This is a genomic window from Variovorax sp. Soil_C_12, assembly GCF_057657375.1.
In genome coordinates, this window is sequence record NZ_JBDGIO010000001.1 from 443,461 (window position 1) to 497,632 (window position 54,172).

Consider the following 54,172-nt stretch of genomic DNA (forward strand, 5'->3'; position numbering starts at 1 on the left):
GGCTGGCGGAGAACAGCGACCAGTGGGAACTGGCGATCGTCGATCTGTTCCTGAAGCAAGGCAGTGGCCTGGGCGTGCTGCAGGCCGTGAGTACGCGCCGGCCCGACCAGAAGATCGTGGTGCTCAGCAATTACGCCACCCCCGATATCCGCAAGCGCTGCGCCCAGTTCGGCGTGGACGCGGTCTTCGACAAGTCGAACGAGATCGATGCACTGATCGACTTTTGCATCGAGCAGGCTTCGACGCTTCGGCAGACCTCGGGCTCGAACTGAAGCCGTCCGCCCCGGTCGCGCCGATGGCCCCGTTCGCGCGGCGCCCCCGACTCAGCGAGGGCGCCTCGCGCCGCTCAATCGATCAGCTTGTTTTTCAGCGCGTAATACGTGAGGTCGCTGTTGGAGGAGAGGTTCATCTTCTCCATGAGGCGCGTGCGGTAGGTGCTGACCGTCTTGACCGAGAGCGACAGGGTCTTGGCGATGTCTCCCGCCGTCTCTCCCTTGGCGAGCTTGAGGAAGACCTGAAACTCGCGTTCCGACAGCTGCTCGTGTGGGGCCGCGTCGTCCTTGCGGTCGAGCTGCCGCGCCAGCAGTTCGGCCACGGCGGGCGTGATGTACCGACGGCCCAGAGAGATGGTGCGGATCGCGTTCACGATCTCGATCGGATCGCATTCCTTGTTGAGGTAGCCGCTCGCGCCCTGCCGGATCAGGTTCATCGCGTAGTGCTCCTCGGGGTAGCCGCTGAGGATGAGGATGCCCACATCCGGGGCCTTGGCGCGGATCATCGCCAGCGCGTCGATGCCGCTTTGCCCGGGCATCGACAGGTCCATGACCAGCACGTCCAGCTCGGTGGTGCGCACGAGCTCGATCGCCTCGCGCCCGCTGGCAGCCTCCCCCACCACGCGCAAGTCGACATGTTCCGAGAAGAACTGCCGCAGGCCGGAGCGCACGATGGCATGGTCATCCACAATTCCGATCTTGATCATCTGGTACCTTCTTTGTCGTGTCGCGGCCTTTTGCGTCGCAGCAAACTGCCCCCTGGTTCACGTCGATTATTCCTGAATTTGTACTGTTCGCGTCGCGCGGAGACCCCATGCGCTGGTTAGCTTTCCCGAAGATGGCCGCCGGCCTCACGCTCGCGATGCTTGCGGCGCTCGCGCTCGTGGGCATCAACGAGGCGGGCTACCGACAGTCTACGCAGGCCCTGACCGAGATCGGCGAGGCGCAGCGCATACGGGTCGCACTCAACTTGCTGCTGCAGAGCATTGTCGATGCTGAAACGGGCCAGCGCGGCTACCTGTTGACGGGAGAAGCACGCTATCGCGAGCCCTACGACAGCTCCGTGAAGAAGGTCGATGGCCAGCTGGCCGCCCTGCAGTCGCTCTACGCCCAGCGCCCCGCCGAGGCAGCGCGCCTGGCCCAGCTCGCCAAGCACGTCTCGCGCAAGCTCGCCGAGATCGACATGAGCGTGCGGCTGCGGCAGGAGGGCAACGACGACGCCTGGAAGTTCGTGATCACCACCGACGTCGGCCGCGAGGAGATGGAAGCCATCCGGCACCAGGCCGGCGAGCTGATCGAGCTCAGCAACGAGGCCTTGATGCGGGGGCAGGCGCAGGTCTCGAAGTCGCTCAGCTTCGCGCGTATCGGCATCGGGCTGGTAGCGCTGGCCGGGCTGGCCGCCTTCTATCTTTACCTGCGGCAGACGCATGCGCTGCGCTCGGCCGGCGAGCGCCAGCAGGAGGCCCTGCAGCGCGAGCGCAACGCGCTGGAGGACGAGGTTCGGGAGCGGACCGCCACGCTGGCCGAGCTCGCCACCCACCTGCAGGAGGTGCGGGAGACCGAGCGCGGCTTCCTTGCGCGCGAGCTGCACGACGAGCTGGGCTCGCTGCTGACTGCGGCCAAGCTCGATGTCGCGCGGCTGAAGTCGCGCCTGGTCGATTCGCCGGATGCGATACAGCGGCTGCAGCACCTGAACGAGCTGCTCAACAGCGGCATCGCGCTCAAGCGCCGCATCATCGAGGACCTGAGGCCCTCCTCGCTTTCCAACCTGGGGCTCATCGCTTCGCTCGAGATCCTGGGCCGCGAGTTCGCCGAGCGCTCCGGCATCGAGATCGAGATGGTGCTGGAGCCGGTGGCGCTCGACGAAGCCAATGAGCTCACCGTCTATCGCATGGTGCAGGAGAGCCTGACCAACATCGGCAAGTACGCCCAGGCGACCGAGGCCAGCATCGTGATGAAGAACTACGGCAGCCACGTGGTGGTCGAGGTGAGCGACAACGGCAAGGGCTTCGATGCCCAGGCCATGCGCGTCTCCTCCCATGGCCTGGCGGGCATGCGCCATCGCGTGGAGACGGCCAAGGGCAGGCTGACCGTCTCGTCCGCGCCGGGCCAAGGGACACGCCTGAGCGCCAGCCTGCCTTCCTCCGGCGCCGCGCCAGCCGCCCCTGCCCCGGCTCGGCAGCGGGCCTGAGTGACAGGCCTCGCCGCGGCGCGCGCCCGCGATTCGGCCCTCTCCTACGCCCCCAGACCTTGGCTGCTGACAGGTTCGCGCAGGGCGCTCATCTAATGTCCTCCCCATGCTCTTCGCGCCGTGCGCAGGGCCGTGATCCACAACAACGAGGCACGCGAAAAGGAGTCCAGCATGTTGTATTACGCAGTCGTGTTCCTGGTCATCGCCCTGATCGCCGCCGTCTTCGGTTTCGGCGGCATCGCGGCCAGCGCCGTGGGCATCGCGAAGATTCTCTTCGTCATCTTCATCGTGCTGGCACTCGCCAGTTTCATCGCGGGCTTGATGCGACGATGACAGCATCGTTACGATGAGCGGGCTCTCGCACCATTTCTCTTCCGGAAGGACTTTTTTCATGAGCACGATCAAGACCCCGTCGCAGCTGGCTGAAGAGGCACGTCAAACTGCCAGCGATGCCATCGACAGTACCCGCGCCTATGCGCAGAACGCGGTGAATGCCGCCGGCGAGAAGGTTCGCGACCTGCGCCGCGAGGCGGAACCCACGGTAGAACAGCTCGCGGCCCGCGTTCAGCAGGCGGTGCAGCGCGGCCTCGACGCCGCCTCGACGACCAGCGCCCGCGCCCAGCGACGCCTGGAACAGGCAGCCGACGTGACCGGCCGGTACATCGCAGACCAGCCGGTGCGCTCGGTGCTCATCGCCGCCGCCGCCGGCGCGGCCATCACCGCGCTGATCGTGCTCGCCAGCCGCCGCAGCCGGGACGACTATTGATCTGAGCCGCCCCGTTCCTGCCGCCGCCTGCCGCACCCATGCTCCATCCCATTTTTTCGACGGTGCTCAGGCATCCGGAACTGATCGCCGAACATGCCTCGAACTATGCGGCGCTGGTCAGGTTGGAGACGGCGGAGGCCAGCAGGGGGCTGATTGCACGCCTCATCGCGGGCGTGCTCGCGGCGGTCAGTGCGATGCTGGCCCTCGGCTTGACGGGCACGGCCGTCATGCTGGGCGTTCTCCAGGGCAGCTTTCATTGGGTACTGGTCGCCGTTCCCGGCGTTTCGGCGGTCATAGCATTGATCGCCGGGTATGTCGCCGCGCGACCCGTCGCTTTCCACGGATTCGACGAATTGCGCTCGCAGGTCGATGCCGACGTTCATGCCCTCCGGGCCGCAGGAGAGAACCGTGCGAGCTGAGCACGAAGTCTTGACCCCGCAACAGCGATTGGCCGTTTCGCGCCGCGCCCTGGTCGAGCAGTTGCAGGGCCGCGAGCGCCACGCAGACCACGATGCGGCTGTAGACGTGGCGGATGCCGGAAGCCCGCGGCGCGAAACGGTCATCGACCGCATCGCCTGGGCCTCGGTGGCGCGCAGCGTGGTGCAGCGCTGGTGGCGCCGGCACCCGGCCAACGCGGCGGGCCAGCTCGCTCGCCCGCTGATCGAACGCTATGCGCGCGAGCAGCCGGGCAAGCTCATGGCGGCCGCGGCCGGAGCTGGAGCGCTGATCGTACTGATCAGACCCTGGCGCCTGCTGTCCATCACGGCAGTGCTCGCCGCGGTGCTCAAGACATCCGACGTGGCCGATCTCGTGACCACGCTGATGCACAAGAACCCGGACAGCCCCCCACGAAAGGATTCCCCATGACGAACGCAACCGCCGAAAAGCCCCAGCGCCTGATGCTGGACCAAGCCAAGATCGATGCGGCCTCCAAGAGCCTGGACGACGGCGCCGTGACGCCCGGCTACGGGCCCTGGCGCGACGACGTCGTGAAGCTGCTCAACGACGCGCTGGCCACCGAGCTGGTCTGTGTGCTTCGCTACAAGCGCCACTACTTCACCGCCAGCGGCGAGGCCTCTCCGGCGATCGCCGAGGAATTCCTGGTGCACGCCAACGAGGAGGCCGCCCATGCGGACAAGATTGCCGAGCGCATCGTGCAGCTGGGTGGCGACCCGGATTTCAACCCGCAGACGCTGCGCGAGCGCAGCCACGCCGACTACGACGAGTCCAAGGAGCTGCAGGCGATGGTGCGCGCCAACCTGGTGGCCGAACGCATCGCGATAGAGACCTACCGACAGATGATCTCGCTCATCGGCGACAAGGACCCGACCACGCGGCGCATGCTGGAGGAGATCCTGAGCGATGAAGAAGAGCACGCCGACGAGCTGAAGGACTGGCTCGGCCACTGAGCACGGCGGGCAAGCGTCGCCAACGAAAAAGCCCGGCGTTGCCGGGCTTTTTGCTGATCGCCAAAGCGTGGGTCTCACATCGTCTTCACTTCGAGCTGGTTGTCGACCGCGCCGACGCCCTTCACCGACTTGGCGATCTCCGTCGCCCGGGTCTTGGCCGCCGCATTAGGCGCCGGGCCCTTGAGCATGACGGTGCCGCCCTTGGTGTCGACGTCGATCTTGGTCGCGCTGAGATCCGGGTCCTTCGCCAGCCCCGCCGATACGGCGGCGGTGATCGTGGCGTCGTCGACGGCACCGGCCACCGTGGCACCCGCGGTCTTGGCCGCGGCGCTGGCGTCCTGGGCCTCGCGCTTGATCGTGGACTCCGCGGAAGCGCTCGACGACGCGGCCTTGTCCTTCGCTTCGCGGGCCAGGCGGTCGGCGTTGGCCTTGGCCTGGTCGCCAGCCTGCTCGGTCTTGGCGATGGCGGAATCCAGTTTCTCGCCGGCCGTCTGGTTGCCTCCCTTGTCGCAGGCGGCGAGCGCCAGGATGCCGCTCGCCAGCATCAGCGCGAGGCGGCTGCGAGTGGAAATGGATGTAGTCATGACAAACTCCTTGAATGAGCGTCCTTCCGGACCGCCGGACCAATCTAGCGAGCGACCCCGGCTACCGCGCGCCAGCGCCGTCCTGATCTGCTGTAGGACTTCAGGCGGTGACGATCCAGCCTTCCAGCGGGTCCATGGCCGCGGGCAGCCCGTAGCCCGGACCGGCGCTCGCTTGGCGGGCCGCGCCCCAGGCGGCCTGGACCAGGCAGAGCGCCGCATCGAGGCAGTCGCCGCGCGCGTCGGCCAGCAGCATCTCGCGCTCGGCATCGCCCAGCGCCAGCCTGAGGCCCAGGCGCGTGGCGCCGCCTTCGAGCGCGGCGAGCAGCTCGGCGCGCGCCTCGCGCCGTGGTGCTGTCTGAAGCGCAGCCTCATCGCTCTTGTAGCTGCGCCGCCCGATCAGCTCGCGCGCCAGCAGGCCCGGATAGCCCTCCAGCGCAATGCGCGTTGCAGCGCTTGCAGGCACATGCAGGCCAGGAAGGGCCGCGCCGGCCTCCAGCAGACGCGGCACGCCCGCATGCAGCATGAAGGCCACCGGCGGATTGACCCACTTCATCGACGGGCTGGACCCGGCCGGCGCGTCGGTGGCGCGGTGGGCGAATTTCCCGCCCACCGGCCGCGCAGCGCAGAAGGCGGCGAAGGTCTGGCGGATCAGGGCGCGATCGAGGCCGGCATAGTGCGCGATCAACGGCTGCCACTGCATCGGCCAGCGGAGATGCGCGACCAGTTCGCGCGGCAGGCCGAAGGGAAAGTCGAAAGCGCCGATCCAGGCGGGCTGGTCGGCCAGCCACCTGCACCACGCCTCCAGCGAGGCGAAGCGCTCGAGCCGCAACAGCGCCACGCCGCCCGCCGTCCCATGGCCGAGCGCCAGCACGATGGGCTTGCGCGCGCTCGGCGCACAGGAAAAATCGCAGCCCAGCAGCAGGGTGGGCACCGGGGAAATGCAGCCCTCAGTGGCGGCCGACGATGGCGGCGGTCGCCATCAGCTCTTCCAGCAATGCGAGCGAGACCTTGCCCGAGACCGAGTAGGGATCGAGCTCCGGCTTTTCCGAGTACTTGAGCAGGGTCGAGACGTTGAGCTTGGACAGGTTGACCTGCCCCATGGTCCAGCCGCCGAAGCGCCGCTCCGAGATTTCCTCGTAGTGCAGCAGCACCACGTCCTTGTGGCGCGGGTCCCTCTGGATATGGCCGTAGAGCTCGCTGATCGCATTGCGGCCGCCTTCGATGGCTTGCAGGAACACACCGCCGCCGTAGCAAAGGATGCCGGTGACGCCGCAGGCCGTGTTGTGCGAGCGCGATTGGGCGAGGATCGCATCCACCGCGCCGGGACTGGTGTCGACGGCGCGGCTGACATAGAGCAGGCGTACGAGCATGGTGGTCAGCTCCGGCGCGGGAGCAGCGCGAGGAATTCGCGCCGCAGGTTGGAATCCTTGAGGAAGACGCCGCGCATCACGGAATTGATCATCTTGCTGTCCATCTCCTTGACGCCGCGCCACTGCATGCAGAAGTGCTCGGCCTCGACCACCAGCGCCAGCCCGTCGGGCTGGGTGCGCTCCTGGATCAGGTCGGCCAGCTGCACCACCGCCTCTTCCTGGATCTGGGGCCGGCTCATCACCCATTCGGCCAGGCGTGCGTACTTCGACAGGCCGATCACGTTGGTCTTCTCGTTGGGCATCACGCCGATCCAGAGCTTGCCGATGATCGGGCAGAAGTGGTGCGAGCAGGCGCTGCGCACCGTGATCGGGCCGACGATCATGAGTTCGTTCAGGTGCTCGGCGTTGGGAAACTCGGTGAGCGAGGGCTGGGCCACGTAGCGGCCCTTGAACACCTCGTTCAGGTACATCTTGGCGACGCGGCGCGCGGTGTTCTCGGTGTTGTGGTCGTTCTCGAGGTCGATGACCAGGGCGTCGAGCACGTGCTTCATCTTGTGCTCGACCTCGTCGAGCAGGCGCTCGAGCTCGCCGGGCTCGATGAACTCGGCGATGTTGTCGTTGGCATAGAAGCGCCTGCGCGCGGCCAGCAGGCGCTCGCGGATCTTCACGGAGACGGGCGTGCCCTCGTCTCCGGTGTCCGGCTCGGGACGCTCGGCGGTGTCGATTTTCCTTAGCATCAGCGCATCCTAACAGCGAATGAGTAGCAGCGAATCCCTGCAGCGCGCTTGCTGCCTGAACATAAAGCTATTGTTTTGATAGCAGGAAGTCCGCCACCAGCGGCAGGTGGTCGGACATCCTGGCCCAGATCGGACCCCGCGGCACGTTGGTGGCGACCGCCTCGACCTGCCGCCCGTAGATGAAGTCGAGCTGCGTCACGGGCAGGCGCGAGGGGTAGGTCAGCGTGCGCGGCCCGCGCAGGTCGCTGGTGTCGCGCAGGCCCATGGCGTTCATCGCGTAGCGCATGCGGGCGCCCCAGTCGTTGAAGTCGCCGGCCACCACCAGGGCCTCGCCCGGCGGGATTTCGCGCTCGATGAACTCGCGCAGCAAGGCGACCTGGCGCACGCGGCTGCCCCGCATCAGGCCCAGATGCACCACGATGGCATGCACCGGCCGGCCTTCGACCTCGATCGCCACGTGCAGCAGGCCGCGCTGCTCGAAACGGTGGTCGGAGATGTCCTGGTGCGTCTTGCGCAGCACCGGCCAACGGGTCAGGAGCGCGTTGCCGTGCTCGCCGTGGCGCGTGATGGCGTTGGTCTCGTAGACCGCGGTGTAGCCCTCGGGGGCGAGGAAGTCGGCCTGGGGCAGCTCGGGCCAGTGCCTGAAGCGGGCCGCGGCCTGGCGGTTCATCTTGCGCACTTCCTGCAGGCAGATGATGTCGGCATCGAGCTGCTCGATGGCGTGGCCCAGGTTGTGGATCTCGAGACGCCGAACGGGCCCGATGCCTTGCACACCCTTGTGGATGTTGTAGGTGGCGACCCGGAGGTTGCTTCTAGAGCTAGAGCTGGGCGCGTTCATTTCACAAATTTTGGCAGCAGCAGGATCGCTTCGGCATTCGAAGGGGAAAAGCAGGCGTCGGCGGCTTCGTGGTAGGGCAGCCAGCGCCAGTCCGTATGCTCGCGCGGGTCCAGCCGCGGCGTCAGGCGCTCGGGCACGCACAGGCCGAACAGGTGCTCGGTGTTGTGGGTGACGCCCGGCGCATAGCGGGACCGCCAGCGCGGGTAGATCTCATAGACGTTCTGCAGCTGCCAGTCGCGCAGCCGGCTCGCGAGCGCACTGCCCTCGCCGCAGTCGATGCCGGTCTCCTCGGCCACCTCGCGCGCCGCCGTGAGCGCCAGCGGCTCGTCGACGTCGTCCTTGCTGCCGGTGACCGACTGCCAGAAGTCCTCGGCGTCGGCACGCCGGATCAGCAGCACTTCGAGCGCCGGCGTGTGGATCACGACCAGCACCGATTCGGGGATTTTCCAGGGCCGCCCGCTCATGCTTGCGCCCCCTGTGAGCTCAACCTGCAGGCTGTTGATTGCGCAACCGGATATGCAGCTCCCGCAGCTGCTTCTCGTCGACCGGGCTCGGCGCCTGCGTCAGCAGGTCCTGGGCGCGCTGGGTCTTGGGGAAGGCGATCACGTCGCGGATGGACTCGGCGCCGGTCATCAGCATCACCAGGCGGTCCAGGCCGATTGCGATGCCGCCGTGCGGCGGCGCGCCGTACTGCAGCGCGTCCAGCAGGAAGCCGAACTTGGTCTGCGCATCCTCGGGGCTGATCTTGAGGGCGCGGAACACCTTGCTCTGCACCTCCTCGCGGTGGATACGCACCGAGCCGCCGCCCATCTCGATGCCGTTGAGCACCATGTCGTAGGCCTTGGCGATGCACTTCTCGGGCGCGGTGTCCATGAGGTCCTCATGGCCATCCTTGGGCGAGGTGAAGGGGTGGTGCACCGCCGACCAGCGCTGGCCTTCCTCGTCGAATTCGAACATCGGAAAGTCGACCACCCACAGCGGCGCCCAGCGGTCCTCGAACAGGCCGTTCTTGCGGCCGAAGGCGCTGTGGCCGATCTTCACGCGCAGCGCGCCGATGGCGTCGTTGACGACCTTTTCCTTGTCGGCGCCGAAGAACAGGATGTCGCCGTTGCGCGCGCCGGTGCGCGCGATGATCTCGGCCAGCGAAGCGTCGTTGAGGTTCTTCACGATCGGGCTCTGCAGGCCCTCGCGCCCCTGCGCCGCGTCGTTGACCTTGATGTAGGCCAGGCCCTTGGCGCCGTAGATCTTGACGAACTCGGTGTAGGCATCGATGTCCCCGCGCGACAGGCCACCCTCGGCGCCGCCGCCGGGCACGCGCAACGCCACCACGCGGCCGCCCGTCATACCGGCCGCCTGCGCGAAAACCTTGAACTCGACGTTGCGCATCACGTCCGTCAGTTCCGTGAACTCCATCTTCACGCGCAGGTCGGGCTTGTCGGAGCCGTACTTGAACATCGCGTCCGCATAGCTCATGACCGGGAAGGGCGGCAGCTCGACCTGCGCCGCACCGCGGAACACCTTGCGGATCATGCCTTCGAACATCTCGCGGATCTCCTCCTCGGCCATGAAGGAGGTCTCGATGTCGATCTGCGTGAACTCGGGCTGGCGATCGGCGCGCAGGTCCTCGTCACGGAAGCACTTGACGATCTGGTAGTAGCGGTCGTAGCCGGCCACCATCAACAGCTGCTTGAAGAGCTGCGGCGACTGCGGCAGCGCGAAGAAGCTGCCGTCGTGCACGCGGCTGGGCACCAGGTAGTCGCGCGCGCCCTCGGGCGTGGACTTGCCGAGCATCGGCGTCTCGATGTCGATGAAGCCGTTGGCGTCCAGGAACTTGCGCACCTCCATCGTGACCTTGTAGCGCAGCATCATGTTGCGCTGCATCGCCGGGCGGCGCAGGTCCAGCACGCGGTGCGTGAGACGGGTGGTCTCCGACAGGTTGTCGTCGTCGAGCTGGAAGGGGGGCGTCACCGACGGGTTGATCACCTTCAGCTCGTGGCTGAGCACCTCGATCTTGCCGCTCTTGAGATTCTCGTTGACCGTGCCCTCGGGGCGCGCGCGCACGAGGCCCGTGACCTGCACGCAGAACTCGTTGCGCAGGCCCTCGGCGGTGGCGAAGGTCGCAGCCCGGTCGGGGTCGCACACCACCTGCACGTAGCCCTCGCGGTCGCGCAGGTCGATGAAGATCACGCCCCCGTGGTCGCGGCGGCGGTTGACCCAGCCGGACAGGGTGACGGTTTGGCCCAGCAGGGCTTCGGTCACGAGACCGCAATAGTGAGTACGCATGGCCATAGTGGATTCCGGCGCCGTCGAGGGCGCATGTTTTATCTGTTCGCGATGGTCGCGGGGCCGCCGGGAACGACCACGCCCATCGACACGATGTACTTGAGCGCGTCGTCCACGCTCATCCTGAGTTCGATGCAGTCACTGCGCCTGAGCATCACGAAGTAGCCGCCCGTGGGATTGGGCGTGGTGGGCACGTAAACGCTGAGGTAGTCGCCGCCGCCCAGTTCCGAGAGCACCTCGCCGCCGGGCGCGCCGGTCACGAAGGCGATGGTCCAGACGCCGTCGCGCGGCCATTGGACCAGCACCGCGGTGCGGAAGGCATTGCCGTTCTCGGAGAACAGCGTGTCCGACACCTGCTTGACGCTGGAATAGATCGAGCGCACCACCGGGATGCGTCGCACCACCGCGTCGCCCCAGCCCAGCAGGCGCTTGCCGACGAAGTTGCTGGCGGTCGCGCCGACGACCAGCAGGATCGCCAGCGTGAGCAGCACGCCCAGGCCGCGCACCTTGTGCACGTTGAGCCACTGCTGCCAGTCCTCAGGCAGCAGCCACAGCGTCTGGTCCAGCGTGCCGATGATCCAGTTCAGCACGCCCAGCGTGATGACCAGCGGCACGATGACCAGCAGGCCGGACAGCAACCATTTGCGCAGAGCGAGCATGGGTGGGGGTGTCGCTCAGTCGCCCTTGGGAGCGGTCGGCGCAGGCGCTGGCGCGGGCGCCGGGGTCGCAGCGGGCGATGCAGCCGCCGCGGGCGCATCGGCGGTGCCGGTCGGGGCGGAAGCGGCTTCGGCCGGCGCGCTCGTGCCCTTGTCGGCATCACCCTTGTCGGCACTGCCCTTCTCGGCGCCCTTCTTGCCCCCGCCGTCCCGGAAATCGGTGACGTACCAGCCCGAGCCCTTCAGCTGGAAACCGGCCGCGGTGACCTGCTTGCTGAACGCGCCGGCGCCGCACTGCGGGCAGTCGGTCAGCGGCGCATCGGACAGTTTTTGCAGCACGTCCTTGGCAAAGCCGCAGGCGCTGCACTTGTAGGCGTAAATTGGCATGAGGAGGGGAGGGGAAAAAGCGGCCGGCGGCCGCTCGCAAAGCCTTTAATTATAGGTTGGCATAGAGGGTGTCATAAGGGTTGCCTCCCGCCCTTCCTGGCTCCACGACCGGCTCAGGAGGCGTACTTCACACCTTTTCAAACAGGATCGACCGCCAGCGGGCGGTGCGGGGTGCGCCGGTTGGCCACCCACTGCGGCGCCAGCGAGCCCGCGAACATGCCCACGAACGAGGCCAGCACGCCGGCGAGCTGGGCCGGGAATTCCTCGCCCCAGGGCATGTTCAGGAACAACAACCAGACCCCGATGCCGAGCACCACGGATGCCACCGCGCCCTGCGTGGTCGCCCGCTGCCAGTACAGGCCGCAGACCAGCGGCACGAAGGCGCCCACCAGCGGCACCTGGTAGGCGCCCGAGACAAGCTCGTAGATCGGGGTGCCCTGCATGCGGATCGCGTAGGCGAGCACGGCGGCGCTGAACAGCAGCACCGTGATGCGCATGGTCAGCAGGTTCTCGCGGTCGCTGCCGGCCGGGCGGAACTGGCGCCAGATGTTCTCTGTGAAGGTGACGCTGGGCGCCAGCAGCGTGGCCGAGGCGGTCGATTTGATGGCCGACAGCAGCGCGCCGAAAAAGAACACCTGCATCACGAAGGGCATCTTCTCCAGCACCAGCGTGGGCATGACCTTCTGCGGGTCCTCCTTAAGCAGGGTGGCGGTCTGCTCGGGGATGATCAGGAGCGCACTCGCCACCAGGAACATGGGCACAAAGGCGAACAGGATGTAGCAGATGCCGCCGATCACCGGACCGCGGGTCGATGCCTTCACGCTGTTGGCCGACATCACGCGCTGGAACACGTCCTGCTGCGGGATCGAGCCCAGCATCATGGTGATGGCCGCGGCGAAGAAGAAGACGATGTCTTTCCAGGTCGGCTCGGGCCAGAAGCGGAACAGGTCCTTGCTTGCCGCGAAGGCGATCACCTTGTCGGCGCCGCCGGCCATGTTGCCGGCGAACACCGCGATCACCGCGAGGCCCACTACCAGGATGATCATCTGGATGAAGTCGGTCACGGCCACCGACCACATGCCGCCGAACAGGGTGTAGGCCAGGATGGAGACCACGCCGATCGTCATGCCGATCGGGATGCTGATGACGCCGCCCGACAGCAGGTTGAACACCAGTCCCAGGGCCGTGACCTGTGCCGAGACCCAGCCCAGGTAGCTCAGCATGATGATCAGCGAGCAGGCGATCTCGATGGTGCGGCCGAAGCGCTCGCGGTAGTAGTCGCTGATGGTCAGCAGCGTCATGCGATAGAGCTTGCCGGCAAAGAACAGGCCGACCAGGATCAGGCACATGCCGGCGCCGAACGGATCCTCGACCACGCCGTTCAGCCCGCCGCCGATGAACTTGGCCGGGATGCCCAGCACCGTCTCGGAGCCGAACCAGGTGGCGAAGGTGGTGGTCACGATCATGTAGAGCGGCAGGTGCCGCCCCGCGATCGCGAAGTCGGTGGTGTTCTTCACCCGCCTGGCCGCATACAGGCCGATGGCGATCGTGATGAGCAGATAGACGATGACCAGGGTCAGCAGCACGGCGGAATCCTCCTATTCAGAACAGACGCACCCGCACCAGCAGCTGCATCGCGATCAACCCCAATACAAAACCTATGCCACCGTAGATGATGGCCTGTAGGAGCCGGTTGGTCCGCTTTTGAGCGGCCAGCAGCTCCAGCAGTTCACGGCGGTGGTCGGCCGGCCGATTTTCGAGGTAATCGTGCAGGAGGCGCGGCAGCTGCGGCAGCAGCTTGGCGTAGCGCGGCGCCTCGGCGCGCAGCTGCTCCAGCAGCTTGCGCGGGCCGATCTGGTCGCTCATCCACTTCTCGAGGAAGGGCTTGGCGGTGTGCCATAGGTCCAGCTCCGGGTCGAGCTGGCGGCCCAGGCCTTCGATGTTGAGCAGGGTCTTCTGCAGCAGCACCAGCTGCGGCTGGATCTCGACGTGGAAGCGGCGCGAGGTCTGGAACAGACGCATCAGCACCATGCCGAGCGAGATCTCCTTGAGCGGCCGGTCGAAGTAGGGCTCGCAGACGGTGCGGATCGCCGCCTCCAGCTCGTCGATGCGGGTGCCCTCCGGCACCCAGCCGCTTTCCAGGTGCAGCTCGGCGACCCGCTTGTAGTCGCGCCGGAAGAAGGCCGCGAAGTTCTGCGCCAGGTATTCCTTGTCGGACTCGGTCAGCGTGCCGATGATGCCGAAGTCCAGCGAGATGTAGCGCCCGAAGGTAGCCGGGTCCAGGCTGATCTGGATGTTGCCCGGGTGCATGTCGGCATGGAAGAAGCCGTCCCGGAACACCTGCGTGAAGAAGATGGTGACGCCGTCGCGCGCCAGCTTCGGGATGTCCACGCCGGCGGTGCGCAGGCGGTCCAGCTGCGCGATGGGCACGCCCTTCATGCGCTCCATCACGATCACCTCGGGATGGCAGAAGTCCCAGAACATCTCCGGGATCATCACCAGGTCGAGTTTGCTCATGTTGCGCCGCAGCTGCGCGGCATTGGCGGCCTCGCGCACCAGGTCGAGCTCGTCGTGCAGGTACTTGTCGAACTCGGCCACCACCTCGCGCGGCTTGAGGCGCTTGGCATCGCTCGACAGGTTCTCGACCCAGGCGGCCATCATGGCCATCAGCTCCAGGTCCTTCTCGATCAGGCCGCGCATGCCGGGCCGCAGCACCTTGACCGCAACCTCCCGCACCAGCCCGCCGGGCTCGCGCAGGGTGGCGAAGTGCACCTGCGCGATCGAGGCGCTGGCCACCGGCGTCTCGTCGAACTCGACGAAGACCTCGCCCACCGGCCGGCGGAAGGCGCGCTCGATGGTCGCGATCGCGATCCTGGAGTCGAAGGGCGGCACGCGGTCCTGCAGCCAGGCCAGCTCGTCGGCGATGTCGGGCGGCAGCAGGTCGCGCCGCGTCGACAGCACCTGGCCGAACTTGACGAAGATCGGCCCCAGGCTTTCCAGTGCCTCGCGCAGCCGCTGGCCCCGGGGCGCATCGAGCTTGCGGCCGAAGGACACGATGCGCGTCACCACGCGCAGCCAGGGCTTCTGGAAGCTGCTGAGCACGAGCTCGTCGAGCCCGTAGCGCAGCGCGACGAGGACGATGAAGATGCCGCGGTAGAAGCGCCTCATTCGGCGCCTGCGGAGCCCGCGGGCTTGCCGCCGCGCTCACCGACGAACTGCCGCAACCCCTCCACCACGCGCTTGGCGCTGTTCGCGATGGTGTGGGCCGGCACATCGCCGATCAGGCGCGCCAGGTCGTCCTCCACGTCCCAGCGCACATGGTCGACCAGCCAGTTGACCTCGGCGGCCAGCTGCACGTCGCCCTCGATGCGCACCGCCGGCTTCTCGCCGCGGACGGCCGCCCGCGCCAGGCCGAAGGGCGAAGTCTCGGCAAGCACCAGCATGAGCTCGGGCACCGCGCCCTCGGGCGCCAAGTCGAGCAGGCCGGCCGGCGTGGCGACGACCTTCATGGTCACGAAGCGCCATTCGAACTCCACCACCCTGCCCTGCTGGCGCGCCAGGCGCTGCTGGGCTTCGGGCTCCTGCTGGAGCACGTGGTTGAGGAAGAGCACGGCGCGGTGCTGGACCTCATGAATCACCCAGTCCGGCGGCTGCAGGCGGCTGCCGACGCGGTTGATGAAATCGTCAAGAAAAGAAAAAGGGGACGATGGTGTAACCATGTCCCCATTATCCCGGTCTTGCGACCGGCTTCGAAGCGTACTGCGCCTACTGCAGGGCCTGCACCCCGGCCACCAGCCAGCCGCTCGAGCCGCTGGTCGGCTTGGTCATGTTCCAGACTTCGCGGAAGGGGCTCGGGCCGGAGGACAGGTCCTCGCGGATCATGCCGGAGAACTCCACGCTCGCCAGGTAGGCGTCGGGCAGCTCCTCGATACCGAGCAGCTTGGCGTCGAGCATCACGACTTCGGTCTTGTTGGGCTGACCGCCGGTGTGGTTTTCGCGCTCGGCCAGCTGCTGGCGGATCTCGCCGACCATGCCGTCGGTCATCATCGAACGCAGGGTGTTGATGTCGGCACGATCCCAGGCGTCCTGCAGGGTCACGAAGTTGCGCTTGGCCGCGGCCAGGAAGCCGTCGACGTCGAAGCCGGCCGGGATGCCCCACGACTGCGCGCCGCTCAGGGCCGAGCCGATCAGGCTGCCGCCGCCGGCCGCTGCCGCGCCCGCCATCGACGAGCCGCCGGTGTGGTGCTCGAGCTGCGCCGGGCTTGCGTCGAAGGCCGCGGTGTTGCGCTCCCAGGGACGGGCCGACGCGTCGTTGCCGACGTTGTTCGGGCTGTACTCCACGGGCGAAGCAGGATTGGCAGGACTCCCCGCCCCCTGGAAGGCGAAGCCGCCGCTGCGCTGAGCGCCGGCCGCACGGGAACGCGCCGCGAAGATGCGCCACACCACCACGGCCGCCACCACCAGCAGGACGATCAGCAGGATGTTGCCGAAGGCCGCACCCAGGCCGAGCGAGTGGGCGAGCCAGGCCAGGCCCAGGCCCGCGGCCAGGCCACCGAGCATCGCGCCCCAGGGCTTCTTGGGTGCTGCAGCCGGTGCGGCTGCCGTCGCAGGCTTGGCCGCCGCGTTGCTCACGTTGCTCTGCGCGGGCGCACCGGGCGTGGCCGGCGCGGTGGGCGTGGCCTCGCGCTGCGTCACGTTGCTCGACTGCTTGCCGACGGACTTGCCGCCGCCCAGGCGGCGTGCGTCGGCATCCATGCTTCCGACGGCCAGGGCACACACCAACATAACGGACAACAAACTTTTCATGACGTCTCCTCTAACGGCAAAGAAATCTCTTCTGATCATCAACACTTGATTCCAACATGCAGGGCGACGACGCCCCCCGTCATGTTGTGATAGTCCACATGTCCGAAACCGCCCTCTTTCATGAGGGTCTTGAGCTCCTCCTGCGAGGGATGCATCCGGATCGATTCGGCCAGGTAGCGGTAGCTCGCGTCGTCGCCCGCCACGACCTTGCCCAGGCGCGGGAGCACGCTGAAGGAGTACCAGTCGTAGATCTTCGACAGCGGCTTGGCGACCTTCGAGAACTCCAGCACCAGCAGCTTGCCGCGCGGCTTGAGCACGCGGTTCATCTCCTTGAGCGCCAGGTCCTTGTGCGTCATGTTGCGCAGGCCGAAGGCGACGCTCACGAGGTCGAAATGGTTGTCGGGGAAGGGGAGTTTCTCGGCATCGCAGACCAGCGTGGGCAGCGCGACGCCGGCATCGAGCAGCCGGTCGCGGCCGGTGCGCAGCATGGCCTCGTTGATGTCGGTGTGGATCACCTCGCCGGTGGCGCCGACCTTCTTCGCGAAGGCGAGTGCGAGGTCGCCGGTGCCGCCGGCGATGTCCAGCACCTTCGAGCCCTCGCCCACGTTGGCGACCATCACGGTGTAGGCCTTCCAGGCGCGGTGCAGGCCACCCGACATCAGGTCGTTCATCAGGTCGTAGCGGTTGGCGACCGAGTCGAACACGCCGCGTACGCGCCGTGCCTTGTCGCCTTCCTCGACCGTTTCGAAGCCGAAATGGGTGCTGCTCATGCAGCTGATGTTAGGCCGGAAGCGTTCACATCAAGCCGACGCCCCTGCAAGGACGCCGGGCATTCGTTGCTTTTTGCGGCGAGGGAGTCCGGCTTCTTCAGTGGCTGCCGCAGGCGTGGCCGCCCTTCTCGGCCATCGGCGCATCGCGGTCGACGCCGGCGGCGGCAAGGCGGCGCTCGTACTCGGCCCACAGTTCGTCCTGCTTCGCGCCCAGCTCGTACAGCAGGTCCCAGGAGTAGATGCCGGTGTCGTGGCCGTCGGAGAAGCTGGGTTGCACCGCGTAGTTGCCGACCGGCTGAAGGTCCAGCAGATCGACGTTGCGCTTGCCGGTCTGAAGCACCTCCTGGCCCGGCCCATGGCCCTGCACCTCGGCCGAGGGCGAGTAGATGCGCATCAGCTCGAAGGGGATGCGGAAGCTGGCGCCATCGGAAAAGCCCACTTCCAGCACACGCGACTGGTTGTGTACGGTGATCGACTGGGGCGTCGGCGCGCCCGTTTGCAAACCTGCCATCAGGAACTCCTTGTCGCCAGGCGCCGGGACATTTCCCGCTCCAGCGCCTCCAGTTTGACCTCGATTGCGGCCTCGCGTTGCGGGTCGCGATCCCGCTGTGCGTCAGCCCACACCGGCGCAGGGAAGCGCGAGTCCCAGTCGAAGCGTGCGATCACGTGCCAATGCAGGTGCGGCACCATGTTGCCGAGCGCGGCAAGATTGATCTTGGCGGGCGCGAGCGCCTCGCGCAGGCTCTGCTCCACGGCTGCGACGGCCTCCATGCACAGCGCGCGGTCCTCCGGCGCCAGATCGGACCACTCGGCCACATGGTCTTTCCAGACGACGCGGTAGAAGGCGGGAAAGCCCTCCTCGGCCGCATGGATGACGCGAAACGCCGGCGCCTCGAACACCACGCGGCCGCCGGGCCCCTCGCAGAGCGGGCAGCCCGCCACGCGCACCGCCGTCATACCAGCACCCGCTCGATCCCGCCGTGGTTGGCAGCCGCCACGTACGTGGGCATCCAGTCCTTGCCAAGGATCTTGTTGGCCATCTCGACCACGATGTAGTCGGCCTCCAGCAGGCCGTTGTCCAGGTCCTTGCCGTAGCGGCTCAGGCCCTGCAGGCAACTCGGGCAGCTGGTGAGGATCTTGACGTTGTCCTTGGGTGCGACCAGGCCGCCGCTGCGCAGCGCGGCCTCGCCCTTGCGCAGCTCCTCTTCCTTGCGGAAGCGGATCTGCGTCGAGATGTCCGGCCGCGTCACGCCGAGCGTGCCGGACTCGCCGCAGCAGCGGTCGTTCTTGAGCACCTGGTCGCCGACCAGCGCCTTCACCGTCTTCATCGGGTCCTGCAGCTTCATCGGGCTGTGGCAGGGGTCGTGGTAGAGGTAGGCGCCGCCGTTCGTGTCACCGAGCGTGATGCCCTTCTCCAGCAAATACTCGTGGATGTCGATGATCCGGCAGCCCGGGAAGATCTTCTCGAACTGGTAGCCCTGTAGCTGGTCGTAGCAGGTGCCGCAGCTCACCACCACGGTCTTGATGTCCAGGTAGTTCAGCGTGTTGGCCACCCGATGGAAGAGCACGCGGTTGTCGGTGATCATCTTCTCGGCCCGGTCATATTGGCCGCTGCCGCGCTGCGGATAGCCGCAGCAGAGATAACCCGGCGGCAGCACGGTCTGCACGCCCGCGTGCCAGAGCATCGCCTGCGTGGCCAGCCCCACCTGCGAGAACAGGCGTTCCGAGCCGCAGCCCGGGAAATAGAACACGGCCTCGGTCTCGGGGGTGGTGGCCTTCGGGTCGCGGATGATCGGCACGTAGTCGGCATCCTCGATGTCGAGCAGCGCGCGCGCGGTCTTGTTGGGCAGACCGCCCGGCATCTTCTTGTTGACGAAGTGGATCACCTGCTCCTTGATCGGCGCCGGCCCCAGCGTCGCCGGCGGCGCCGAGGTCTGCTTCTTCGCCAGGCCGCGCAGCAGGTCGTTGGCCAGGCGCTGGGCCTTGAAGCCGATGTCCACCATGCCGACGCGCATGGCCTTGATGGTCTGCGGGTTGGTCGCGTTGAGGAACAGCATCGCCGCCGCATTGCCGGGGCGGAATGACTTCTGGCCCATTTTGCGCAGCAGGTTGCGCATGTTCATGGAGACGTCGCCGAAGTCGATGTTGACCGGACAGGGCGTCAGGCACTTGTGGCAGACCGTGCAGTGGTCGGCCACGTCCTCGAACTCCTCCCAGTGCTTGATGCTGACGCCGCGCCGGGTCTGCTCCTCGTAGAGGAAGGCCTCGACCAGCAGAGAGGTCGCGAGGATCTTGTTGCGCGGCGAGTAGAGCAGGTTGGCGCGCGGCACGTGGGTGGCGCACACGGGCTTGCACTTGCCGCAGCGCAGGCAGTCCTTGACGCTGTCGGCAATGGCGCCGATGTCGCTCTGCTGCATGATCAGCGACTCGTGCCCCATCAGCCCGAAGCTGGGCGTGTAGGCGTTGGTCAGGTCGGCATAGAGCCCCGGCCCGGCATGCATCGAGGGCCGCAGCAGCTTGCCCTTGTTGAAGCGCCCTTCGGGGTCGACGCGCTGCTTGTAGTCGGCAAAGGGTTGCAGCTCTTCGTCGGACAGGAACTCGAGCTTGGTGATGCCGATGCCGTGCTCGCCCGAGATCACGCCGTCCAGGCTGCGCGCGAGCACCATGATCCGCGCCACCGCCGCATGCGCGGTCTGCAGCATCTCGTAGTTGTCGCTGTTGACCGGGATGTTGGTGTGCACGTTGCCGTCGCCGGCGTGCATGTGCAGCGCCACCCAGACCCGGCCCTTGAGCACGCGCTGGTGGATCGCGTTGCACTCGGCCAGGATGGGCGCGAACTCGGCGCCGGAGAAGATGTCGGCGAGCGGCGCGCGGATCTGCGTCTTCCAGCTCGCGCGCAGCGAATGGTCCTGCAATTGCGGGAACAGCGCGTCGATCTGGTCCAGCCAGCCCTGCCACAGCGCGCGAACCTCGCGCACCAGCGCCACGGCCTGCGCCACGCGGTCCTCCAGCAGCTCGGCCGAGGAGATCTCGCTGGCATCGTCGCTCTTGCCCAGCGGCAGGTGGCCGCGCAGGAAGAAGGCTTCCAGCTCGTCGGCGAGCTGGAGCTTGTTCTGCAGCGACAGCTCGATGTTGATGCGCTCGATGCCGTCGGTGTATTCGGCCATGCGCGGCAGCGGGATCACCACGTCCTCGTTGATCTTGAAGGCGTTGGTGTGGCGGCTGATGGCGGCCGTGCGCTTGCGGTCCAGCCAGAACTTCTTGCGCGCCTCGGGGCTGATGGCGATAAAGCCCTCGCCGCTGCGCGAATTCGCGATGCGCACCACCTCGGAGGTCACGCGCGCCACCGCGTCGGCGTCGTCGCCGGCGATGTCGCCGAACAGCACCATCTTCGGCAGGCCGCCGTGCTTCTTGGACTTGGTCGCGTAGCCAACCGCCTTCAGGTAGCGGTCGTCCAGGTGCTCGAGACCGGCGAGCAGCACGCCCGAACGCTTCTGCTCGGCGAACATGAAGTCCTTGATCTCGACGATGCTGGGCACCGCGTCCTTGGCGTTGCCGAAGAACTCCAGGCACACCGTGCGGGTGTGCGCCGGCATGCGGTGCACCACCCAGCGGCAGCTGGTGATCAGGCCGTCGCAGCCCTCCTTCTGGATGCCCGGCAGGCCCGAGAGGAACTTGTCCGTCACGTCCTTGCCCAGGCCCTCCTTGCGGAAGGTCTTGCCCGGGATCTCGAGCCGCTCGCTGCGCAGCTTCGTCCGGCCGTCGGCCGCGAAGTACTGCAGATCGAAAACCGCGCTCTCGGCGTCGTGGATCTTGCCCAGGTTGTGGCCGATGCGCGTGACCTCCAGCCACTCGGCCTCCGGGGTCACCATGCGCCAGGAGGCCAGGTTGTCGAGCGCCGTGCCCCACAGCACCGCCTTCTTGCCGCCCGCGTTCATCGCGACGTTGCCGCCCACGCAGGAGGCCTCGGCCGAGGTGGGGTCGACCGCGAACACGAAGCCCGCGCGCTCGGCCGCGTCGGCCACGCGCTGGGTGACCACGCCCGCCTCGGTCCAGACGGTGGGCACCGGCTGGTCGAGGCCGGGCAGCGACACCATCTCGACCTCGGTCATCGCCTCCAGCTTCTCGGTGTTGATGACGGCGCTGTTCCAGGCCAGCGGGATCGCCCCACCGGTATAGCCGGTGCCGCCGCCGCGCGGGATGATGGTGAGCCCGAGCTCGATGCAGCCCTTGACCAGCGCGGCCATCTCGGCCTCGCTGTCGGGCGTCAGCACGACGAAGGGGTACTCGACCCGCCAGTCGGTCGCATCGGTCACGTGCGACACGCGCGAGAGGCCGTCGAACTTGATGTTGTCCCGCGCCGTGAGCCGGCCCAGGGTGCGCGTGGCCTTGCGCCGCAGCGCCGCGACGTCGCGGAACAGGGTGTCGAAGGCCTGCACCGCCTGCGCCACGAGCGCCGTGAGCTCGCCCACCAGCGCGTCGCGCTGCGCGGCGGCGTCGGGGGTGCGGCGCTTCTGCACTTCGGACAGGCGGTGGTTGAGCGCATCGACCAGCTGGCCGCGCCGGCGCGGGTTGTCCAGCAGGTCGTCGACCAGGTAGGGGTTGCGCTGCACGACCCAGATGTCGCCCAGCACCTCGTAGAGCATGCGCGCGGAGCGGCCGGTGCGGCGCTCGGAGCGCAGGGTCTGCAGCAGCTCCCAGCCGCGCTCGCCCAAGAGGCGGATCACGATCTCGCGGTCGGAGAAGCTGGTGTAGTTGTAGGGGATCTCACGCAATCGCGCGGGCTCTGCGGCCTGCGACAACAACGCCGTCAACGCGGTCGGTGCATTCATCGGGGTGGGCCTCGGTCGGGCGCTGCGCGCCCCTGAACCAGGGCCATCGATTTTAAGTCAGGGGCGCATGCCGCGCCTGGCATTCAGAACAGCACCCGGCTGCGGATCGTCCCCGGCACCTGGGCCAGCTTCTCGAGCGCGAGGTCGGAGTACGCAGCGTCGACGTCCGTCACCACGTAGCCCACTTTCTCGTTGGTCTGCAGGTACTGCGAGGCGATGTTGATCTCGTTCTCGGCGAACACGCGATTGATCTCCGAGAGCACACCGGGCACGTTGCGGTGGATGTGCAGCAGCCGGTGCTTGCCCGGGTGCGCGGGCAGCGCCACCTCCGGGAAGTTGACCGAGGAGGTGGAAGTGCCGTTGTCGCTGTACTTGACCAGCTTCTCGGCCACTTCGAGCCCGATGTTGGCCTGCGCCTCCATCGTGGAGCCGCCGATGTGCGGGGTGAGGATCACGTTGTCCAGCCCGCGCAGCGGCGACTGGAACTCGTCCTTGTTGCTGCGCGGCTCGACCGGGAACACGTCGATCGCGGCGCCCAGCAGCCTCTTCTGCCGGAGTGCCTGGGCCAGCGCCTCGATGTCGACCACGGTGCCGCGCGAGGCATTGATCAGGATCGAGCCGGGCCGCATGGCCGCGAGCTCCTTCGCGCCGATCATCCACTGCGTGGCGGCCGTCTCGGGCACGTGCAGGCTCACGATGTCGCTCTGCAGCAGCAGCTCGTTGAGCGTGCGCACCTGGCGCGCGTTGCCCAGCGGCAGCTTGGTGACCACGTCGAAGAAGGCCACCTGCATGCCCAGCGCCTCGGCCAGCACCGACAGCTGCGCGCCGATCGAGCCGTAGCCCACGATGCCCAGGGTCTTGCCGCGGATCTCGAAGGCGTTCTCGGCCGACTTGAGCCAGCCGCCGCGGTGCGCCACCGCGCTCTTCTCGGGGATGCCGCGCAGCAGCAGGATGGCCTCGGCCAGCACCAGCTCGGCGACCGAGCGCGTATTGGAATAAGGGGCGTTGAAGACTGCCACGCCATGTTCGCGCGCGGCTTCGAGGTCGATCTGGTTGGTGCCGATGCAGAAGGCCCCGACCGCCACCAGCTTCTGGGCTGCGGCGAACACCTCGGCCGTCAGCTGGGTGCGCGAGCGGATGCCGAGGAAATGCACGTCGGCGATGCGCTTGCGAAGCTCCTCCTCGGGCAGGGCGCCCGCCAGCGTCTCGATGCTGGTGTAGCCGGCGGCGCGCAGCACTTCGACAGCCGAAGGGTGAATGCCTTCGAGGAGAAGGAACTTGATCTTGCTTTTGTCTAGGGAGGTCTTGCTCATACGCGTCGCGGAAGCCCCGGCCAACTCAAGAGGAGGCAGCACCTGAAAAAGGGAGGGCGATGCTAGCATGGTGCAGCGCAGCAAGCAGCCCTCATCGAGCCCGCGGCCCAGACGCAAAAAGGGTTTCCCCGTCTTCTGGCGCACCGCCGTAGTGCGACAAAATGTGACGCAGTCGTGTCATACGCACGGCCTAGCATCCGCGCTTTTGTTTCCTCCTCAGGAGTCTCTTTCATGCGATTCAAGACCCTCGCCGTGGGCTCGGCGCTCGCCGCCACGCTCGCCCTGCCGGCGCTGGCCCAGACCGAAATCCAGTGGTGGCATTCCATGACCGCCGTCAACGGCGAATGGGTCAACGACCTGGCCAAGCAGTTCAACGAGAGCCAGAAGGAATACAAGATCGTGCCCACCTACAAGGGCAGCTACGACGAATCGATGACGGCCTCGATCGCCGCCTTCCGGGCCGGCAATGCGCCGCACATCCTGCAGGTGTTCGAAGTGGGCACCGCCACCATGATGGCCAGCAAGGGCGCCGTGATCCCGGTGGGCCAGGTCATGAAGGACGCCGGCGCCAAGTTCGACCCGAGCGCCTACATCTCCGCCGTGGCCGGCTACTACACCGCGCCCAACGGCCAGATGCTGAGCTTCCCCTTCAACAGCTCGACCACCGTCTACTACTACAACAAGGACGCCTTCAAGGCCGCCGGCCTCGACACCGAGAAGGCGCCGGCCACCTGGCCCGAGGTAGTCGCCGCCGCCGCCAAGCTCAAAGCGGCCGGCCACAAGTGTCCCTTCACCACCGCCTGGCAGGGCTGGACCCAGCTCGAGAGTTTCTCGGCCTGGCACAACGTCGAGTTCGCGACCAAGAGCAACGGTCTGGCGGGCATGGACGCGCGCATGAAGATCAACTCACCGCTGCACGTGCGCCACATCGAGAACCTGTCGAACATGGCCAAGCAGGGCCTCTTCGTCTACAAGGGCCGCGGCAACGTGCCCGAAGCGAGCTTCGTCTCCGGCGAGTGCGCGATGATCAACACCTCCTCGGGCTTCTACGGCAACGTCGCCAAGAACGCCAAGTTCGCCTACGGCCTGGCGCCCCTGCCCTACTACCCCGACGTGCCGGGCGCGCCGCAGAACACCGTGATCGGCGGCGCCAGCCTCTGGGTGATGTCGGGCAAGAAGCCGGCCGAGTACAAGGGCGTGGCCGAGTTCTTCAAGTTCATCTCGACGCCAGAGGTGCAGTCCGCCAGCCACAAGCGCACCGGCTACCTGCCGATCACCACCGCGGCCTACCAGCTGACCGAGAAGTCGGGCTTCTACAAGCAGAACCCCGGCACCGACGTGGCGGTAACGCAGATGATCCGCAAGGTGACCGACAAGAGCCGCGGCATCCGCCTGGGCAACTACGTGCAGATCCGTGCCATCGAGGACGAAGAGCTGGAACAGGTCTGGTCGGGCAAGAAGGCGCCCAAGGAGGCACTGGATTCGATCGTCAAACGCGGCGACGAACTCCTGGAGCGCTTCCAGAAGGCGAACAAGAGCTGAAGCCTGCGGCCCGCTTGGCCGCAGTAGACTCGACGCCCGCCGTACGCAGAAGCCGGCGGGCTTTCTTTTTCTGAGGGATTCATGGAAAAACGCGTCGTCTTCCGCTCGGGCTGGCTGCCCTGGGCGCTGCTTGCGCCGCAGCTGATCGTCATCACGGTGTTCTTCTTCTGGCCGGCCAGCCAGGCGCTGATGCAGTCGCTGCAGGTGCAGGACGCCTTCGGCAGCTCGACCGAATGGGTGGGGCTGCAGAACTTCAGGCAACTCTTCGACGACCCGGGCTACATCGAGTCCTTCAAGACCACTGCCCTTTTCTCGGTGCTGGTGGCCTTCTTCGGCATCAGCCTCTCGCTGTTGCTGGCGGTGTTCGCGGACCGGGTGGTGCGCGGCGCGATGGTCTACAAGACCTTGCTGATCCTGCCCTATGCGGTGGCGCCGGCCGTGGCGGCCGTGCTGTGGGTCTTCATGTTCTCTCCCTCGCTGGGCGTGGTGTCCTATGCGCTCGGCAAGTTCGGCTTCGAATGGAACCACCTGCTCAATTCGGGCCATGCCATGACGCTGATCGTGCTGGCCTCGGTGTGGAAGCAGATCTCCTACAACTTCCTGTTCTTCCTGGCCGGCCTGCAGTCCATCCCCAAGTCACTGATCGAGGCCGCATCAATCGACGGCGCACGGCCCTGGCGCCGCTTCTGGACGGTGCAGTTCCCGCTCCTGTCGCCCACCACCTTCTTCCTGCTGGTGATCAACGTGGTCTACGCCTTCTTCGACACCTTCGCGATCGTCGACGCGGCGACGCAGGGCGGCCCCGGCAAGGACACGGCGATCCTGGTCTACAAGGTCTACTACGACGGCTTCAAGGCCATGGACCTGGGCGGCTCGGCCGCGCAGTCGGTGGTGCTGATGGCGATTGTCATCGTGCTCACGGTCATCCAGTTCCGCTATGTGGAAAAGAAGGTGAACTACTGATGAACCCCCACGCTCATCACTTCGTGTATCGCTGCCCCCCGAGGGGGCGCTCAGTGCCCTTCGGGCGGCCGGGCGGGCACTGATGGTCGAACGCAGAACCACCCTCGGCATCCTGGCCCACGCCGTCATGATCGTCGGCGTCCTGATCGTGGCCTTCCCGCTTTACCTCGCCTTCGTGGCCTCCAGCCACACCGCGCAGGAGGTGCTGCAGGCACCGATGTCGCTGATACCCGGCGGCCATCTCTGGGAGACCTACAAGGCTGCCCTCTTCGGCCGCGCCAGCGGCGCCGGCTCGACGGCGCCCGTGGCACGCATGATGTGGGTCAGCCTGGTCTCGGCGCTGGTCATCACCTTCGGCAAGATCGCGATCTCGCTGCTGTCGGCCTTCGCGGTGGTGTACTTCCGCTTCCCCTTCAAGAGCCTGTGCTTCTGGGCCATCTTCATCACGCTGATGCTGCCGGTGGAAGTGCGTATCGGCCCCACCTACCAGGTGGTGTCGGACCTCGGCATGCTCAACACCTACGCCGGCCTCACCATCCCGCTGATCGCCTCGGCGACGGCCACCTTCCTGTTCCGCCAGTTCTTCCTCACCGTGCCCGACGAGCTGGTCGAGGCCGCCCGCATGGACGGCGCCGGCCCGATGCGCTTCTTCTGGGACGTGCTGGTGCCGCTGTCGAAGACCTCGATCGCGGCGCTGTTCGTGATCCAGTTCATCTACGGCTGGAACCAGTACCTCTGGCCGCTGCTGGCCACCACCAGCGAGGACATGTACCCGGTGGTGATCGGCATCAAGCGCATGATCGCCGGCGGCGAAGGGCAGAACGAATGGAACATCGTGATGGCCACCGCCATCCTGGCGATGTTGCCGCCCGCCCTGGTGGTGATCCTCATGCAGAAATGGTTCGTCAAGGGCCTGGTCGATACCGAAAAATAAGACAACTCATGGCAGCTCTCTCCTTCCGCAACGTCATCAAGCGCTACGGCCACGGCGCCAAGGCCAACCAGGTGATCCACGGCGTCAGCGCCGAGATCGCGGACCGCGAATTCATCGTCATCGTCGGCCCCTCGGGCTGCGGCAAGTCCACGCTGCTGCGCATGGTGGCCGGCCTCGAGGAGGTCAGCGCCGGCGAGATCGCGATCGGCAAGCGGGTGGTGAACCAGCTCGAGCCGGCCGAGCGCGACATCGCGATGGTGTTCCAGAACTACGCGCTGTATCCGCACATGAGCGTGTTCCAGAACATGGCCTACGGCCTGAAGATCGCCAAGGTGCCGGTGGACGAGATCAAGACGCGCGTCGACAAGGCCGCCAAGATCCTCGAGCTCGGCCACCTGCTCGCGCGCAAGCCGCGCGAGCTCTCCGGTGGCCAACGCCAGCGCGTGGCCATGGGCCGCGCGATCGTGCGGCAGCCGCAGGTCTTCCTGTTCGACGAGCCGCTGTCCAACCTGGACGCCAAGCTGCGCGCCCAGACCCGCCTGGAGATCCAGAAGCTGCACCGCGAGCTGGGCATCACCTCGCTCTTCGTCACCCACGACCAGGTCGAGGCGATGACGCTGGCGCAGCGCATCATCGTGATGAATGCCGGCGTGATGGACCAGTTCGGCACGCCCGAGGAGGTGTATGCGCGCCCCGCCACCACCTTCGTCGCCAGCTTCATCGGCTCGCCGCCGATGAACCTGCTCAAGCAAGCGCCGGGCGTGCGCCCCGGGATGATCCTCGGCATCCGTCCGGAGCACCTCACGCTCGACGCGGACGGCTGGTCGGTGCAGGTCGAGTATGTCGAGCTGCTGGGCGCCGAGCGGCTGATCTACGGCCGCGTCGGCGGCGAGCAGCTGGTGGTGCGTGCCGACGAAAGCCAGCCGGCGCCGGTGGCCGGTGACACGGTGAAGATCGCGGCGCGGCAGGACAAGCTGCACTGGTTCGACGCCGGTTCCGGCAAACGCGCCGCATGAAGCCCTGGCCCTACCCTTTCTGGATCGCGCATCGCGGCGCCGGCAGGCTGGCCCCGGAAAACACCCTCGCCGCATTTCGCCTGGGCGCCGATCACGGCTATCGCATGTTCGAGTGCGATGCCAAGCTCAGCGCCGACGGCGTGCCCTTCCTGCTGCACGACAGCACGCTCGAGCGCACCAGCAACGGCCACGGCATCGCGGGCGAGCAGCCGTGGAGCGCGCTCGCCCAGCTCGATGCCGGCGCCTGGCACTCGCGCCGCTACGCCGGCGAGCCGCTGCCCACGCTCGAAGCGCTGATCCGCTTCTGCCTGGCCAATCGCCATCTGCTCGATATCGAGATCAAGCCCACGCCCGGCGTCGAGCGGCGCACCGGCGAGGCGGTCGCGCAGCTGGCGGGCAGGCTCTGGACGGCCACCGACCTGGCGCCGCCCTTCCTCACCTCCTTCTCGCCCGAATCCCTCGAGGGCGCGCGCTCGGCGCAGCCCGACCTGCCGCGCGGACTGCTGCTCGATACGTTGTGGGACGGCTGGCTCGACACCGCGCGCCGGCTGGACTGCGCGGCGATCGTCTGCAACTATGCGCTGTGGGACACCGCCACCGTGGCCCAGGTGCATGCCGCCGGCATGCGCGCGCTGAGCTACACCGTCAACGACGAATCGGTGGCGCGCTGGCTGGCCGGGCTCGGCACCGACGGCGCCGTTACCGACCGCGTCGACCGCTTCAGCCCGGTTCCTTGATCCCGCGCCGCGCGGGCCCGCGGCAGCGCCCTTCTATGATCCGTGCATGAGCTGGATGCCCCGTCTCGCGGCCCTGCTGCTGGCCGCCGTCCTCGGCAGCGCCGTCTTCGCGCAGGGCGCCGCCGCGCCGCCGGAAGCGACGGTGGCCGAGCTGCGGACCCGGCTCGACGCCGTTCCCACCTCGGTCGAGAGCAACGCGGAGGTGCGCGAACTGCTCGCCCGCATCAACGCGATCGGCACCCAGGCGGAGAAGTTCGTCGCCTCTCGCACCACCCGGCTCAGCGATCTCAACGCGCGCCTGGGCGAGCTGGGCAATCCGCCGGCCGCCGGCGCGCCGCCCGAAGACCCCGATATCACCGGCCAGCGCGCCGCCCTGCTGAAGGAACGCAACGCGCTCGACGCCGACATCCGGCTGGCGCGCCTCATCACCGTCGACGCGCAGCAGCGCGGCAGCGAGCTGCTCGCCAAGCGCCGCAAGCTGTTCGAGGCCCAGCTCACCGAGCGTGCGCCCTCGCCGCTGGGCCGCCAGTTCTGGTTCGACATCAGCGACGCCTGGCCGGCCGACGTGGAGCGCCTGGAGAGCCTGCGCGGCGAGCTGCGGGCCGGCGTCGCCATCGCGCTGCAGCCGGCGCACCGCATATCGGTGCTGGCCAGCCTGGCCGCGGCATTGCTGCTCGCGCTCCTGGGCAACTGGGCGGCCGAGCACGGGCTGGTGCGGTTGGCCGCGCGCGTGCTGCCGTCCGGCCGGCTGCGCCGCTCGCTGCTGGTGATCGCGGTCGTGGGTGTCAACGTGGTGCTGATCGCGCTGGCGGCGCAGGGCGTGTTCGCCACGCTCGACCGCCACGGGATCCTCGGGCCGCAGATCCGCAAGCTGGGCCAGGCGGTGGTGCAGTCCATCATCTTCATCGCCTTCGTGGTCGGGCTCGGGCGGGCGCTGCTGTCCAACCGGCGGCCGTCGTGGCGGCTCCCGCCGATCCCCAACACGATGGCCCGGCGGCTCGCTCCCTTCCCCTGGCTCACGGCCCTGATCGCGGTGCTGGTCTGGGTGCCGAGCCAGATCAACGCGATCGTGGACGCGAGTTTCGCGGCGGTGGTCGCCACCCACGTGGTCACCGCGCTGGCGCTGACGGCGCTGATCGCCACGATGCTGCTGCGCCTGCACGAGCCCGCCGGCACCGCCCCTGCCGATGCCGCCGCCAAGGAGGGGGCCGAGCCGCCGCCCGCCGAGCCCGACCGCCCGCTGTGGATCAGCTTCCTGCTGAGTGCCGTGGCGCTGGCGGCGATCGTGATCTGGGTGCTGGTGGGCATCGGCTATGTCGCGCTGGCCAGCTTCCTGGCCAACCAGCTGACCTGGACCGGGATCGTCGCCTCGGCCTTCTACCTGCTCTTCAAGTTCGCCGACGACCTGTTCATGGCCACGGTGGCCTCGAAGAGCGGACTCGGCCAGAAGCTGCAGAAGAGTTTCGGCTTCGCGCCGCGCACCCTGGACCAGGCGGCGGTGGCGCTCTCGGGCCTGGCGCGGGTCGCGCTCTTCTTCTACATGCTGATCGCGCTGGCCACGCCGCTGGGCACCAGCCCGGGCGAGGTGTTCCAGCGCAGCGGCCAGTTCGGCACCGGCGTCAAGGTCGGCGAGTTCCAATTGGTGCCGGGCGCGATCTTCACCGCCGTCGCGGTGCTGGCCGTCGGCTTCATTGCGCTGCGCGTGTTCAAGAAATGGCTGGGGGCGCGCTACCTGCCGGAGACTTCGCTCGAGCCCGGCATGCAGAGCTCGATCACCACGCTGCTCGGCTACGTGGGCGGCATCGTGGTGATCGCGGTGGCGATGTCGGCGCTGGGCATCGGCGTCGAGCGCATCGCCTGGGTGGCCAGCGCGCTGTCGGTGGGCATCGGCTTCGGCCTCCAGGCGATCGTGCAGAACTTCATCTCGGGGCTGATCCTGCTGGCCGAGCAGCCGGTCAAGGTCGGCGACTGGGTGGTGCTGGGCACGACCGAGGGCGACGTGCGGCGCATCAACGTGCGCGCCACCGAGATCCAGCTGGCCGACCGCTCCACGCTGATCGTGCCGAACTCGGAATTCATCACCAAGACCGTGCGCAACATGACCCTCACCAACGCCGAGGGCCGCCTGCTGATCCGCCTGCCAATGCCTCTGTCGACCGACGCCAAGCTGGCGCGCGAGCTGATGCTGTCGTCCTGCGCCGACCATGGCGGCGTGCTGGTCGCGCCCGCGCCCTCGGTCTCGCTCGAGGGCATCGAGAACGGCATGCTGATCTTCCAGGCCATCGCCTTCGTGCAGAGCCCGCGCCTGGCCGGCGGGGTACGCAGCGATGTGCTGTTCACGATGCTCGAGCGCTTCAAGCAAGCGGGCCTGCCGCTGGCGGCGCCGACCGTGGTGGTGTCGCAGACCGAGCTGCCGGCGCCGCCCGCGCCGGCACCACCGACGCCGCCGCTCACCGCGTGAGCGCGCCCTCGCCCTCCGCCTCTCAGCCGCGCCAGCCGCGCAGCAGCCACCACTGGGCGCTGCCGCAGACCACCACCAGCGCGGCATAGGTCGCCATGCGCCCGTCGCGGCCGAACCAGGCGAGGCCAGCCACCAGCACGAGCAGCCCGGCGGCGAAAGTGACCGCCACTTGCACCCAAAGGCTGACCGCTGCGCTGCGCCTGTGCAGGGCGAGGCGGAACAGCAGGGCGAGAACGAGGGCTACGAAGAAGGCCGGCGCCGCGAAGTTGAGCAGGTGGATCAGCAGGTCGAGCGCGGACATGAGAGGCAAGGGAGTGGCAGCCCGGGGTCATCTCTGGAGCGGAGGACTGCTGCCGGCCACGGATTTTATAATCCCCGGTTATGTCAGTCTGGGCCCTGGGCTTGAACCACACGACCGCGCCGCTCGACCTGCGCGGTCGCTTCGCGTTCGCCATCGACCAGATTGCGCCCACGCTGCACAGCCTGCGCAGCTCTTTCGGCGCCCACCGGCATCCCGATGTCGAGGCGGCCATCATCTCGACCTGCAACCGCACCGAGATCTACTGCGCCGCCGACCACCTGGCCCTCGACCACACGGTCGACTGGCTGGCCCAGAGCGGCGGCGTCGCGCCGGCCTTGCTCCGCTCCCACGCCTACACCCTGCACGACGACAACGCGGCGCGCCACGCCTTCCGGGTTGCCAGCGGGCTCGACTCGATGGTGCTGGGCGAGGCCCAGATCCTGGGCCAGATGAAGGACGCGGTCCGTGTCGCCGAGACCGCCGGCTCGCTCGGCAGCACGCTGAACCAGCTGTTCCAGCGCTCCTTCGCGGTCGCCAAGGAAGTGCGCACCGCCACCGAGATCGGCGCCCACTCCATCAGCATGGCCGCCGCCGCCGTGCGGCTGGCGGCCCAGCTGTTCGAGGACCTGAAGCAGACGCGTGTGCTCTTCGTCGGCGCCGGCGAGATGATCGACCTGGCCGTGACGCACTTCGCGGCCAAGGAACCCAAGTCCATCGTCATCGCCAACCGCACGCTGGAGCGCGGCGAGAAGCTGGCCTCTCGCTTCGGCGGCGAGGCGATGCGGCTGGCCGATCTGCCGGGGCGCCTGGCGGAATTCGACATCGTCGTGAGCTGCACCGCCAGCACGCTGCCGCTGATCGGGCTGGGCGCGGTGGAGCGCGCGCTCAAGCTGCGCAAGCACCGCCCGATGTTCATGGTCGACCTGGCCGTGCCGCGCGACATCGAGCCCGAGGTCAAGGCGCTCGAAGACATCTATCTCTACACCGTCGACGACCTGGCCCAGGTGGTCCAGCAGGGCCATGCCAGCCGCCAGGCCGCGGTGGCCGAGGCCGAGGTGATCATCGACGCCGGCGTGCGCAGCTTCATGCACTGGCTCGACCAGCGTGGCAGCGTGCCGCTGATCCAGCAGCTCAATGCCCAGGCCGACGAGTGGCGAGCCACGGAGCTGACCCGCGCGCGCAAGCTGCTGGCCAAGGGCGAGCCGGTCGAGGCGGTGCTGGAGGCCCTGTCCCGCGGGCTCACGCAGAAGATGCTGCACGGCGCCATGGCCGAGCTGCATGCCGGCGACACCACGGCGCGCGAGCACACGGCGCAGGCTATCTCGCGGCTGTTCCTGCGCAAAGAACGTTAGCGGCGCCCGGGGCGCGCTGCCCTCCTCCCCGCTCCTGCCGCATCGCGGCATGGCTCCCTTCCCCGATTTCCCGTTCTCCCCGTGAAACCTTTCCTGCGTCAACAACTCGAGCGCTTTGCGCAACGCCTCGGCGAGCTGGACTTCCTGCTCTCGCGCGAAGACATCATGTCCGACATGACGCAGTACCGAAGCATCTCCCGCGAGCATGCCGAGGTGACGCAGGTGGCGGGCCGCTACCAGCGCTACCTGCAGCGCGAGTCGGACCTGGCGGCCGCGCGCGAGATGCTGGACGACCCGGACATGGCCGAGATGGCCCGGGAAGAGATCGCCGGCGCCGAGGCCGAGCTGGCCTCGCTCGAGGACGAGCTGCAGCGCCTGCTGCTGCCCAAGGACCCGGAGGACGCGCGCAACGCCTTCCTCGAAATCCGCGCCGGCACGGGCGGCGACGAATCTGCGCTCTTCGCCGGCGACCTGCTGCGCATGTACACGCGCCATGCCGAGCGCGCCGGCTGGCGCTGCGAGATCGTGAGCGCCAGCGAGAGCGAGCTGGGCGGCTTCAAGGAAGTAGTGGTGCGCGTGGTCGGCAACGAGGTCTTCGGGCAGCTGCGCTTCGAGTCCGGCGGCCACCGGGTGCAGCGCGTGCCCGCGACCGAGACCCAGGGCCGCATCCATACCAGCGCCTGCACGGTGGCCGTGCTGGCCGAGCCGGACGAGGCGCAGGCGGTGCAGATCAACCCGGCGGACCTTCGCATCGACACCTACCGCGCCAGCGGCGCCGGCGGCCAGCACATCAACAAGACCGATTCGGCGGTGCGCATCACGCACATCCCGACCGGGATCGTGGCTGAGTGCCAGGACGACCGCAGCCAGCACCGCAACAAGGCCAAGGCGCTGCAGGTGCTGTCGGCCCGCATCCAGGAGAAGGAGCGCAGCGAGCGCGCCGCCAAGGATGCGGCGCTGCGCAAGGGCTTGATCGGCAGTGGGGACCGCAGCGACCGCATCCGGACGTACAACTTCCCGCAGGGGCGGCTGACCGACCACCGCATCAACCTCACGCTCTACAAGCTGCAGACAATCATGGAAGGCGACCTGGGCGAGGTGCTGAAGGCCCTGCGCGCGGCGCGCGAGGCCGAGCAGCTGGCCGAGCTGGAAGCCAGCCTTCCCGCATGAAGCCCGAGGACGGCCGCTCGCCATCGACCGCGGCGCAGATGCTGGCCGCGGCCGCCGCGCTGGGCGTGGAGCGGCTCGACGCCCAATTGCTGCTGTTGCACGTACTGGGCCGGCCCTCGAGTGATCGCGCCTGGCTGCTGGCGCACGACACCGACATCCTGGCCGACACCGTCTGGCCCGCTTTCGCCCGGCTGTGCGCCCGCCGCGTGGCCGGCGAGCCGGTGGCCTACCTGGTGGGCGAGAAGGAATTCCACGGCCTCGGCCTGCAGGTCGACGCCCGCGTGCTGGTGCCCCGGCCCGACACCGAGACCCTGGTCGAATGGGCACTGCAATGCCTGCAGGGCCGCACGGCACCCACGGTGCTCGATCTGGGTACCGGCAGCGGCGCCATCGCGCTGGCGATCCAGCATGCCCGGCCCGATGCCCGGGTTGCAGCAGTCGACCGCAGCGCCGCAGCCCTGGCCGTGGCCCGCGCCAACGCGCAGCGCCTGGGGCTGGCCGTCCGGTTCGCCGAGGCCGACTGGCTGGAAGGTGCCGACGCGGACCTGGACCTGGTGGTTTCCAACCCGCCCTACGTCGCCGCCGGCGACCCGCACCTCGCCGCCCTGCGCCACGAGCCCCTGGGCGCGCTGGCGTCGGGGGCGGACGGTCTGGACGACATCCGCCGCATCGTCGAGGACGCGCCCGCGCATCTGCGCGAGGGCGGCTGGCTGCTGCTCGAGCACGGCTACGACCAGGCGGCGGCGGTGCGCGCCCTGCTCGCGCGGCGCGGCTTCGCCGAGGTGCAAAGCCGCGACGACCTGGCAGGCATCGCGCGCTGCTCGGGCGGGATCTGGCGCGCGGTGAAATAATCCGCCCAACTCATTTTTTGGAGAGGCCCATGTCCGAAGTCCAGCAGCGCATCGACGATCTCGTCAAGACCAACGATCTCGTGCTCTTCATGAAGGGCAACGCCAGTTTCCCGATGTGCGGCTTCTCGGGCCGCGCGATCCAGATCCTCAAGGCCGTGGGCGTCGACACCCGCACACTGAAGACCGTCAATGTGCTCGAGGACGAAGGCATCCGCCAGGGCATCAAGGAATACAGCAACTGGCCGACCATCCCGCAGCTCTACGTCAAGGGCGAGTTCGTCGGGGGCTCGGACATCCTGATGGAGATGTACGAATCCGGCGAGCTGCAGCAGATGCTGAACGGCAGTCCGGCGTGATCTTCCCTCCCGCGGCCATGAGCCGCACGGCCGCTCCGAAGGCGATCGCACCGTAGCCGAAGGCGAAGGTACTCCAGTGATCCACGATCATGCCGATCACGGCCACGCGCACGACACCCCCGCCTGGAAGCACGACGGCGTGCGGGTGATCCCCGGCACCCAGCTCGACACCAACACCGCGCAGACGCCGGGCATGAACCGCGCCGCGGCCATCAACTTCGCGCGCGTCGGCGCGCAGAAGCTCTGGGCCGGCACGGTGACCATCCACCCCGATGCGAAGACCGGCGCCCATCACCACGGACACCTGGAATCCGTGATCTACGTGGTGCGTGGGCACGCCCGCATGCGTTGGGGCGAGCAGCTCGAGTTCACCGCCGAGGCCGGGCCGGGCGACTTCATCTACGTGCCGCCCTACGTCCCGCACCAGGAAATCAACGCCAGCCCGACCGAGGCCCTCGAGTGCGTGCTGTGCCGCAGCGACGGCGAGGCGGTGGCCGTCAACCTCGACATCGAGCCGGTCGAGAAGCCGGAGTCGGTGCTCTGGGTCGACCCGACCCATCCGAAAGGCGGCGTCTAGGCCGCTTTTCAAAAGCCTCCGAAGCGAGAAAACATAGACAAGCGCCGACACCGGGCACGGCTTATGCTGTGCCAAAGTGTGTGCTATCGGAGGTGTCCATGGATTCCCGCCCATCCCGCGACCTGGTTCCAGCATCCACGTCGTCCTTCCAGCTGCCGGTGGCGCACTTGCGCAGTGTGTTCCGCACGCACGATGTCGAGCGCAAGCTCGCCAAGCTCCCCGAACGCGACCACGAACACCTGAGGACCACTTACGAGCGCATGCTCGAGCGCGGTCCCGAGCGCTTCCAGGTCAAGCCCAGCGGCGTGCCCGAAATGGCCGCCCTCTACGCCGAGCTGCCCAACTTCACCGACGTGCTCGACGACGTGCGGCGCCATGTCGCGCTGGCGCAGGACAGCCGCGACGGCCTGGAGGTCACGCCCATGCTGCTGCTCGGCCCGCCCGGCATCGGCAAGACCCATTTCGCCAAGCGGCTGGCCGAACTTCTGGGCACCGGCATGTCGCTGGTGCCGATGAGCTCGATGACCGCTGGCTGGCTGCTCTCGGGCGCCTCCTCGCAGTGGAAGGGCGCCAAGCCCGGCAAGGTGTTCGAGGCCCTGGTCGACGGCCAGTACGCGAATCCGGTGATGGTGATCGACGAGATCGACAAGGCCGGAGCCGACGTGCAGTACGACCCGCTGGGCGCGCTCTACAGCCTGCTGGAGCACGACACCGCCCATGCCTTCGTCGACGAGTTCGCCGAGGTGCCGATCGATGCCAGCCAGGTGATCTGGGTGACGACGGCGAACGACGTGCGCGGCATTCCCGAGCCGATCCTCAATCGGATGAACGTGTTCGAGATCGACGCCCCATCGCCCGATGCGGCGCGGCAGATCGCGCGCCAGCTCTATGCCTCGATTCGCGAGGGTCACGACTGGGGCCGCCGCCTGGTCGAGGAGCCTTCGGCCGACGTGCTCGACCAACTGGCCACGCTGGCGCCACGCGAGATGCGGCGCGCGCTGATGACCGGCTTCGGCAATGCCCGTCTGGCCGGGCGCGATGAGGTGCACGTCGAGGACTTGCCACGCACCGGCCCGGGCCGCAGCCGCATCGGCTTCGTGCAGTAGCGCAGGCGGCGCCGGGTGCTGCTCATGGCACCATGTCGGTCTTCCCCGACCGACCCATGACGCTGACCCAAAGCCTCCTCATCATCGTCCTGCTGATCGCAACCAGCGCCTTCTTCTCTCTGGCGGAGATCTCACTGGCGGCCTCGCGCCGCCTGCGGCTGCGGCAGATGGCCGACGAGGGCGACGCGCGCGCCGAGCGCGTGCTGCGCATCCAGGAGCATCCGGGCCACTACTTCACGGTGGTCCAGATCGGGCTCAATGCGGTGGCCATCCTGGGTGGCGTGGTCGGCGAAGGCTCGCTCAGCCCCTACTTCGCGCGGTTCTTCGAACTCTGGTTCACGGTCCAGGCGGCGCAGACCGCCGCCTTCCTGGCTTCCTTCGTCACCATCATCGCGGTGTTCCTGGTGTTCGCCGATCTGTTCCCCAAGCGCCTGGGCATGAACGACCCGGAGCGCCTGGCGATGCGCATGGTCGGGCCGATGCAGATGCTGATCACCGTACTGAAGCCGCTGGTCTGGCTGTTCACCCAGTGCACCGACCTGCTCTTCAAGCTGCTGCGCATACCCATGCAGCGCGACGACAAGATCACCTCGGCCGACATCCTCGCCATGACCGAGGCCGGCGCCCGCGCCGGCATCCTGGCCGTGCGCGAGCAGCAGGTGATCGCCAACGTGTTCGAGCTCGACACGCGCCTGGTCAGCAGCGTGATGACCTCACGCGACCGCATCGCCTGGTTCCAGAAGGACGACCCCGAGGCGGTGCTGCGCGCCCGCATCGTGGCCGAGCCCTTCTCGGCCTACCCCGTGTGCGAGGGCGACATCGACCACGTGCTGGGCTACGTGGATGCCAAGGACATGTTCCAGCGCGTGCTCAGCGGCCAGCCCCTGGCCTTCGGCCAGGGCCTGCCGCTGCACAAGGCGCTGATCATCCCCGACCGGCTCTCGCTCACCGAGGTGCTGGAGCAGTTCCAGCAGGCGCACGAGGACTTCGCGATCATCGTCAACGAATACGCGCTGGTGGTGGGCGTGATCACGCTCAACGACGTGATGAGCACGGTCATGGGCGACCTGGTCGGCGTGCAGGACGAGGAGCAGCAGATCGTCCGGCGCGACGAAAACTCATGGCTGATCGACGGCGTGACGCCGATCCAGGACGTGCAGCGCGCCCTCGACATCGACGAGCTGCCGCATGCCGACGAGTACGAGACGCTCGCCGGCTTCCTGATGGTGATGCTGCGCCGCGTGCCCAAGCGCACCGACACCGTGAGCTGGGGCGGCTTCACCTTCGAGGTGATGGACGTGGACAGCCACCGCATCGACCAGGTGATGGTCACGCGCGGCGGCGCGGTGGTGGCCACGCCCGCGGCCGTGGCGAGCTAGCCGCTGTCGTCGCGCCGGTCGTTGAAGACCCAGAGCCGCTGGTTGGAGAACACCGCGTTCGGATACGGCGCGCGGCCGCGGCTGCCGTTGTAGCGGCCCAGCGTCATGAAGAGGTCGCCGGCCTCGCGATCGAGGTAGTGGCGCAGTATCACGCAGCCGAAGCGCAGGTTGGTCTGCATGTGGAACAGCTTGGAGGAATCGCCGTCGCCGATCACGCGGGTCCAGAAGGGCATGACTTGCATGAGGCCGCGCGCGCCCGCGCTCGACACGGCGAACTTTCGGAAATTGCTTTCGACCTGGACGAGACCCAGCACCAGGCTGACGTCCAAACCCGCACGCCTGCTCTCGTACCAGACGGTTTGCAGAAACTCGATGCGTTCCTGATGCCCGGGAATCTTCTTCTTCAGCCGCTCGCTCATCTCACCCAACCAGCGCAGGAAGGCGAGGCGCGAGGCGGTATTGCTGAACTCGGGCTTTGGCGGGGCGCTGCTCCGTACGGCAGAGATCAGGGCGTTACGCACCGAATCGATCAGCGGCTCCTCGATCTGAGCGCCGGCATGGGCCGTGCGCGGCAGCAGCGAGAACGGCAGCGTTCCGGCGGCGGCGCCCGCCAGGAGGCACGAGCGCCGGGAAAGGCTCATGCCGCCAGTTTTCCCTTGATGAAGGCTGCGACCTCGGCCACGGGCACCTTGGTCGCCGCCGTGTCGCGGCGGTGCTGGTACTCGAACTGGCCGTCCTTCAGGCCGCGGTCGGAGATGACCACGCGGTGCGGCACGCCGATCAGCTCCCAGTCGGCAAACATGGCGCCGGGGCGCTCGCCGCGGTCGTCGAGCAGCACATCGGCACCGGCGGCCAGCAACTCGCCGTAGAGTGCCTCGGCCGCCTGCTGGACCTCCGCGCTGCGGTCCATGCCGATCGGGCACAGCACCACGGTGAAGGGTGCGATGGCGTCGGGCCAGATGATCCCGCGCTCGTCGTTGTTCTGCTCGATCGCGGCCGCCGGCAGGCGCGAGATGCCGATGCCGTAGCAGCCCATCTCGAGAAACTGCGGCTTGCCGGCCTCGTCGAGGAAGGTGGCGTTCATCGGCTTGCTGTACTTCGTGCCGAGCACGAACACATGGCCGATCTCGATGCCGCGCTCGATCGCCAGCACGCCCTTGCCGTCGGGCGAGAGGTCGCCGGCCACGACGTTGCGCAGGTCGGCCACCAGCTCGGGTTCGGGCAGGTCGCGGCCCCAGTTGACGCCGGTCATGTGAAAGTCGACCTCGTTGGCGCCGGTGATCCAGTCGGCCATCACCGCCACCTCGCGGTCGGCCACCAGCTTCACGGGCTTCTTCAGGGCGAGCGGGCCGAGGTAGCCGGGCTCGCAGCCGAAGTGCTCGTCGATCTCGGCGCTGGTCGCGAAGCGGAAGCCCTGGTCCAGGCCCGGCACCTTGCTCACCTTGATCTCGTTCATCTCGTGATCGCCGCGCACCAGCAGCAGCCAGACCTGAGAGCTCTCGACGTGGCCGTCGGCGCCGAGCTTGTCGGTGGCCAGCACCAGGGACTTGACGGTGGTCGAAAGCGGCACGCCCAGCAACTCGGCGACCTCCTCGCAGGTGGCCTTGCCCGGCGTGGGGGTCTTGGCCAGCGACTGGGTCGCCGCGGGCCGCGGGCCGGCAGGGGCCAGCGCCTCGGCCTTCTCCATGTTGGCCGCGTAATCGCTGCCGGGGCAGTAGACGATCGCGTCCTCGCCGGTGGCGGCGATCACCTGGAATTCCTGGCTGACGTCGCCGCCGATCGCACCGCTGTCCGCGGCCACCGCGCGGTAGCGCAGGCCGAAACGGTCGAAGATCTTGCGGTAAGCGTCCGCCATGACTTGGTAGCTGGCCTTGGCGCTTTCGAGGTCGCGGTCGAAGCTGTAGGCGTCCTTCATGATGAACTCGCGCCCACGCATCAGGCCGAAGCGCGGACGGCGCTCATCGCGGAACTTGGTCTGGATCTGGTAGAGGTTCTTGGGCAGCTGCTTGTAGCTGCGGATCTCCTGGCGGGCGATGTCGGTGACGACCTCCTCGCTGGTCGGCTGCACGACGAAGCCGCGCTCGTGCCGGTCCTTGATGCGCAGCAGTTCGGGGCCGTAAGCCTGGAAGCGGCCGCTCTCCTCCCACAGCTCGGCCGGCTGGACCACCGGCATGGCGAGCTCGACGGCGCCGGCGCGGTTCATCTCCTCGCGCACGATGGCCTCGACCTTGCGGATCACACGCAACCCCATGGGCATGTACGTGTAGATGCCGGTGCCCAGCTTCTTGATCATGCCGGCGCGCATCATGAGCCGGTGGCTCGCGACTTCGGCGTCAGCCGGCGCTTCCTTGAGGGTGGAGATAAAGAATCGGGAAGCTTTCATCGGTCGCGCAGAAAAGGAATCCAGGTAGGGGAGGAACGCCCGGCGGCGCCCCGGAACCGGTCGCTTTGCCGAGGGCGACCCGGCATGCATAATCGACTCAGTTCAAAAAATTGGGGTTTGATTATGCTCGACCGCGACGGCTTCAGGCCCAACGTCGGCATCATCCTGCTCAACCAGAAGAACCAGGTTTTCTGGGGCAAGCGCATCCGGACCCATTCCTGGCAGTTCCCGCAAGGCGGCATCGATCGCGGCGAGAGTCCCGAACAGGCCATGTTCCGGGAGCTGCACGAAGAAGTCGGACTCCATCCGGAGCATGTGCGCATCGTGGCCCGTACCCGCGACTGGTTGCGCTACGAGGTGCCGGACCGGTTCATCCGCCGTGACGCACGGGGTCACTACAAGGGCCAGAAGCAGATCTGGTACTTGCTGCAGCTGATCGGCCACGACTGGGACCTCAACCTGCGCGCCACCGACCACCCCGAATTCGACGCCTGGCGCTGGCACGACTACTGGGTCCCGCTGGACGTGGTGGTCGAGTTCAAGCGCGGCGTCTATGAAATGGCGCTGACCGAACTGGCCCGCTACCTGCCCCGGCAGGACTTTCGCAACCGATTCCTGCGCAGCAACGTGCGCGCTCGCGAGTTCGAGCGCCATCCGCCCGGCGCAGGCCATGAAACCCACTTCGAATTGCCTCCCGGGGCGAGCTTCGATCCGAATCCCAATGCCCCTCATCCTGCATCCGACCCGTCTTCGACCAACGACCCTCTTCATGCGCCGCGCTAAGCCGGCTCTTGTGCTCGTCCTGGCGGGCGTCCTGGCCGCCTGCGGCTCGACCCCCAGGGACACCGACAACCCGGACTGGGCGCAGGCCGGGATGCCGCCGCCGCCCAAGGTGACCGCCCAGGCCGATGAATGGAAAGAGGCCGAAGTGCCGCCGCCCCCTGCCTTCAGCGAAAGCCGGCTGATCCAGATCGAGATGCCGCCCTACTCGACGCTCAAGTTCGGCATCGACCCGGCCACCCTCAGCGTGACGGGCGATGGTGTTGTGCGCTATGTCGTGGTGGCCAGCAGCAAGACGGGCGGCGGTGGCACCAATGCCTTCTACGAAGGGATCCGCTGCGCCTCGGAGGAGATCAGGCAGTACGCGCGCTACAGCCAGGGGGCCTGGCAGGTCGTGAAGACGGCGGAATGGAAGCGCATCGACGACCGCACGCGCTATGCCAGGGAGCTGTCGCGGCAGGGCGTCTGCCGCGACCACGCGCCGCGCGCCTCGGTGCGTGAGATGCTCCAGCAGATGAAGAACCCGCTGCGCGAGCTCCCGTGAGACTTCAGCCGGGCATCAGGACCATGTTGTCCCGGTGCACCATCTCCGGCTCAGCCACATAGCCCAGCAGGCGCTCGAACTCGGCCGAGGGCTTGCGGCACAGGAGCCGCGCCTCGGCGCTGGAGTAGTTGGCCAGCCCGCGGGCCAGCTCGATGCCTGCGGCGTCCCGTACGGCGATCACGTCCCCACGCGAGAACTCACCCTCGACCGCGGTCATGCCGATCGGCAGCAGGCTCTTGCCCTCGCCCCGCACCTTGGCGGCGGCGCCGGCGTCCACCGTGACCGAGCCGCGCAGCTGCAGGTGATCGGCCATCCAGCGCTTGCGCGCCTGATGCTTGGCAGTCTGCGCCACCAGCAGGGTGCCAATGGACTCGCCGCGCGTCAGGCGCAACAGGGCGTCGGGCTCGCGGCCCCAGGCGATCACGGTCGAGGCGCCCGAGCCCGCGGCGCGCTTGGCGGCCAGGATCTTGGTGATCATGCCGCCACGGCCGAGGCTGCTGCCCGCGCCGCCGGCCATGGCCTCCAGCGCGGCATCGCCCGCGGCCGCCTCGTGCACGAAGCGCGCGTCCGGGTCCTTGCGCGGGTCGGCGGTGTAGAGGCCCTTCTGGTCGGTCAGGATCACCAGCGCATCGGCCTCCACCAGGTTGGCGACCAGCGCGCCCAGGGTGTCGTTGTCGCCGAACTTGATCTCGTCGTTGACCACCGTGTCGTTCTCGTTGATGACCGGCACCACGCCGAGCGCGAGCAGGGTCACCAGCGTGGAGCGAGCGTTCAGGTAGCGCTCCCGGTCGGCCAGGTCGGCGTGCGTGAGCAGCACCTGGGCGCTGCCCAGACCGTTTTCGCGCAGCTTGGTCTCGTAGATCTGGGCCAGGCCCATCTGCCCGACCGCTGCCGCGGCTTGCAGCTCGTGAACCTCGTGCGGGCGCGTGCGCCAGCCCAGGCGCTTCATGCCCTCGGCGATGGCGCCGCTGGAGACCATCACCACCTCACGGCCATCGCGCACCAGGGCCGCGAGCTGGCGGCTCCACTCACCGATGGCTTGGTCGTCCAGGCCCCGGCCCTCGTTGGTGACCAGGCTGGAACCCACCTTGACCACGAGGCGGCGGGCATCGCGCAGGACGGTAGAGGCAGTCATCGGCGTGGAAATCCTGTCAGGCGAAACGCGGATCAATCTCGGCGGGCGGCTGCTCCGCCACCTGCTGTGCCTTGACATGCTGGTAGACCGACTGCACCAGCGTCTCGCAGCCTTCACGGGTCAGCGCGGAGATCTCGAACACGGGACCCTTGAAGCGCAGGCGCTTAACGAAATCCTTCACCTTCGCGGCCCGCTCCTCGACTGGAATCATGTCCAGCTTGTTGAGCACCAGCCAGCGCGGCTTCTCGTAGAGCGCCGCGTCGTACTTCTTGAGCTCGCCGACGATGGCCTTGGCCTGCGCGACCGGGTCGGTATCGTCGAAAGGCGCAAGGTCCACCACGTGCAGCAGCAGGCGGGTGCGCTGCAAATGGCGCAGGAACTGGTGACCCAGGCCGGCGCCCTCGGAGGCGCCTTCGATCAGGCCCGGCAGGTCGGCGATCACGAAGCTCTGCTCCGGCCCCACCCGCACCACGCCCAGGTTCGGGTGCAGCGTGGTGAAGGGGTAGTCGGCAATGCGCGGGCGCGCATTCGAGACCGCGCTGATGAGAGTGGACTTGCCCGCATTGGGCATGCCCAGCAGCCCAACATCGGCCAGCACCTTGAGCTCCAGCTTGAGGCTCTTGCGCTCGCCAGGCCAGCCCGGCGTCTTCTGGCGCGGCGCGCGGTTGATGGCGCTCTTGAAGCGCAGGTTGCCGAAGCCGCCGTCGCCGCCCTTGGCGATGACGGTGACCTCCCCCGGCGTCAGCAGTTCGAACAGCACCTCGCCGGTCTCGACGTCGCTGATGATGGTGCCCACCGGCATCTTGAGCGTGATGTCGTCGCCGGCCGCGCCGAACATGTCCGAGCCCATGCCGTGCTGGCCGCGCCTGGCCTCGTGGCGGCGCGAGAAGCGGAAGTCCACCAGCGTGTTGAGGTTGGGGTCGGCCACCGCGAAGACATGGCCGCCGCGGCCGCCGTCGCCGCCGTCGGGGCCGCCGAATTCCTTGTACTTCTCATGGCGGAACGACACGCAGCCGTTGCCGCCATCGCCGGCGGCGATGTCGATGAAGGCTTCGTCGACGAACTTCATGAGATGTCCAGTTTACAAATGAAGAAGCCCCGGCAAAGCGGGGCTTCGAGCAGATCGAAGTGACGGGCTCAGGCCGGCGTCACGTTGACGGTTTGCTTGTTTAGCGCGCCCTTGGTGCCGAAGGACACGTGGCCGTCCACCAGGGCGAACAGCGTGTGGTCCTTGCCCACGCCGACGTTGGTGCCGGGGTGGAACTGGGTGCCGCGCTGGCGCACGATGATCGAGCCTGCGCTGATCAGTTCGCCGCCGAAAGCCTTCACGCCGAGCATCTTGGGCTTGGAATCGCGCCCGTTTCGCGTAGAGCCGCCGCCTTTTTTCTGTGCCATGGTGTCAGCTCCTTAGCCGGCGATCGCGCCGATTTGCAGCTCGGTGAACTGCTGGCGATGGCCTTGACGTTTCTGATAGTGCTTGCGACGGCGCATCTTGAAGATGCGGACCTTGTCGTGCTTGCCATGCGACAGCACGGTGGCTGTAACCGTTGCGCCGGACACCAGGGGCGTACCGACCTTGAGAGCGCTGCCGTCGCCGACTGCGAGCACTTGGTCGATCACGATTTCCTGGCCTACGTCCGCAGCAATCTGTTCTACTTTAATTTTCTCGCCGGAAGCAACGCGATACTGCTTGCCGCCGGTTTTTATGACCGCGTACATGTAAACCTCTTGAGGAAGATGGCTCCGCGGCGAATTCCGCAGAGCCCAAGATTCTAGCACGGCAAGCGCTTTCCGCCGTTGACGCCGGCCCACAGGCGTGCCCGAGGCACCCGGCTCCCTATAATCTGCGCGTTCCGGCCCCGGCCGGCCGTACTCCCCAAAGCAGCGCACGAGCGCCCTCGCCTTGTCAGTTCCCCCCGCCGATAACTCCCCCGCCGCCGCCGTGCTCAGCCTGATCGCCGAGGACATGGCCGGGGTCGATCTCGTGATCGCCCGCCGCCTCGACACCGGCGTCCCGCTGGTGCGCCAGGTGTCGCAGTACATCATCTCGGCCGGCGGCAAGCGGCTGCGCCCGGCGCTGCTGCTGCTGATGGCAGGCGCCCTGGGCTACCGCGGGGAACAGCGCTTCAACCTGGCTGCGGTGGTGGAGTTCATCCATACCGCGACCCTGCTGCACGACGACGTGGTCGACGAATCCACGCTGCGGCGCGGCCGCCCCACCGCCAACGAGTCCTTCGGCAACCCCGCCAGCGTGCTGGTCGGCGACTTTCTCTATTCCCGGGCCTTCCAGATGATGCTGGACGCCCACGACATCCGCGTCATGGAGATCCTGGCCGAGGCCACCAACGTGATCGCCGAGGGCGAGGTGCTGCAGCTGATGAACATGCACGACGCCTCGCTCGACGAGGAGGCCTATCTCCGCGTGATCCGCTCGAAGACAGCCAAGCTGTTCGAGGCCAGCACCCGCCTGGCCGCGGTGCTCGCCGGCGCCGCGCCGGAAACGGAAGAAGCCTGTGCCGCGTACGGCCAGGCCCTCGGCACCGCGTTCCAGGTGATCGATGACGTGCTCGACTACGCCGGCGATGCCAACGAGACCGGCAAGAATGTCGGCGACGACCTGCGCGAAGGCAAGACCACCCTGCCGCTGATCCTCGCCATGCAGCGGGGCACGGCGGCACAGCGCGATCTCATTCGCGCCGCCATCGAGGCCGGCGACACGACGCAACTGCCGCAGATCGTCGCCATCGTGCGCGAAACCGGCGCGCTCGACGCCACGCGCGAGGCCGCCGCGGCCGAAGCGCAGCGCGCAATCGATGCACTCGCCGGCTTCCCCGCGAATCCGCACTCCGCGGGTTTGCTACAATTAGCGGCTCAGTTGCTGGAGCGACGCGCCTGATACCTCACGTCAGTGAGGCCACAAAGGTCGAATCTTTTTCTCGCAACCACCATCGGGGTGTAGCTTAGCCTGGTAGAGCGCTACGTTCGGGACGTAGAGGCCGGAGGTTCGAATCCTCTCACCCCGACCAGATTGATTGCTGAATCCGCCACATCGGCGCGGACATCGGCAAAGGCAGCGGAGGCGCAGTTACGATGCGTCGAATCCACGACTCCCGCCCAGCATGACGAACGTCTCCTCCCCAAAGAAGATTGCGCCTTCGCCTGTCGTCAGCGAGAAGACGCGCGCCCTCGACAAACTGCTGCGGCCGGTCTGAAGGCCCCGCGAGTGTCATGCGCATCGTCCGCATCACGCTTGTCGCCAGCCTCCTCGCCTTGCTCGCCGGCTGCGCGCCCATGCAGCGGAGCGCCTGCGAAGACGCAGAACAGGCACTCGTCCACGACACGCTGTACTTCGGCACCGGCAAGCCGCGCGGCGGCGTGGTGACGCCCGCGGAATGGAGCGAATTCCTGAAGAGCACCGTCACGCCGCGGTTCCCGCAAGGCCTGACCGTGTCGCCCGCCTCCGGCCAATGGCGCGGCGCCGACGGCGCGATCGTCCAGGAGGCCTCGCAGGTGCTTCAGCTCATCCATCCCGACGACGCGGCCAGCGAGAAGGCGGTGCAGGCGCTCGTGGCCGCATACAAGGCGCAGTTCCAGCAGGAAGCCGTCCTGCGCGTCAAGGCGCGAAGCTGCGTATCCTTCTAGCCTTCGCCGCAGACCCCGCCGATCCATCCTTCCATGGAGCGACCATGTGCCGAAACATCAAGACCCTCTTCAATTTTGAACCGCCCGCGACGGATGAGGAAATACGGTCCGCATCGCTGCAATTCGTGCGCAAGCTCAGCGGCTTCAACAGCCCCTCGAAGCTCAACCAGGAGGCTTTCCAACGCGCCGTGGAAGACGTCGCGAGCGCGGCGCGGGTGCTGATCGATTCGCTGGTGACCACCGCCGATCCGCGCGACCGCGAGATCGAAGCCGAGCGAGCGCGGGCCAAGTCGGCGAACCGATTCGGAACGCAGCCCTACAGGCCCCTCAAGGCAGACGCATGAGTGATCAAGGCGCTTCTCGTGCGTCGAAGCGCTGCCACCGAATGAACACGAAGAAGGCCGCCCCATGACCACCCCCTCTGTCGAAGCCGTCCAGCAAATCCTGGATCCGGTATTTCCCGGTCTCATGGGCGTTCGCCTCCTCACGCTGGAGCCGGAGCGCGTGGTCGCCGAACTGCACGTGCGCCCGGACCTCTGTACCACCGGCGGCGTCCTGCACGGCGGCGCCTACATGGCCTTCGCCGACACCCTCGGCGCGATCGGCACCGTCATCAACATGCCGCAGGGCAAGCGCACGACGACCACCGACTCCAGCACCAAGTTCATCGGAAGTGCGCGCGTCGACACCACGGTCACCGGCGAGAGCATCGCCCTGCACCGGGGCCGGACCACGATGGTGTGGCAGACCACGGTCCGTTCTGCCGAAGGCAAGCTCTGCGCCGTCGTCACGCAGACGCAGCTCATCCTGGACTAGCAAAGGAGCAACCCGTGTCGAATCCCTCGGTTTTGGAAGGCGGTTGCCAGTGCGGCGCGGTCCGCTACCGCATCAGCGGCGATGCCGTGATGGCGGCACTGTGCCATTGCTCGATGTGCCGCCGCGCAAATGCGGCACCGGCCGTGGCCTGGGCCATGTATGCCGAATCGCAGGTGGTCTTTCCCGCGGGCGCACCGACCGTCTATGAATCGTCGCCGGGCGCGCGCCGCGGCTTCTGCGCCCGCTGCGGAACGCAGATCAGCTTCACGGCCGACTACATCCCGGGGCTCATCGACATCACCATCGGCAGCCTCGACGATCCGGCGCGCGTCGCACCGAGCTTGCACTACTGGGAGTCGAAGCGCCTGCCCTGGGTGCATTTCGCCGACGACCTGCCGCGCCATCCGGAGTTTCCGCCCCAGGAATAGCGCGCAGGGCGCCCACGTTCAATAGCGGTTGGGATTGTTCGGGCGGCTGTCGTAGCGATTCGGAACGCCGTCGTTGTCGCGGTCGCGGTCGTAGCGGTTGGGCACGCCGTCGCGATCGCGGTCGCGGTCCGCGTAGCCGGCGCGCGGCGGCGGCCGGCCGCTGTCGTAGGGCACCGCCACGCAGCCGGCCAGGGCGGCGGAAGCGACAATCAGCAGGGCAACGAGTGTTTTCATACGTTCTCCTTGGGTAACACGATGTGCTTGCACAATGCCCGGCGCGGGAGCCGCCGCCAACCGGCACGCGCGCCCGTTCGAAAGTAGGCCCGGACCGCATTCGCATGCCCGGAACGCATCTTTTTGCGCGCCGCATGTCTGTCCCCGGCAACCCAACGTCGATGAACCGCCGCGACCTCGGCATCGCTGCCGCCTGTGGCAAGCTAGCGGCCCCATGCCGCGCACCCGAAACGCCCTCCTCGCGCTGAGCCTGCTTGCCGCCCTGGCCGGCCCGGCGCGGGCACTGCCGGCCTTCGAGGAGGTGAAGCGCGACTTCCGCCCCTCCGACATCCAGGTGCTCGACCGCGACGGCGAGTTGCTGCAGCGCGTGCGCACCGACAGCCGCGTGCGTCGCGGCCGGTGGGTCGCGCTGGCCGAGGTCTCGCCGGCCCTGCGCACCGCCATGCTGCTCAGCGAAGACAAGCGCTTCTACGAGCACAGCGGCGTCGACTGGCGCGCGGTCTCGGCCGCCGCCTGGGGCAATCTGTGGAACACGCGCACGCGCGGCGCCTCCACGATCACCATGCAGCTCGCCGGCCTGCTCGATGACGAGCTGCGCCGCGGCAGCGGCGGGCGCGACCTGGCGCAGAAGCTGGGGCAGACCGTGGCGGCGCAGCAGCTCGAGCGCCAGTGGCGCAAGGACCAGATCCTCGAGGCCTACCTCAACACCGTGCCCTTCCGCGGTGAGCTCGTCGGCATCGATGCGTTGTCGCGCACGCTCTTCGGCAAAGCGCCGCACGGGCTGGATGCGCGCGAGGCGGCGGTGGCGGCCGCGCTGGTGCGCGCGCCCAACGCGAAGCCGGCGCTGGTCGCGCAACGCGCTTGCGAGGTGATGCGCGCCATGGAGGCAGACACCAGGATGGCTTGCGAGGCGCTGGACATGTTCGCGAGCGCGGCTCTGCAGCGCAGGGCCTTCGAGGCGAGCGAAGGCATCGCTCCGCACCTGGCGCGGCGGGCTTTGAAAGAAGCCGAGGCGCTATCGAGCGCCAATGGCCTCACCCCACCCCTCTCCCGGAGGGAGAGGGAGCAAAGCGCAGACATCCGCACCACGCTGCGGGCGCCGCTGCAACGCTTTGCGCTCACGACCCTGCAGCGCCACCTGAAGGAGCTGCGCGGCCGCAATGTCGAGGACGGCGCGGCCGTGGTGCTCGACAACGCCAGCGGCGAGGTGCTGGCCTGGATCGGCTCCTCCGGCACGCTGAGCCGCGCAGCCGAGGTCGACGGCGTGCTCGCGCAGCGCCAGCCGGGCTCCACGCTCAAGCCCTTGCTCTATGCGCAGGCGATCGCCGAGCGACGGCTTACCGCGGCCTCGCTGCTCGACGATTCCTCGGCCCAGATCAGCACCGCCAGCGGCCTCTACATCCCGCAGAACTACGACCGGCAGTTCAAGGGCCATGTCTCGGTACGCACCGCGCTCGCGGCCTCGCTCAACGTGCCGGCGGTGCGCACACTGGTGATGGTGTCGCCTGAGGCGTTCGCGCGGCAGTTGCGCGCGGCGGGGCTGGGGCTGGCGCAGAACGGGGACTATTACGGCTACAGCCTGGCGCTGGGGAGCGCGGAGGTGTCGCTGCTGGGGTTGGCGAACGGGTACCGGACGTTGGCAAATGGGGGGAGGTTCGGGGAAACGCGGATCTTGGTGCGGCGCGTGCCCCCATCCCAGCCTTCCCCCGGAGGGGGAAGGAGCAATACCGCAGCGATCGATTCGCGCGCCGCCTTCATCGTTGGCGACATCCTCAGCGACGCCAACGCGCGCGCCCCCACCTTCGGCCTCGACAGCGTGCTCGGCACGCGCTTCTGGAGCGCGGTGAAGACCGGCACCAGCAAGGACATGCGCGACAACTGGGCCGTAGGCTGGTCCGAGCGCTACACCGTGGGCGTGTGGGTGGGCAACGCGAGCGGCTCGCCGATGTGGGATGTCAGCGGCACCAGCGGGGCCGCGCCCGTGTGGGCCGAGCTGATGGGCTTCCTGCACCGCCGCGAAGCCAGCCGCCCGCCAGCGCCGCCGACGGGCGTGGTGCGCGCACACGTGCGCTTCGGCGACGGGCTCGAGGCGGCGCGCGACGAATGGTTCATCGCCGGCACCGAGCAGGCCCGCTTCGAGCTGCCGGCCGCCGCGGCCGATGCCGAGCCGGCGCCGCGCATCACCGCGCCGACGCACGGCACCATCATCGCGCTGGACCCCGACATCCCCCCACGCCATCAGCGCGTGCGCTTCGAGGCGCAAGGCCGCGGCCTCGCATGGCGCATCGACGGCAAGCCCTTCGCGCGCGGTGCCAGCGCCCAGTGGCTGCCGTGGCCCGGCCGGCACGTGGTGGAGCTGCTCGACGCGCGCGGCCGCGTGGTGGACCAGGTCAAGCTCGAGGTGCGCGGCGCCGGCGTAAAGAGCGCAGCGGCCAAGTAAGCTCTGCGCCCATGAAGCAGCAGCCTTCCCGAAAACCGGCCAGGACCGAAGCGCCGCACGGCCAGATCTCGGCCGTGCTGGCGCGCATCGAAACGCTCTGGCCCTCGCTCGGACCGGTCGGCCGGCGCATCGCCGAGTTCATCGTCACGCACCCGCAGGACGTGGTCCATATGTCGGTCAGCGAGGTGGCAGAGCGCACGGGCTCGAGCGAAGGCAGCATCGTCGGCTTCTGCAAGAACCTCGGCGCCACCGGCTTCCAGCAGATCAAGATCACGCTGGCGCAGGAGATCGTGCAGCCGGTTCAGTTCATCCATGAGGACCTGGAGCCCGGCGACAAGGCCGAAGCCACCATCCGCAAGATCTTCCAGAGCAACGTGCAGACCCTGCACGACACCCAGGCCGCGCTGGACGTCAAGGCGATGGAGAAGGCGGTGCGGCTGATCAAGAAGGCGAAACGCGTCGAGATCTACGGCATCGGCAGCGCCGCCACCATCGCCGAGGACGCGCACTACCGCATGCTGCGCATCGGGCTCGACGCCAAGGTGGTGGTCGACTCGCACGTGCAGGCGATCAGCGCCTCGCTCACCGGCCGCGACGTGGCGGTGCTGACGATCTCGCATTCCGGCAGCACGCACGAGACGGTGACGGCCACGCGCCTGGCCAAGGAAGCGGGCGCCACGACCATCTGCATCACGAACCTCGGCAAGTCGCCGATCCAGGCTTTCTGCGATGTGCTGCTCTTCACCATGGCGCGCGAGACCAGCTTCCGCACCGAGGCCATGACCAGCCGTCTCGCGCAGCTGGCCATCATCGATGCGCTGATCGCCTGCCTCGCGCTCTCGGACTACGAGCGCTCGGTCCGGACGCTGCGCCAGACCTTCGACGTGCTCTCTCTCAAGCGCTACTGAAGCGAAGCGCCTGCGCCGCAGCGCCGCCGGGGCGTCTGCGCGCCGGGGCACACCCTCCCCCTTGAATTGAACGAATCTCAAGTTCTATCAGCTCATTCATTGAGCGAACTTCATTTTCTTGTCATCTCCGATTCCTAAGCTCTTCGAGTGCAACCAAGGAATCCCACCATGACACCTCCACTTTTCATCCGCGGTCTTTGCGCCGCCGCGCTCCTGCTCAGCCTCGCAGCCTGCGGCGGCGGCTCCGATGGCGGTTCGCTGGGCGCGCCAGCGGCAAGCAGCCAGACAACGGCGGCGCAGAAGGCCGACGGCGGGGCGGACGACCAGGCCTCATCGACATCCACGAGCTGGGCGCCCTGACCCTTCCATCCCCTTCTCGCCCCTCCTCATCGAGCTGAATCCATGACCACGAACATTCCCCCACGACGCGACTTCCTCCGCAAGACTGCAGGCACCCTGGGTGCCGCGACCGCGCTCACCGTGCTGCCGCCCTCGATCCGCCGCGCGCTGGCCGTCGAGGCGCACAACAAGCACCGCAGCATCGAGGACGTCCAGCACATCGTCATCCTGATGCAGGAGAACCGCAGCTTCGACCACTACTTCGGCACCATGCGCGGCGTGCGCGGCTTCGGCGACCGCTTCCCGATTCCGCTGGCGAATGGCAAGCCGGTGTATTTCCAACCCAACCCCACCGGCGGCGCGGAGATCCAGCCCTTTCGCCGCAATTCCAAGATCGGCAGGGCGCTGATCGGATCCGGCACGCCGCACAATTTTCCCGATCAGCAGGCCGCGTGGAACCAGGGAAAGATGGATCGCTGGATTCAGTTCAAGAACCAGGCGACGATGGGCTACTTCCTGCGCGAGGATCTTCCGTTCCAGTTCGCGCTGGCCGATGCCTTCACGGTCTGCGACGGCTATCACTGTTCCGTCCTCACCGGCACCGACCCGAACCGCATCGTCTTCTGGTCCGGCTCCAATTTCAACCCGGAACTGCGCAAGCAGGGCATCAACAGCACGCATGCCGATGGCGAGCCTGTCAACTCGCGCTGCTGGCCCAACCCGTCCAACTGGGTCGCGGGCAGGGCACAGCAGGCAGACGGATCGGGTCAGGTCGACCCCGGAACCGGTGCCTACAACTACAAGTACGTCAACACCGCCTTCAAATGGGACACGTTGCCGGACGTCCTGCAGAAGGCGGGCATCAGCTGGCACATCTACCAGAACATGAACAACAACTGGACGGGCGCCATGCACGGATGCCTGGCCTTCCAGAGTTTCCGCACTGCGCAGCCGGCTTCGCCGATCTATGAGCACGGCCTGACGGGCGGCCCCGCGTCGGCTGACGGCGCTGTCAATTTCCTCGCCCAGCTCAAGCAGGACGTGATCAACGACACCCTGCCGCAGGTCTCGTGGGTGCTGCCCACGCAGGCCCTGGCCGAGCATCCCGGCAGCAGCGAAGGCACTGCCGGCGCCGCCGACTTCATCTCGGACGTGCTGGACGCGCTGACGTCCAATCCGAAAGTCTGGAGCAAGACCGTCCTTTTCGTGACCTTCGACGAGAACGACGGCTTCTTCGACCATCTGCCGATGCCGGCGGTGCCGTCGTATGACGTCAATGGCAACCTGATGGGCAAGTCCACCGTGGCGCTGGACGGCGAGTATTTCGACGCCTCCGTGGGCAACTACCTGAGCGCTAACGACACCACCAGCGGCAAGAGTCGCCCGTGGGGCCTGAGTTCGCGCGTGCCGATGTACGTGGTGTCGCCGTGGAGCAAGGGCGGCTGGGTCGATTCGCAGGTGTTCGACCACACCTCCGTGGGCAGATTCCTGGAGAAGCGTTTCGGCATCACGGTGGACGCCATCAGTCCGTGGCACCGCGCAGTCTGCGGCGACCTCACCTCCTGCTTCGACTTCGAAAACCCGAACGACCCGGTCTTCCCCAAACTGCCCGACACGAGCAACTTCCCCGCGATCAATGCGGCGCAGAGGCTGCTGCCCACGGCTCCCATCACCACTGCGCCCGCCACGCCGCAGCCGCTGTTCCAGGAGACCGGCGTGCGCCCGTCGCGAGCACTCCCTTACGAGCTGCACACCAGCGCGCGGGTGGAGTCGCGCGGCATGCTCTCGCTGGTGTTCGCCAACAGCGGCAAGCAGGGCGCCGTCTTCCACGTCTACGACAAGCTGCACCTGGACCGCATCCCGCGCCGCTACACCGTGGAGGCCGGCAAGACGCTCACCGACACCTGGAACACGGGCCTCTCCGACAGCGGCAAGTACGAGCTCTGGGTCTACGGCCCCAACGGCTTCGTGCGCAGCTTCAAGGGAGATGCGCTGTTCCACGACACCGCGGACTTCCAGCCCGAGATCCAGGTCGGCTACCAGGCGCACAGCGGCGATCTCCACCTGAGGGTACGCAACAGCGGCAAGGAAACCGGCAGCGTGACGATCACGTCCAACGCCTACCGCGACGATGGCCCGTGGACGATGAAGAAGATCAAGCCCGGCGAGACCGAGACGCAGCACTGGAACCTCAGGAAGAGCGGCGACTGGTACGACTTCACCGTCACCTCCAGGAACTTCGAGCGCCGCTTCGCCGGCCGCGTCGAGACCGGCAAGCCGGGCGTCAGCGATCCCGCCATGGCGCTGCATCTGCAGGGCTGAAGTCGAGGCCCCCCGGGGGCCGCTGCCGCTTGCCGCACAATCCGGCGCTCGGGCCAACTCGAGCATTCATCCGGAGACATCGACATGAAGACAAGCACCCTGGGCCTCATCGTGCCGCCGGCCGCAGGCCTCGTTCCGATCGACGGACAGGCGCTCTACGGCGGGCGCGACGTGCGCTTTATCGCGCGCGGCCTCGGCATCCCGGGCATCTCGCCCGAAGGCTTCGACACCGTGGTGGACCG

General features: G+C 67.7%; 59 protein-coding genes and 1 tRNA gene (2 of these 60 running past the window's edge). 33 read left to right on the forward strand and 27 right to left on the reverse strand.

What is annotated here, in order from left to right:
• Positions 1-272 carry the 3' portion of a response regulator gene (locus AC3A6X_RS02255; RefSeq protein ID WP_487840629.1) on the forward strand. 133 nt of this gene lie to the left of the window's left edge, so the window shows 272 of its 405 coding nt (coding positions 134-405); its start codon lies beyond the left edge, outside the window; its stop codon occupies positions 270-272.
• A gap of 74 nt (positions 273-346) precedes the next feature.
• Here AC3A6X_RS02255 and AC3A6X_RS02260 read toward each other — a convergent pair whose 3' ends face one another.
• Positions 347-979, reverse strand: a complete 633-nt coding sequence (locus AC3A6X_RS02260; protein WP_028249172.1) for a response regulator — start codon at positions 977-979, stop codon at positions 347-349.
• Between the two features lie 107 nt (positions 980-1,086).
• On the opposite strand from AC3A6X_RS02260, the gene AC3A6X_RS02265 reads away from it, so the two are divergent.
• The 6 genes from AC3A6X_RS02265 to AC3A6X_RS02290 all read left to right on the forward strand — a co-directional run bounded on the left by AC3A6X_RS02265 (position 1,087) and on the right by AC3A6X_RS02290 (position 4,638).
• Entirely contained in the window at positions 1,087-2,463 is a 1,377-nt protein-coding gene (locus AC3A6X_RS02265) for a CHASE3 domain-containing protein (RefSeq protein ID WP_487840630.1), read from the forward strand.
• 171 nt (positions 2,464-2,634) lie between these two features.
• Positions 2,635-2,796, forward strand: coding sequence for a DUF1328 domain-containing protein (locus AC3A6X_RS02270; protein ID WP_083944504.1), 162 nt, complete (start codon positions 2,635-2,637; stop codon positions 2,794-2,796).
• Between the two features lie 58 nt (positions 2,797-2,854).
• Positions 2,855-3,229: a hypothetical protein gene (locus AC3A6X_RS02275; RefSeq protein WP_106556537.1), complete on the forward strand. Its 375-nt coding sequence runs from the start codon at positions 2,855-2,857 to the stop codon at positions 3,227-3,229.
• 38 nt (positions 3,230-3,267) lie between these two features.
• Positions 3,268-3,648: a hypothetical protein gene (locus AC3A6X_RS02280; protein ID WP_487840631.1), complete on the forward strand. Its 381-nt coding sequence runs from the start codon at positions 3,268-3,270 to the stop codon at positions 3,646-3,648.
• 10 nt (positions 3,649-3,658) lie between these two features.
• A complete protein-coding gene (locus tag AC3A6X_RS02285; protein WP_487840632.1) occupies positions 3,659-4,096 on the forward strand; it encodes a hypothetical protein in 438 nt (145 codons plus the stop codon).
• Entirely contained in the window at positions 4,093-4,638 is a 546-nt protein-coding gene (locus AC3A6X_RS02290; protein WP_487840633.1) for a ferritin-like domain-containing protein, read from the forward strand. Before AC3A6X_RS02285 ends, AC3A6X_RS02290 begins: the two co-directional genes overlap by 4 nt.
• Positions 4,639-4,712: 74 nt before the next feature.
• On the opposite strand, the gene AC3A6X_RS02295 is transcribed toward AC3A6X_RS02290, so the two are convergent.
• The 18 genes from AC3A6X_RS02295 to serA form a co-directional block, all read right to left on the reverse strand.
• Entirely contained in the window at positions 4,713-5,222 is a 510-nt protein-coding gene (locus AC3A6X_RS02295; protein WP_487840634.1) for a BON domain-containing protein, read from the reverse strand.
• Between the two features lie 100 nt (positions 5,223-5,322).
• Positions 5,323-6,144 (reverse strand): DUF429 domain-containing protein, encoded by an 822-nt coding sequence (locus tag AC3A6X_RS02300; protein WP_487841083.1) that lies wholly within the window; start codon positions 6,142-6,144, stop codon positions 5,323-5,325.
• A gap of 25 nt (positions 6,145-6,169) precedes the next feature.
• The gene (locus AC3A6X_RS02305) at positions 6,170-6,592 is read right to left on the reverse strand and encodes a BLUF domain-containing protein (RefSeq protein WP_106556542.1); all 423 of its coding nucleotides are present in this window, start codon (positions 6,590-6,592) and stop codon (positions 6,170-6,172) included.
• 5 nt (positions 6,593-6,597) lie between these two features.
• Positions 6,598-7,329 carry a GTP cyclohydrolase I gene (folE, locus tag AC3A6X_RS02310; RefSeq protein ID WP_487840635.1) on the reverse strand — a complete coding sequence of 244 codons (732 nt, stop codon included), beginning with the start codon at positions 7,327-7,329 and terminating at the stop codon, positions 6,598-6,600.
• Between the two features lie 67 nt (positions 7,330-7,396).
• On the reverse strand, positions 7,397-8,167 hold the full coding sequence (locus AC3A6X_RS02315) for an endonuclease/exonuclease/phosphatase family protein (protein ID WP_487840636.1): 771 nt from the start codon (positions 8,165-8,167) through the stop codon (positions 7,397-7,399).
• Entirely contained in the window at positions 8,164-8,631 is a 468-nt protein-coding gene (nudB, locus tag AC3A6X_RS02320) for a dihydroneopterin triphosphate diphosphatase (protein ID WP_487840637.1), read from the reverse strand. Before nudB ends, AC3A6X_RS02315 begins: the two co-directional genes overlap by 4 nt.
• Positions 8,632-8,650: 19 nt before the next feature.
• The gene (gene aspS, locus AC3A6X_RS02325) at positions 8,651-10,456 is read right to left on the reverse strand and encodes an aspartate--tRNA ligase (RefSeq protein WP_487840638.1); all 1,806 of its coding nucleotides are present in this window, start codon (positions 10,454-10,456) and stop codon (positions 8,651-8,653) included.
• Positions 10,457-10,488: 32 nt separating this feature from the next.
• Positions 10,489-11,109, reverse strand: coding sequence for a DUF502 domain-containing protein (locus AC3A6X_RS02330; RefSeq protein WP_487840639.1), 621 nt, complete (start codon positions 11,107-11,109; stop codon positions 10,489-10,491).
• A gap of 15 nt (positions 11,110-11,124) precedes the next feature.
• Positions 11,125-11,493, reverse strand: a complete 369-nt coding sequence (locus tag AC3A6X_RS02335; RefSeq protein ID WP_487840640.1) for an FmdB family zinc ribbon protein — start codon at positions 11,491-11,493, stop codon at positions 11,125-11,127.
• A gap of 137 nt (positions 11,494-11,630) precedes the next feature.
• Positions 11,631-13,079, reverse strand: coding sequence for a high affinity choline transporter 1 (locus AC3A6X_RS02340; protein ID WP_487840641.1), 1,449 nt, complete (start codon positions 13,077-13,079; stop codon positions 11,631-11,633).
• Positions 13,080-13,095: 16 nt separating this feature from the next.
• The gene (gene ubiB, locus AC3A6X_RS02345; protein WP_309965218.1) at positions 13,096-14,661 is read right to left on the reverse strand and encodes a ubiquinone biosynthesis regulatory protein kinase UbiB; all 1,566 of its coding nucleotides are present in this window, start codon (positions 14,659-14,661) and stop codon (positions 13,096-13,098) included.
• Complete coding sequence (locus AC3A6X_RS02350; RefSeq protein WP_487840642.1) at positions 14,658-15,212, reverse strand: ubiquinone biosynthesis accessory factor UbiJ; 555 nt, start codon at positions 15,210-15,212, stop codon at positions 14,658-14,660. The genes ubiB and AC3A6X_RS02350 overlap by 4 nt, the downstream gene beginning before the upstream one ends.
• A gap of 46 nt (positions 15,213-15,258) precedes the next feature.
• Positions 15,259-16,299, reverse strand: a complete 1,041-nt coding sequence (locus AC3A6X_RS02355; protein ID WP_309965213.1) for a Tim44 domain-containing protein — start codon at positions 16,297-16,299, stop codon at positions 15,259-15,261.
• A 38-nt stretch (positions 16,300-16,337) separates the two neighbouring features.
• Positions 16,338-17,069 carry a bifunctional demethylmenaquinone methyltransferase/2-methoxy-6-polyprenyl-1,4-benzoquinol methylase UbiE gene (gene ubiE, locus AC3A6X_RS02360; RefSeq protein WP_487840643.1) on the reverse strand — a complete coding sequence of 244 codons (732 nt, stop codon included), beginning with the start codon at positions 17,067-17,069 and terminating at the stop codon, positions 16,338-16,340.
• 97 nt (positions 17,070-17,166) lie between these two features.
• On the reverse strand, positions 17,167-17,580 hold the full coding sequence (locus AC3A6X_RS02365) for a gamma-butyrobetaine hydroxylase family protein (RefSeq protein WP_487840644.1): 414 nt from the start codon (positions 17,578-17,580) through the stop codon (positions 17,167-17,169).
• Complete coding sequence (locus tag AC3A6X_RS02370) at positions 17,580-18,026, reverse strand: HIT family protein (RefSeq protein ID WP_487840645.1); 447 nt, start codon at positions 18,024-18,026, stop codon at positions 17,580-17,582. Before AC3A6X_RS02370 ends, AC3A6X_RS02365 begins: the two co-directional genes overlap by 1 nt.
• Complete coding sequence (locus AC3A6X_RS02375; RefSeq protein WP_487840646.1) at positions 18,023-21,901, reverse strand: DUF3683 domain-containing protein; 3,879 nt, start codon at positions 21,899-21,901, stop codon at positions 18,023-18,025. Before AC3A6X_RS02375 ends, AC3A6X_RS02370 begins: the two co-directional genes overlap by 4 nt.
• Positions 21,902-21,984: 83 nt before the next feature.
• Positions 21,985-23,214, reverse strand: coding sequence for a phosphoglycerate dehydrogenase (gene serA, locus AC3A6X_RS02380; RefSeq protein ID WP_487840647.1), 1,230 nt, complete (start codon positions 23,212-23,214; stop codon positions 21,985-21,987).
• A gap of 231 nt (positions 23,215-23,445) precedes the next feature.
• On the opposite strand from serA, the gene ugpB reads away from it, so the two are divergent.
• The 6 genes from ugpB (at position 23,446) to AC3A6X_RS02410 (ending at position 30,867) form a co-directional block, all read left to right on the forward strand.
• A complete protein-coding gene (ugpB, locus tag AC3A6X_RS02385; RefSeq protein WP_487840648.1) occupies positions 23,446-24,756 on the forward strand; it encodes a sn-glycerol-3-phosphate ABC transporter substrate-binding protein UgpB in 1,311 nt (436 codons plus the stop codon).
• 81 nt (positions 24,757-24,837) lie between these two features.
• Positions 24,838-25,719, forward strand: a complete 882-nt coding sequence (ugpA, locus tag AC3A6X_RS02390; RefSeq protein WP_487840649.1) for a sn-glycerol-3-phosphate ABC transporter permease UgpA — start codon at positions 24,838-24,840, stop codon at positions 25,717-25,719.
• Positions 25,720-25,801: 82 nt separating this feature from the next.
• Entirely contained in the window at positions 25,802-26,653 is an 852-nt protein-coding gene (ugpE, locus tag AC3A6X_RS02395) for a sn-glycerol-3-phosphate ABC transporter permease UgpE (protein WP_487840650.1), read from the forward strand.
• 8 nt (positions 26,654-26,661) lie between these two features.
• Positions 26,662-27,669 carry a sn-glycerol-3-phosphate ABC transporter ATP-binding protein UgpC gene (gene ugpC, locus AC3A6X_RS02400; protein WP_487840651.1) on the forward strand — a complete coding sequence of 336 codons (1,008 nt, stop codon included), beginning with the start codon at positions 26,662-26,664 and terminating at the stop codon, positions 27,667-27,669.
• Positions 27,666-28,406, forward strand: coding sequence for a glycerophosphodiester phosphodiesterase (ugpQ, locus tag AC3A6X_RS02405; RefSeq protein ID WP_487840652.1), 741 nt, complete (start codon positions 27,666-27,668; stop codon positions 28,404-28,406). Before ugpC ends, ugpQ begins: the two co-directional genes overlap by 4 nt.
• 46 nt (positions 28,407-28,452) lie before the next feature.
• Positions 28,453-30,867, forward strand: coding sequence for a DUF3772 domain-containing protein (locus tag AC3A6X_RS02410; RefSeq protein WP_487840653.1), 2,415 nt, complete (start codon positions 28,453-28,455; stop codon positions 30,865-30,867).
• 22 nt (positions 30,868-30,889) lie between these two features.
• Here AC3A6X_RS02410 and AC3A6X_RS02415 read toward each other — a convergent pair whose 3' ends face one another.
• Positions 30,890-31,168: a hypothetical protein gene (locus AC3A6X_RS02415; protein ID WP_106556566.1), complete on the reverse strand. Its 279-nt coding sequence runs from the start codon at positions 31,166-31,168 to the stop codon at positions 30,890-30,892.
• Between the two features lie 80 nt (positions 31,169-31,248).
• On the opposite strand from AC3A6X_RS02415, the gene hemA reads away from it, so the two are divergent.
• The 7 genes from hemA (at position 31,249) to paeA (ending at position 37,959) form a co-directional block, all read left to right on the forward strand.
• Positions 31,249-32,520, forward strand: a complete 1,272-nt coding sequence (hemA, locus tag AC3A6X_RS02420) for a glutamyl-tRNA reductase (RefSeq protein WP_487840654.1) — start codon at positions 31,249-31,251, stop codon at positions 32,518-32,520.
• Positions 32,521-32,601: 81 nt separating this feature from the next.
• Complete coding sequence (gene prfA, locus AC3A6X_RS02425; protein WP_487840655.1) at positions 32,602-33,690, forward strand: peptide chain release factor 1; 1,089 nt, start codon at positions 32,602-32,604, stop codon at positions 33,688-33,690.
• Positions 33,687-34,541: a peptide chain release factor N(5)-glutamine methyltransferase gene (gene prmC, locus AC3A6X_RS02430; RefSeq protein WP_487840656.1), complete on the forward strand. Its 855-nt coding sequence runs from the start codon at positions 33,687-33,689 to the stop codon at positions 34,539-34,541. Before prfA ends, prmC begins: the two co-directional genes overlap by 4 nt.
• 29 nt (positions 34,542-34,570) lie before the next feature.
• Positions 34,571-34,897 (forward strand): Grx4 family monothiol glutaredoxin, encoded by a 327-nt coding sequence (grxD, locus tag AC3A6X_RS02435; RefSeq protein ID WP_068680044.1) that lies wholly within the window; start codon positions 34,571-34,573, stop codon positions 34,895-34,897.
• A 76-nt stretch (positions 34,898-34,973) separates the two neighbouring features.
• The gene (locus tag AC3A6X_RS02440; RefSeq protein ID WP_487840657.1) at positions 34,974-35,474 is read left to right on the forward strand and encodes a cupin domain-containing protein; all 501 of its coding nucleotides are present in this window, start codon (positions 34,974-34,976) and stop codon (positions 35,472-35,474) included.
• 98 nt (positions 35,475-35,572) lie between these two features.
• Positions 35,573-36,580: an AAA family ATPase gene (locus tag AC3A6X_RS02445; protein ID WP_487840658.1), complete on the forward strand. Its 1,008-nt coding sequence runs from the start codon at positions 35,573-35,575 to the stop codon at positions 36,578-36,580.
• Between the two features lie 56 nt (positions 36,581-36,636).
• Entirely contained in the window at positions 36,637-37,959 is a 1,323-nt protein-coding gene (gene paeA, locus AC3A6X_RS02450) for a polyamine export protein PaeA (RefSeq protein WP_487840659.1), read from the forward strand.
• Here the strand turns inward: paeA and AC3A6X_RS02455 are convergent.
• Together AC3A6X_RS02455 and AC3A6X_RS02460 are read right to left on the reverse strand one after the other, a co-directional pair.
• Entirely contained in the window at positions 37,956-38,600 is a 645-nt protein-coding gene (locus AC3A6X_RS02455) for a lytic transglycosylase domain-containing protein (protein WP_309965157.1), read from the reverse strand. The genes paeA and AC3A6X_RS02455 overlap by 4 nt on opposite strands.
• On the reverse strand, positions 38,597-40,342 hold the full coding sequence (locus AC3A6X_RS02460; protein WP_487840660.1) for a proline--tRNA ligase: 1,746 nt from the start codon (positions 40,340-40,342) through the stop codon (positions 38,597-38,599). Before AC3A6X_RS02460 ends, AC3A6X_RS02455 begins: the two co-directional genes overlap by 4 nt.
• Before the next feature lie 123 nt (positions 40,343-40,465).
• Between AC3A6X_RS02460 and AC3A6X_RS02465 the strand changes: the two genes are divergently transcribed.
• A complete protein-coding gene (locus AC3A6X_RS02465; protein WP_309966196.1) occupies positions 40,466-41,125 on the forward strand; it encodes an RNA pyrophosphohydrolase in 660 nt (219 codons plus the stop codon).
• The gene (locus tag AC3A6X_RS02470) at positions 41,112-41,666 is read left to right on the forward strand and encodes a CNP1-like family protein (protein WP_487840661.1); all 555 of its coding nucleotides are present in this window, start codon (positions 41,112-41,114) and stop codon (positions 41,664-41,666) included. Before AC3A6X_RS02465 ends, AC3A6X_RS02470 begins: the two co-directional genes overlap by 14 nt.
• 4 nt (positions 41,667-41,670) lie before the next feature.
• On the opposite strand, the gene proB is transcribed toward AC3A6X_RS02470, so the two are convergent.
• The 4 genes from proB to rplU all read right to left on the reverse strand — a co-directional run bounded on the left by proB (position 41,671) and on the right by rplU (position 44,520).
• Entirely contained in the window at positions 41,671-42,801 is a 1,131-nt protein-coding gene (proB, locus tag AC3A6X_RS02475) for a glutamate 5-kinase (protein ID WP_487840662.1), read from the reverse strand.
• A gap of 16 nt (positions 42,802-42,817) precedes the next feature.
• Positions 42,818-43,870 carry an Obg family GTPase CgtA gene (cgtA, locus tag AC3A6X_RS02480; RefSeq protein WP_487840663.1) on the reverse strand — a complete coding sequence of 351 codons (1,053 nt, stop codon included), beginning with the start codon at positions 43,868-43,870 and terminating at the stop codon, positions 42,818-42,820.
• 68 nt (positions 43,871-43,938) lie between these two features.
• Complete coding sequence (gene rpmA, locus AC3A6X_RS02485) at positions 43,939-44,196, reverse strand: 50S ribosomal protein L27 (protein ID WP_487840664.1); 258 nt, start codon at positions 44,194-44,196, stop codon at positions 43,939-43,941.
• Between the two features lie 12 nt (positions 44,197-44,208).
• A complete protein-coding gene (gene rplU / locus AC3A6X_RS02490; protein ID WP_106556579.1) occupies positions 44,209-44,520 on the reverse strand; it encodes a 50S ribosomal protein L21 in 312 nt (103 codons plus the stop codon).
• 184 nt (positions 44,521-44,704) lie between these two features.
• Here rplU and AC3A6X_RS02495 point away from each other — a divergent pair, with 184 nt between their 5' ends.
• The 6 genes from AC3A6X_RS02495 to AC3A6X_RS02520 all read left to right on the forward strand — a co-directional run bounded on the left by AC3A6X_RS02495 (position 44,705) and on the right by AC3A6X_RS02520 (position 47,687).
• The gene (locus AC3A6X_RS02495) at positions 44,705-45,697 is read left to right on the forward strand and encodes a polyprenyl synthetase family protein (protein ID WP_487840665.1); all 993 of its coding nucleotides are present in this window, start codon (positions 44,705-44,707) and stop codon (positions 45,695-45,697) included.
• Positions 45,698-45,750: 53 nt separating this feature from the next.
• A tRNA-Pro gene (locus tag AC3A6X_RS02500) sits at positions 45,751-45,827 on the forward strand.
• Between the two features lie 202 nt (positions 45,828-46,029).
• On the forward strand, positions 46,030-46,443 hold the full coding sequence (locus AC3A6X_RS02505) for a DUF3574 domain-containing protein (protein ID WP_487840666.1): 414 nt from the start codon (positions 46,030-46,032) through the stop codon (positions 46,441-46,443).
• Positions 46,444-46,487: 44 nt separating this feature from the next.
• Positions 46,488-46,787: a DUF2277 domain-containing protein gene (locus tag AC3A6X_RS02510; RefSeq protein ID WP_487840667.1), complete on the forward strand. Its 300-nt coding sequence runs from the start codon at positions 46,488-46,490 to the stop codon at positions 46,785-46,787.
• A gap of 64 nt (positions 46,788-46,851) precedes the next feature.
• Complete coding sequence (locus AC3A6X_RS02515) at positions 46,852-47,259, forward strand: PaaI family thioesterase (protein WP_487840668.1); 408 nt, start codon at positions 46,852-46,854, stop codon at positions 47,257-47,259.
• A 14-nt stretch (positions 47,260-47,273) separates the two neighbouring features.
• Complete coding sequence (locus AC3A6X_RS02520) at positions 47,274-47,687, forward strand: GFA family protein (protein WP_487840669.1); 414 nt, start codon at positions 47,274-47,276, stop codon at positions 47,685-47,687.
• Between the two features lie 18 nt (positions 47,688-47,705).
• Here the strand turns inward: AC3A6X_RS02520 and AC3A6X_RS02525 are convergent, their stop codons facing one another.
• Entirely contained in the window at positions 47,706-47,921 is a 216-nt protein-coding gene (locus tag AC3A6X_RS02525) for a thrombospondin type 3 repeat-containing protein (RefSeq protein WP_309965128.1), read from the reverse strand.
• A 214-nt stretch (positions 47,922-48,135) separates the two neighbouring features.
• Between AC3A6X_RS02525 and pbpC the strand changes: the two genes are divergently transcribed.
• From pbpC to AC3A6X_RS02550, 5 genes are all read left to right on the forward strand, one after another.
• Entirely contained in the window at positions 48,136-50,361 is a 2,226-nt protein-coding gene (gene pbpC / locus AC3A6X_RS02530; protein ID WP_487840670.1) for a penicillin-binding protein 1C, read from the forward strand.
• A gap of 74 nt (positions 50,362-50,435) precedes the next feature.
• A complete protein-coding gene (locus tag AC3A6X_RS02535; RefSeq protein ID WP_106556605.1) occupies positions 50,436-51,269 on the forward strand; it encodes a MurR/RpiR family transcriptional regulator in 834 nt (277 codons plus the stop codon).
• A gap of 168 nt (positions 51,270-51,437) precedes the next feature.
• Positions 51,438-51,629 carry a hypothetical protein gene (locus AC3A6X_RS02540; protein ID WP_487840671.1) on the forward strand — a complete coding sequence of 64 codons (192 nt, stop codon included), beginning with the start codon at positions 51,438-51,440 and terminating at the stop codon, positions 51,627-51,629.
• Between the two features lie 42 nt (positions 51,630-51,671).
• Positions 51,672-53,930: a phosphocholine-specific phospholipase C gene (locus tag AC3A6X_RS02545; RefSeq protein WP_487840672.1), complete on the forward strand. Its 2,259-nt coding sequence runs from the start codon at positions 51,672-51,674 to the stop codon at positions 53,928-53,930.
• 84 nt (positions 53,931-54,014) lie between these two features.
• Positions 54,015-54,172 carry the 5' end (the start) of an arylmalonate decarboxylase gene (locus tag AC3A6X_RS02550; RefSeq protein ID WP_487840673.1) on the forward strand. The gene runs 580 nt beyond the window's last position, so 158 of the gene's 738 nt are visible here — the first part of the coding sequence; its start codon is at positions 54,015-54,017; its stop codon lies off the right edge, out of view.

Excerpts from the sequence above, each read along its gene's own strand:
- AC3A6X_RS02260 (WP_028249172.1), bottom strand. The coding sequence starts at position 979 with ATGATCAAGATCGGAATTGTGGATGACCATGCCATCGTGCGCTCCGGC.
- AC3A6X_RS02265 (WP_487840630.1), top strand. The coding sequence starts at position 1,087 with ATGCGCTGGTTAGCTTTCCCGAAGATGGCCGCCGGCCTCACGCTCGCG.
- AC3A6X_RS02270 (WP_083944504.1), top strand. The coding sequence starts at position 2,635 with ATGTTGTATTACGCAGTCGTGTTCCTGGTCATCGCCCTGATCGCCGCC.
- AC3A6X_RS02275 (WP_106556537.1), top strand. The coding sequence starts at position 2,855 with ATGAGCACGATCAAGACCCCGTCGCAGCTGGCTGAAGAGGCACGTCAA.
- AC3A6X_RS02280 (WP_487840631.1), top strand. The coding sequence starts at position 3,268 with ATGCTCCATCCCATTTTTTCGACGGTGCTCAGGCATCCGGAACTGATC.
- AC3A6X_RS02290 (WP_487840633.1), top strand. The coding sequence starts at position 4,093 with ATGACGAACGCAACCGCCGAAAAGCCCCAGCGCCTGATGCTGGACCAA.
- AC3A6X_RS02295 (WP_487840634.1), bottom strand. The coding sequence starts at position 5,222 with ATGACTACATCCATTTCCACTCGCAGCCGCCTCGCGCTGATGCTGGCG.
- AC3A6X_RS02305 (WP_106556542.1), bottom strand. The coding sequence starts at position 6,592 with ATGCTCGTACGCCTGCTCTATGTCAGCCGCGCCGTCGACACCAGTCCC.
- folE (WP_487840635.1), bottom strand. The coding sequence starts at position 7,329 with ATGCTAAGGAAAATCGACACCGCCGAGCGTCCCGAGCCGGACACCGGA.
- AC3A6X_RS02315 (WP_487840636.1), bottom strand. The coding sequence starts at position 8,167 with ATGAACGCGCCCAGCTCTAGCTCTAGAAGCAACCTCCGGGTCGCCACC.
- nudB (WP_487840637.1), bottom strand. The coding sequence starts at position 8,631 with ATGAGCGGGCGGCCCTGGAAAATCCCCGAATCGGTGCTGGTCGTGATC.
- aspS (WP_487840638.1), bottom strand. The coding sequence starts at position 10,456 with ATGGCCATGCGTACTCACTATTGCGGTCTCGTGACCGAAGCCCTGCTG.
- AC3A6X_RS02330 (WP_487840639.1), bottom strand. The coding sequence starts at position 11,109 with ATGCTCGCTCTGCGCAAATGGTTGCTGTCCGGCCTGCTGGTCATCGTG.
- AC3A6X_RS02335 (WP_487840640.1), bottom strand. The coding sequence starts at position 11,493 with ATGCCAATTTACGCCTACAAGTGCAGCGCCTGCGGCTTTGCCAAGGAC.
- ubiB (WP_309965218.1), bottom strand. The coding sequence starts at position 14,661 with ATGAGGCGCTTCTACCGCGGCATCTTCATCGTCCTCGTCGCGCTGCGC.
- AC3A6X_RS02350 (WP_487840642.1), bottom strand. The coding sequence starts at position 15,212 with ATGGTTACACCATCGTCCCCTTTTTCTTTTCTTGACGATTTCATCAAC.
- AC3A6X_RS02355 (WP_309965213.1), bottom strand. The coding sequence starts at position 16,299 with ATGAAAAGTTTGTTGTCCGTTATGTTGGTGTGTGCCCTGGCCGTCGGA.
- ubiE (WP_487840643.1), bottom strand. The coding sequence starts at position 17,069 with ATGAGCAGCACCCATTTCGGCTTCGAAACGGTCGAGGAAGGCGACAAG.
- AC3A6X_RS02365 (WP_487840644.1), bottom strand. The coding sequence starts at position 17,580 with ATGGCAGGTTTGCAAACGGGCGCGCCGACGCCCCAGTCGATCACCGTA.
- AC3A6X_RS02370 (WP_487840645.1), bottom strand. The coding sequence starts at position 18,026 with ATGACGGCGGTGCGCGTGGCGGGCTGCCCGCTCTGCGAGGGGCCCGGC.
- AC3A6X_RS02375 (WP_487840646.1), bottom strand. The coding sequence starts at position 21,901 with ATGAATGCACCGACCGCGTTGACGGCGTTGTTGTCGCAGGCCGCAGAG.
- serA (WP_487840647.1), bottom strand. The coding sequence starts at position 23,214 with ATGAGCAAGACCTCCCTAGACAAAAGCAAGATCAAGTTCCTTCTCCTC.
- ugpB (WP_487840648.1), top strand. The coding sequence starts at position 23,446 with ATGCGATTCAAGACCCTCGCCGTGGGCTCGGCGCTCGCCGCCACGCTC.
- ugpA (WP_487840649.1), top strand. The coding sequence starts at position 24,838 with ATGGAAAAACGCGTCGTCTTCCGCTCGGGCTGGCTGCCCTGGGCGCTG.
- ugpE (WP_487840650.1), top strand. The coding sequence starts at position 25,802 with ATGGTCGAACGCAGAACCACCCTCGGCATCCTGGCCCACGCCGTCATG.
- ugpC (WP_487840651.1), top strand. The coding sequence starts at position 26,662 with ATGGCAGCTCTCTCCTTCCGCAACGTCATCAAGCGCTACGGCCACGGC.
- ugpQ (WP_487840652.1), top strand. The coding sequence starts at position 27,666 with ATGAAGCCCTGGCCCTACCCTTTCTGGATCGCGCATCGCGGCGCCGGC.
- AC3A6X_RS02410 (WP_487840653.1), top strand. The coding sequence starts at position 28,453 with ATGAGCTGGATGCCCCGTCTCGCGGCCCTGCTGCTGGCCGCCGTCCTC.
- AC3A6X_RS02415 (WP_106556566.1), bottom strand. The coding sequence starts at position 31,168 with ATGTCCGCGCTCGACCTGCTGATCCACCTGCTCAACTTCGCGGCGCCG.
- hemA (WP_487840654.1), top strand. The coding sequence starts at position 31,249 with ATGTCAGTCTGGGCCCTGGGCTTGAACCACACGACCGCGCCGCTCGAC.
- prmC (WP_487840656.1), top strand. The coding sequence starts at position 33,687 with ATGAAGCCCGAGGACGGCCGCTCGCCATCGACCGCGGCGCAGATGCTG.
- grxD (WP_068680044.1), top strand. The coding sequence starts at position 34,571 with ATGTCCGAAGTCCAGCAGCGCATCGACGATCTCGTCAAGACCAACGAT.
- AC3A6X_RS02445 (WP_487840658.1), top strand. The coding sequence starts at position 35,573 with ATGGATTCCCGCCCATCCCGCGACCTGGTTCCAGCATCCACGTCGTCC.
- paeA (WP_487840659.1), top strand. The coding sequence starts at position 36,637 with ATGACGCTGACCCAAAGCCTCCTCATCATCGTCCTGCTGATCGCAACC.
- AC3A6X_RS02455 (WP_309965157.1), bottom strand. The coding sequence starts at position 38,600 with ATGAGCCTTTCCCGGCGCTCGTGCCTCCTGGCGGGCGCCGCCGCCGGA.
- AC3A6X_RS02460 (WP_487840660.1), bottom strand. The coding sequence starts at position 40,342 with ATGAAAGCTTCCCGATTCTTTATCTCCACCCTCAAGGAAGCGCCGGCT.
- AC3A6X_RS02465 (WP_309966196.1), top strand. The coding sequence starts at position 40,466 with ATGCTCGACCGCGACGGCTTCAGGCCCAACGTCGGCATCATCCTGCTC.
- AC3A6X_RS02470 (WP_487840661.1), top strand. The coding sequence starts at position 41,112 with ATGCGCCGCGCTAAGCCGGCTCTTGTGCTCGTCCTGGCGGGCGTCCTG.
- proB (WP_487840662.1), bottom strand. The coding sequence starts at position 42,801 with ATGACTGCCTCTACCGTCCTGCGCGATGCCCGCCGCCTCGTGGTCAAG.
- cgtA (WP_487840663.1), bottom strand. The coding sequence starts at position 43,870 with ATGAAGTTCGTCGACGAAGCCTTCATCGACATCGCCGCCGGCGATGGC.
- rpmA (WP_487840664.1), bottom strand. The coding sequence starts at position 44,196 with ATGGCACAGAAAAAAGGCGGCGGCTCTACGCGAAACGGGCGCGATTCC.
- rplU (WP_106556579.1), bottom strand. The coding sequence starts at position 44,520 with ATGTACGCGGTCATAAAAACCGGCGGCAAGCAGTATCGCGTTGCTTCC.
- AC3A6X_RS02505 (WP_487840666.1), top strand. The coding sequence starts at position 46,030 with ATGCGCATCGTCCGCATCACGCTTGTCGCCAGCCTCCTCGCCTTGCTC.
- AC3A6X_RS02510 (WP_487840667.1), top strand. The coding sequence starts at position 46,488 with ATGTGCCGAAACATCAAGACCCTCTTCAATTTTGAACCGCCCGCGACG.
- AC3A6X_RS02515 (WP_487840668.1), top strand. The coding sequence starts at position 46,852 with ATGACCACCCCCTCTGTCGAAGCCGTCCAGCAAATCCTGGATCCGGTA.
- AC3A6X_RS02525 (WP_309965128.1), bottom strand. The coding sequence starts at position 47,921 with ATGAAAACACTCGTTGCCCTGCTGATTGTCGCTTCCGCCGCCCTGGCC.
- pbpC (WP_487840670.1), top strand. The coding sequence starts at position 48,136 with ATGCCGCGCACCCGAAACGCCCTCCTCGCGCTGAGCCTGCTTGCCGCC.
- AC3A6X_RS02540 (WP_487840671.1), top strand. The coding sequence starts at position 51,438 with ATGACACCTCCACTTTTCATCCGCGGTCTTTGCGCCGCCGCGCTCCTG.
- AC3A6X_RS02545 (WP_487840672.1), top strand. The coding sequence starts at position 51,672 with ATGACCACGAACATTCCCCCACGACGCGACTTCCTCCGCAAGACTGCA.